At 67.5% G+C, this 57,671-nt stretch carries 48 protein-coding genes (2 of these 48 running past the window's edge); 32 read left to right on the top strand and 16 right to left on the bottom strand.

Annotated features, from left to right (window positions below):
- The 4 genes from IPK85_19800 to infA all read left to right on the top strand — a co-directional run.
- Positions 1–600, top strand: partial view of a peptidylprolyl isomerase gene (locus tag IPK85_19800; GenBank protein ID MBK8249618.1) — the 3' portion only. It extends 60 nt beyond the left edge of the window; 600 of the gene's 660 nt are visible here — the last part of the coding sequence; its start codon lies off the left edge, out of view; its stop codon occupies positions 598–600.
- 150 nt (positions 601–750) lie between these two features.
- A complete protein-coding gene (locus IPK85_19795; GenBank protein MBK8249617.1) occupies positions 751–1,206 on the top strand; it encodes a hypothetical protein in 456 nt (151 codons plus the stop codon).
- A 158-nt stretch (positions 1,207–1,364) separates the two neighbouring features.
- Complete coding sequence (locus IPK85_19790) at positions 1,365–2,738, top strand: M20/M25/M40 family metallo-hydrolase (protein ID MBK8249616.1); 1,374 nt, start codon at positions 1,365–1,367, stop codon at positions 2,736–2,738.
- An 88-nt stretch (positions 2,739–2,826) separates the two neighbouring features.
- Positions 2,827–3,066, top strand: a complete 240-nt coding sequence (gene infA, locus IPK85_19785; GenBank protein ID MBK8249615.1) for a translation initiation factor IF-1 — start codon at positions 2,827–2,829, stop codon at positions 3,064–3,066.
- An 11-nt stretch (positions 3,067–3,077) separates the two neighbouring features.
- On the opposite strand, the gene IPK85_19780 is transcribed toward infA, so the two are convergent.
- Positions 3,078–3,590, bottom strand: coding sequence for a hypothetical protein (locus IPK85_19780; GenBank protein MBK8249614.1), 513 nt, complete (start codon positions 3,588–3,590; stop codon positions 3,078–3,080).
- A 141-nt stretch (positions 3,591–3,731) separates the two neighbouring features.
- Here IPK85_19780 and IPK85_19775 point away from each other — a divergent pair, with 141 nt between their 5' ends.
- From IPK85_19775 to IPK85_19735, 9 genes are all read left to right on the top strand, one after another.
- Complete coding sequence (locus tag IPK85_19775) at positions 3,732–5,111, top strand: aspartate aminotransferase family protein (GenBank protein ID MBK8249613.1); 1,380 nt, start codon at positions 3,732–3,734, stop codon at positions 5,109–5,111.
- On the top strand, positions 5,104–5,706 hold the full coding sequence (locus IPK85_19770; protein MBK8249612.1) for a lysophospholipid acyltransferase family protein: 603 nt from the start codon (positions 5,104–5,106) through the stop codon (positions 5,704–5,706). The genes IPK85_19775 and IPK85_19770 overlap by 8 nt, the downstream gene beginning before the upstream one ends.
- A gap of 77 nt (positions 5,707–5,783) precedes the next feature.
- Positions 5,784–8,648, top strand: a complete 2,865-nt coding sequence (locus tag IPK85_19765; protein MBK8249611.1) for a S9 family peptidase — start codon at positions 5,784–5,786, stop codon at positions 8,646–8,648.
- The gene (locus tag IPK85_19760) at positions 8,645–9,544 is read left to right on the top strand and encodes a 3-hydroxyacyl-CoA dehydrogenase (GenBank protein ID MBK8249610.1); all 900 of its coding nucleotides are present in this window, start codon (positions 8,645–8,647) and stop codon (positions 9,542–9,544) included. The genes IPK85_19765 and IPK85_19760 overlap by 4 nt, the downstream gene beginning before the upstream one ends.
- Positions 9,541–10,401 (top strand): 3-hydroxyacyl-CoA dehydrogenase family protein, encoded by an 861-nt coding sequence (locus tag IPK85_19755; GenBank protein MBK8249609.1) that lies wholly within the window; start codon positions 9,541–9,543, stop codon positions 10,399–10,401. The genes IPK85_19760 and IPK85_19755 overlap by 4 nt, the downstream gene beginning before the upstream one ends.
- Positions 10,402–10,475: 74 nt before the next feature.
- On the top strand, positions 10,476–11,429 hold the full coding sequence (locus tag IPK85_19750) for a 3-keto-5-aminohexanoate cleavage protein (protein ID MBK8249608.1): 954 nt from the start codon (positions 10,476–10,478) through the stop codon (positions 11,427–11,429).
- 59 nt (positions 11,430–11,488) lie between these two features.
- Positions 11,489–12,916 carry an APC family permease gene (locus IPK85_19745; protein ID MBK8249607.1) on the top strand — a complete coding sequence of 476 codons (1,428 nt, stop codon included), beginning with the start codon at positions 11,489–11,491 and terminating at the stop codon, positions 12,914–12,916.
- Between the two features lie 31 nt (positions 12,917–12,947).
- Positions 12,948–14,303: a beta-lactamase family protein gene (locus IPK85_19740; GenBank protein MBK8249606.1), complete on the top strand. Its 1,356-nt coding sequence runs from the start codon at positions 12,948–12,950 to the stop codon at positions 14,301–14,303.
- 78 nt (positions 14,304–14,381) lie between these two features.
- On the top strand, positions 14,382–15,773 hold the full coding sequence (locus IPK85_19735) for a tryptophanase (GenBank protein ID MBK8249605.1): 1,392 nt from the start codon (positions 14,382–14,384) through the stop codon (positions 15,771–15,773).
- 111 nt (positions 15,774–15,884) lie between these two features.
- On the opposite strand, the gene IPK85_19730 is transcribed toward IPK85_19735, so the two are convergent.
- A complete protein-coding gene (locus IPK85_19730) occupies positions 15,885–17,777 on the bottom strand; it encodes a hypothetical protein (protein ID MBK8249604.1) in 1,893 nt (630 codons plus the stop codon).
- Positions 17,774–18,961, bottom strand: coding sequence for a hypothetical protein (locus tag IPK85_19725; GenBank protein ID MBK8249603.1), 1,188 nt, complete (start codon positions 18,959–18,961; stop codon positions 17,774–17,776). The genes IPK85_19730 and IPK85_19725 overlap by 4 nt, the downstream gene beginning before the upstream one ends.
- Positions 18,962–19,138: 177 nt before the next feature.
- Between IPK85_19725 and IPK85_19720 the strand changes: the two genes are divergently transcribed.
- A complete protein-coding gene (locus IPK85_19720; protein ID MBK8249602.1) occupies positions 19,139–19,723 on the top strand; it encodes a YceI family protein in 585 nt (194 codons plus the stop codon).
- A gap of 107 nt (positions 19,724–19,830) precedes the next feature.
- Here the strand turns inward: IPK85_19720 and IPK85_19715 are convergent, their stop codons facing one another.
- From IPK85_19715 to IPK85_19685, 7 genes are all read right to left on the bottom strand, one after another.
- Positions 19,831–20,445 (bottom strand): DJ-1/PfpI family protein, encoded by a 615-nt coding sequence (locus tag IPK85_19715; protein ID MBK8249601.1) that lies wholly within the window; start codon positions 20,443–20,445, stop codon positions 19,831–19,833.
- Complete coding sequence (locus IPK85_19710) at positions 20,442–20,945, bottom strand: TlpA family protein disulfide reductase (GenBank protein ID MBK8249600.1); 504 nt, start codon at positions 20,943–20,945, stop codon at positions 20,442–20,444. The genes IPK85_19715 and IPK85_19710 overlap by 4 nt, the downstream gene beginning before the upstream one ends.
- Positions 20,942–22,162: an exo-alpha-sialidase gene (locus IPK85_19705; GenBank protein ID MBK8249599.1), complete on the bottom strand. Its 1,221-nt coding sequence runs from the start codon at positions 22,160–22,162 to the stop codon at positions 20,942–20,944. Before IPK85_19705 ends, IPK85_19710 begins: the two co-directional genes overlap by 4 nt.
- Before the next feature lie 24 nt (positions 22,163–22,186).
- On the bottom strand, positions 22,187–23,473 hold the full coding sequence (locus tag IPK85_19700; GenBank protein MBK8249598.1) for an amidohydrolase family protein: 1,287 nt from the start codon (positions 23,471–23,473) through the stop codon (positions 22,187–22,189).
- Positions 23,474–23,513: 40 nt separating this feature from the next.
- Positions 23,514–24,413: a hypothetical protein gene (locus tag IPK85_19695; GenBank protein ID MBK8249597.1), complete on the bottom strand. Its 900-nt coding sequence runs from the start codon at positions 24,411–24,413 to the stop codon at positions 23,514–23,516.
- 72 nt (positions 24,414–24,485) lie between these two features.
- On the bottom strand, positions 24,486–25,106 hold the full coding sequence (locus tag IPK85_19690; protein MBK8249596.1) for a DUF502 domain-containing protein: 621 nt from the start codon (positions 25,104–25,106) through the stop codon (positions 24,486–24,488).
- A complete protein-coding gene (locus tag IPK85_19685; protein ID MBK8249595.1) occupies positions 25,099–26,514 on the bottom strand; it encodes an MBL fold metallo-hydrolase in 1,416 nt (471 codons plus the stop codon). The genes IPK85_19690 and IPK85_19685 overlap by 8 nt, the downstream gene beginning before the upstream one ends.
- A 126-nt stretch (positions 26,515–26,640) precedes the next feature.
- On the opposite strand from IPK85_19685, the gene IPK85_19680 reads away from it, so the two are divergent.
- The 4 genes from IPK85_19680 to IPK85_19665 all read left to right on the top strand — a co-directional run bounded on the left by IPK85_19680 (position 26,641) and on the right by IPK85_19665 (position 34,911).
- Complete coding sequence (locus tag IPK85_19680) at positions 26,641–29,460, top strand: S9 family peptidase (protein ID MBK8249594.1); 2,820 nt, start codon at positions 26,641–26,643, stop codon at positions 29,458–29,460.
- A gap of 361 nt (positions 29,461–29,821) precedes the next feature.
- Positions 29,822–31,792, top strand: a complete 1,971-nt coding sequence (gene speA, locus IPK85_19675; protein ID MBK8249593.1) for a biosynthetic arginine decarboxylase — start codon at positions 29,822–29,824, stop codon at positions 31,790–31,792.
- Positions 31,793–31,891: 99 nt separating this feature from the next.
- Entirely contained in the window at positions 31,892–32,239 is a 348-nt protein-coding gene (locus IPK85_19670; GenBank protein ID MBK8249592.1) for a PadR family transcriptional regulator, read from the top strand.
- Positions 32,236–34,911, top strand: coding sequence for an ABC transporter permease (locus IPK85_19665; GenBank protein ID MBK8249591.1), 2,676 nt, complete (start codon positions 32,236–32,238; stop codon positions 34,909–34,911). Before IPK85_19670 ends, IPK85_19665 begins: the two co-directional genes overlap by 4 nt.
- Positions 34,912–34,950: 39 nt before the next feature.
- Here IPK85_19665 and IPK85_19660 read toward each other — a convergent pair whose 3' ends face one another.
- On the bottom strand, positions 34,951–35,562 hold the full coding sequence (locus IPK85_19660; GenBank protein MBK8249590.1) for a superoxide dismutase: 612 nt from the start codon (positions 35,560–35,562) through the stop codon (positions 34,951–34,953).
- A gap of 240 nt (positions 35,563–35,802) precedes the next feature.
- Here IPK85_19660 and IPK85_19655 point away from each other — a divergent pair, with 240 nt between their 5' ends.
- Both IPK85_19655 and IPK85_19650 read left to right on the top strand, forming a co-directional pair.
- Positions 35,803–36,894 (top strand): hypothetical protein, encoded by a 1,092-nt coding sequence (locus IPK85_19655; protein ID MBK8249589.1) that lies wholly within the window; start codon positions 35,803–35,805, stop codon positions 36,892–36,894.
- Between the two features lie 70 nt (positions 36,895–36,964).
- Entirely contained in the window at positions 36,965–39,658 is a 2,694-nt protein-coding gene (locus tag IPK85_19650; GenBank protein MBK8249588.1) for a hypothetical protein, read from the top strand.
- Here the strand turns inward: IPK85_19650 and IPK85_19645 are convergent.
- The 5 genes from IPK85_19645 to IPK85_19625 all read right to left on the bottom strand — a co-directional run bounded on the left by IPK85_19645 (position 39,648) and on the right by IPK85_19625 (position 42,467).
- Positions 39,648–40,103 (bottom strand): hypothetical protein, encoded by a 456-nt coding sequence (locus IPK85_19645; protein MBK8249587.1) that lies wholly within the window; start codon positions 40,101–40,103, stop codon positions 39,648–39,650. The genes IPK85_19650 and IPK85_19645 overlap by 11 nt on opposite strands.
- An 8-nt stretch (positions 40,104–40,111) precedes the next feature.
- Positions 40,112–40,297, bottom strand: coding sequence for a LysM peptidoglycan-binding domain-containing protein (locus IPK85_19640; GenBank protein ID MBK8249586.1), 186 nt, complete (start codon positions 40,295–40,297; stop codon positions 40,112–40,114).
- 74 nt (positions 40,298–40,371) lie between these two features.
- Positions 40,372–40,575, bottom strand: coding sequence for a dodecin domain-containing protein (locus tag IPK85_19635; GenBank protein ID MBK8249585.1), 204 nt, complete (start codon positions 40,573–40,575; stop codon positions 40,372–40,374).
- 87 nt (positions 40,576–40,662) lie between these two features.
- Positions 40,663–41,490 (bottom strand): ABC transporter permease, encoded by an 828-nt coding sequence (locus tag IPK85_19630; GenBank protein ID MBK8249584.1) that lies wholly within the window; start codon positions 41,488–41,490, stop codon positions 40,663–40,665.
- Entirely contained in the window at positions 41,487–42,467 is a 981-nt protein-coding gene (locus tag IPK85_19625; protein MBK8249583.1) for an ABC transporter permease, read from the bottom strand. The genes IPK85_19630 and IPK85_19625 overlap by 4 nt, the downstream gene beginning before the upstream one ends.
- Between IPK85_19625 and IPK85_19620 the strand changes: the two genes are divergently transcribed.
- The 12 genes from IPK85_19620 to IPK85_19565 all read left to right on the top strand — a co-directional run.
- Entirely contained in the window at positions 42,468–44,054 is a 1,587-nt protein-coding gene (locus IPK85_19620) for a peptide ABC transporter substrate-binding protein (protein ID MBK8249582.1), read from the top strand.
- Positions 44,051–46,741 (top strand): heparinase II/III family protein, encoded by a 2,691-nt coding sequence (locus tag IPK85_19615; GenBank protein MBK8249581.1) that lies wholly within the window; start codon positions 44,051–44,053, stop codon positions 46,739–46,741. Before IPK85_19620 ends, IPK85_19615 begins: the two co-directional genes overlap by 4 nt.
- On the top strand, positions 46,734–47,552 hold the full coding sequence (locus IPK85_19610; GenBank protein ID MBK8249580.1) for an RNA methyltransferase: 819 nt from the start codon (positions 46,734–46,736) through the stop codon (positions 47,550–47,552). Before IPK85_19615 ends, IPK85_19610 begins: the two co-directional genes overlap by 8 nt.
- Before the next feature lie 40 nt (positions 47,553–47,592).
- Positions 47,593–48,921 carry an aminotransferase class III-fold pyridoxal phosphate-dependent enzyme gene (locus IPK85_19605; protein MBK8249579.1) on the top strand — a complete coding sequence of 443 codons (1,329 nt, stop codon included), beginning with the start codon at positions 47,593–47,595 and terminating at the stop codon, positions 48,919–48,921.
- Positions 48,918–49,772 (top strand): amidohydrolase, encoded by an 855-nt coding sequence (locus IPK85_19600; GenBank protein ID MBK8249578.1) that lies wholly within the window; start codon positions 48,918–48,920, stop codon positions 49,770–49,772. The genes IPK85_19605 and IPK85_19600 overlap by 4 nt, the downstream gene beginning before the upstream one ends.
- Entirely contained in the window at positions 49,760–50,545 is a 786-nt protein-coding gene (locus IPK85_19595; GenBank protein MBK8249577.1) for a hypothetical protein, read from the top strand. The genes IPK85_19600 and IPK85_19595 overlap by 13 nt, the downstream gene beginning before the upstream one ends.
- 136 nt (positions 50,546–50,681) lie before the next feature.
- The gene (locus IPK85_19590) at positions 50,682–51,323 is read left to right on the top strand and encodes a cytochrome c3 family protein (protein MBK8249576.1); all 642 of its coding nucleotides are present in this window, start codon (positions 50,682–50,684) and stop codon (positions 51,321–51,323) included.
- A 72-nt stretch (positions 51,324–51,395) separates the two neighbouring features.
- Entirely contained in the window at positions 51,396–54,467 is a 3,072-nt protein-coding gene (locus IPK85_19585) for a 4Fe-4S dicluster domain-containing protein (protein MBK8249575.1), read from the top strand.
- Positions 54,467–55,858, top strand: coding sequence for a polysulfide reductase NrfD (gene nrfD, locus IPK85_19580; protein MBK8249574.1), 1,392 nt, complete (start codon positions 54,467–54,469; stop codon positions 55,856–55,858). Before IPK85_19585 ends, nrfD begins: the two co-directional genes overlap by 1 nt.
- Positions 55,858–56,361, top strand: a complete 504-nt coding sequence (locus IPK85_19575; GenBank protein ID MBK8249573.1) for a DUF3341 domain-containing protein — start codon at positions 55,858–55,860, stop codon at positions 56,359–56,361. The genes nrfD and IPK85_19575 overlap by 1 nt, the downstream gene beginning before the upstream one ends.
- A 40-nt stretch (positions 56,362–56,401) precedes the next feature.
- Positions 56,402–57,082 (top strand): cytochrome c, encoded by a 681-nt coding sequence (locus tag IPK85_19570; protein ID MBK8249572.1) that lies wholly within the window; start codon positions 56,402–56,404, stop codon positions 57,080–57,082.
- Positions 57,082–57,671, top strand: the start of a protein-coding gene (locus IPK85_19565) for a hypothetical protein (GenBank protein MBK8249571.1). Its footprint extends 739 nt past the window's final position; only the first 590 of its 1,329 coding nucleotides appear in the window; its start codon is at positions 57,082–57,084; its stop codon lies beyond the right edge, outside the window. Before IPK85_19570 ends, IPK85_19565 begins: the two co-directional genes overlap by 1 nt.

The following is a 57,671-nucleotide window of genomic DNA, read 5'->3' as shown; positions in this document are numbered from 1 at the left end:
GCCTCCCTGCGCGATCCCGGCGCCGCGGCCTACACGCGGACTGCGCCCGACTCCTTCGACGTCCGCATGGAGACCACACGGGGCACGATGGACGTCCGCCTGCGGCGCCACTGGTCCCCGCTTGGCGTCGACCGGTTCCACGCCCTGGTCCGGCAGCGGTACTTCGACGACGTGGCGTTCCACCGCGTGATACGGAACTACGTGGCGCAGTTCGGGATCCATGGTGACACGGCGGTGACCCGCGCCTGGCGTGGCCGCTCCATCCAGGACGAGCCCGTTGTCGCCCCCAATCGCAAGGGAACCATCTCCTACGCGCGTGGGGGAGCGAACTCGCGTTCCGTGCAGCTGTTCTTCAACACGGTCGACAACACCCCGCGCTTGGACACCCTGAACAGCTTCGGCTTTCCACCGATCGGAGAGGTCGTGGCGGGGATGGCGGTGCTCGATTCCCTCAACTGGGAGTACTCCGGGACGCGGGGTGGGCAGACCTTTCCGGGGCCGTCGCAGGACTCGCTCTCGCGCGTCGGGAACGCGTACCTCCGGCGCAGCTTTCCACGGCTCGATTACATCGTGCGCGCGCGGGTCGTCAAGCGCTGGTAGGGCTGGGGGCCCCCCCCCGATTTCAAGATGCCGGCCCCGCGCCGATCCTCCATCATCGTTCCATTTCGGTTGCTAGCAGGATCCCGCGGAACCTCCACCGGGTCCGGCGGTACACTCCCTCACGAGCGACCAACTCCTTCCCTCGGACCCATGCGCACTCGATCCGTTCTTCTTGCCCTCGCCGTCTTTGCCACGGCGCCCACGGCTCAGGCGCAAGGCCTCTCCCTCTGGCTTGGTGCCGGTCGCCCCGTGAGCGATAGCGGCGCCCTCAAGTTCAAGACCTCGGACGTGTACGCTGCGGCGCAATTTGACCTGCCCGTCTTCCCCATGGCCCTGCGGGTCGAGGGAATGGTGGCCGGCTCCAACCTGCGCTCGGCCCCCCGCTCTTATTTCGCCTCAGCGGTCTTTCCCGTCCGCCTCGGCATCATGACGCCGTACGGCATCGCCGGGTATGGCGCGTATTCCTATGGCAAGGTCCAGGAAACGCGGGGGTACAACTACGGCGGCGGGGTGCGCCTCGGCATGGGTCGCACGGGATTTTTCGCCGAGATGCGGCGCCACGAAAAGTTGAACAAGACACAGGGCACCATCGGCATGACGTTCTAGCGCCACGCCCGGCGCGAGCGGGTTTCCCCAGCGGCGCGGAACGCACAGGCGCGCGGTGGCTCCAAGCCATCGCGCGTTTTGTGTTCTTGTGGGTTGACGGCCGCAGTTTACTGCCCCAAGGTGCGGGTGCTCGCCCCGACCCCAGCCCTGTAGAACTCGTGACGCCCCAACGTGCCTCCCTGCTCGCCCTTGCCGCCGCCCTCGTGTCTTCCTCCGTGGCCGCGCAGCCCCTGGTCGACCGCTACCGACCGGCGGCAGACCGCATCATCGCGGCCGCGCTCGCGGACAGCGCCGCCTGGAAGCGCGTTGCCGAGTTGACGGAGCGGTTCGGGCATCGCTTCAGCGGCAGCGCCAGCCTCGAGCAGGCGATCGACTGGATCCAGGTGCAGATGAAGTCCGACGGGCTGGACAACGTGCGCGGTGAACCGGTCATGGTGCCGCACTGGGTTCGTGGACGCGAGTCCATTGAGCTGGTCTCACCGCGTCGGGAGTTACTTCCCATGCTGGGCCTCGGCGGTTCGATCGGGACGCCGGCAGCAGGAATCACCGCCGACGTCATGGTGGTCGCGACCTTCGACGAACTGAAGGCACGCGCCGCCGAGGCCCGCGGAAAGATCGTATTGTTCAATGCTCCGTTCACGAATTACGGCGCGACGGTTGCGTACCGCCGGAACGGCGCCGTGGAGGCCGCGCGGGTCGGTGCCGTGGCCTCCGTGATCCGCTCGGTCACGCCGTACTCCATGCGGACACCACACACGGGCAGCATGGCCTATGACTCCGCCGTGCGGAAGATCCCGCACGCGGCGATCGCCCCGGAGGATGCCGACATGATCGCTCGCATGATCGCCCGCGGAGATCGCGTGCGGCTCAAGGTGACGATGGGGGCGCGGACCCTGCCCGACGTGATGTCGCGCAACGTGATCGGTGAGCTGCGGGGCACCGAGCGGCCGGAGGAGGTGGTCGTCATGGGCGGCCACATCGATTCCTGGGACGTGGGTCGCGGGGCGATGGACGATGCCGGGGGAGTGGTGGCGGCGTGGGAGGGGATTCGCCTCCTGAAGGCGCTCGGGCTGCGGCCGCGGCGCACGATTCGCGTGGTCGGATGGACGAACGAGGAAAACGGGATGCGCGGCGGGAACGCCTATCGCGACGCGCATCGCGCGCAGGCGCGCAACCATGTCCTGATGATGGAATCCGATGGCGGCGTCTTTTCCCCCCGTGGGTTCGGCTTTACCGGGACGGATTCTGCCTTCGCGATCATCCAGCAGGTCGGCCGCCTGCTCGAGGGGATCGGTGCCGGCGCGATCACCCGGGGCGGAGGGGGCGCAGACATCGGCCCGATGATGGAACTCGGGGTTCCTGGCATGGGGCTGAACGTTGATGACACGAAATACTTCTGGTACCACCACACGAATGCCGACACGATCGACAAGATGTCCCCGCGGGAGGTGGCCCTGTCGACGGCGGTGATGGCCATCATGGCGTACGTGGTGGCGGACATGCCGGATCGCCTGCCGGGGGCGGCCCGCTAGCCGACTTGTGCGATGACGGACCTGCCGCAAATTTTTTCGGCGCGGCGGGAGCGCTCGCTCCGGGGCCGCATTCCCTCAGGAGCCCTGCATGGCGAAACAGGACGCGATCGAGCTGGAAGGAACCGTCACCGAAGTCCTCCCCAACGCGACGTTCCTGGTGACCCTCCCCGGAGGACACGACGTCCTCGCCACACTCGGCGGCAAGCTCCGGCAACATCGCATCCGCATCCTCGCCGGTGACATCGTCAAGCTCGAGGTCTCACCCTACGACCTGAACCGCGGACGCATCACCTTTCGCTACACCAAGCCGCCGCAGCACGGGTCGTAGTCGCGGGTTGCCTAACGCCGGAACCAGAGCCCGGCGCTCACCAGCAGCAAGACGGAGAAGAGGGTCGCGAGGCCGAAGGCCTTCATGGCCGATCCCGCCGTGGTCGTGTCGAAGTGCGTGAGGCGAATGGTGACGCTGTCGGCCTGGGGTGAGCGGTTGCCGAACCGCAGCTCCCAGGTACCCGGCTGGTCAATGCGCATGCTGAAGAGCAGGTCGAGTCCCGGACGGTTCTCACGTGATTGCGCGCGTTCTGACGTGGCCCGTTGTACCTGGCCCGTGGCCCCGGTTTCCCGGTTCCTGACGGTGACCTCCCACGCATCGACTGCCTTGATCGCCTCTCGCGAACCGATCCCCACGGCGCGATACACCCCGGCCTGAGGCAGCAGAATGAGGTTCATGGAGTCGACGCGGAACGTGGCGCTGACGTCCCGGTTGACCCGCTGGCCGGTTTCGCGCACCGCGCGCACGGCGGCCCAGCCGGTCAGCAGGCAGGCAGGGAGGGTGAGGTAGACAAGTCGTCGCACGGTGGGGCAAGGAACGCCGATCGCACCCGCGAGGCAAGTCCCGACCCGATCGTTGCGCCGTCACCCACCGGGACCCCGCGACCACTTACCCTCTTGCCCCACCTTCCTGCATCTTCGCCGTCCTTCCACACCGCCGCCGCCATGTCGATCGTCGAGGACCTCGACCGCCAGCTCGCTACCACGTACACCCGACGCACTGCGGCGTCCCGCGAGCTGTACGAGCGGGCCCAACGGGTGCTCCCCGGTGGGGACACGCGCACCGGGACCTTCTTCCTCCCGTACCCGACCTTCATGGACCGTGGGGAGGGGTGCGAGCTCGTCGATGTGGATGGCAACCGGTATGTCGATTTCCTCGGCAACTTCACGTCGCTCATCCACGGCCATGCGGAGCCGCGCATTGCGGCGGCGATCGCCGAACAGGCCCGCCGGGGCACTGTGATGGGATACCCCACCGAGGCGCAGGTCGCGCTCGCCGAGCTGCTGGTGGAGCGCGTGCCGTCCGTGGAACGGGTGCGGTTCTGTAACAGCGGCACCGAAGCCGTCATGAATGCCATCCGCGGTGCGCGCGCCTTCACCGGGCGTCGGATGATCGTGAAGGTCGAGGGGGGATACAACGGTGCCTACGACGCCGCCCAGGTCTCGGTCACCCCGGGGTTCCATTCTCCGCCATATCCCAGCGGGATCGCGGATGGACCCGGCGTCTCACCCGGCATCGTGAGCGAAGTGCTGGTCACGCCGTTCAACGACCTCGAGACCTTGCGCTGGATCCTCGAGCGGTACGGGCGTGACGTGGCCGCCGTCCTGGTGGAACCGATGGTCTCCTACGCGGGGATGCTGCGGCCGGACGACGGGTACCTGCAAGGCGTCGTTGACGCGGCCCATGCGGTCGGGGCGCTGGCCATCTTTGATGAGATCGTCACGTTCCGCGTGGGATACGGTGGCTTGCAGGGTCTGGCGGGGGTCGCGCCAGACCTGACGACCTTTGCCAAGATCATTGGGGGTGGCCTGCCGGTCGGCGCGTTCGGGGGGCGGGAGGAGGTGATGGCGGTCTTCGATCCCCGTCGCGAAGGGGGCGTGTCCCACAGCGGGACCTTCAACGGGAACAACGCCACCATGGCGGCGGGGCTGGAGGCGATGCGGATGTGGACCCCGCTGGCCATTGCTCGCCTGGATCAGCTTGGTGAGCGATTGCGCCGTGGACTGCAGCGAGAGATCGACGTCCGCGAGGTGCTGGGCTACGTGCAGGGGATGGGGTCGCTCTGCCATGTGCATTACTGCACCGGTCCGGTTCGGACCTATCGCGACGCGCTGCGGTCTCCCAAACACTGCGCCCGTCTCATGCATCTGGGACTCCTCACCCGCGGCTTCTTGTGGGCATCCCGAGGGATGACGGCGTTGAATACGGCGATCACGGAGGCCGAGGTCGATGCCCTGTGCGTCGCCTTCGGGGAGGTGCTCGACCTGGGGCGCGACATCTTTCCCCGTGTGGGGTCGACCGAGCCAGCGATGGCGAATGCCTGAGGGCGCGACTGGCCGGATTCCGTCGCTCCCACCCTCGATTCCGCGGCGTCGGAGCTGGGGGCGTCGCGTCGTCGGCGCGTCCGTGCTTCGCGCCATGGGATGGCGGGTCGTGGGGAGCTGGCCAGATCTCCCCAGGTTCGTCGTCGTCGTCGCGCCTCACACCTCCAACTGGGACTTCGTTGTAGGGTTCGCGGCCTATCTCGCCCTTGAGATCGACGCGAGCTGGCTGGGGAAACACACCTTGTTTCGATGGCCGGCTGGGCCTCTGCTGCGGTATTTCGGGGGCATTCCGGTCGTGCGCACCCAGGCGACGAACGTCGTCGACTTGCATGTCCGGGAATTTCAGTCGCGGGACCAGCTGATCTTTGTGGTGGCGCCTGAGGGAACGCGCAAGCGGACCCCGGAATGGAAGTCCGGGTTCTATCGAATCGCGACCGGTGCGGGGGTCCCCATCCTCCCCGTGGCCCTGGACTTCGGCGCGCGCCTGGTGCGACTCCTCCCCGCGTTTGAACCGACCGGGGACTATGCGGCCGATCTGCCCCAGATCAAGGCGAACTTTACCCGGGAGATGGCCCGCTGCCCCGATGGATATTGACGGGATAGCCTGATCGCGGGCCGGGGTCCATCTTCTCGGGGTCCTCTTTTCCGCCGGGTCGCGCCCGGAGGGGTCCCATGCTGCGTTCCGTACGAACCTCGCTTGCCGCCGCTGCGGCGTTCCTGCTCGTCCTGCCGCTCGCCGCGCAACCGCGGGGGCAAAAGGTGCTCGATCCGTCGGATTTGGCGACCTGGCGTAACCTGCGCAACGCCACGACATCGAACGATGGCCGGTGGTTTGCTTACATCACGGCGCCTAACGAAGGCGACGGCGACGTGGTCCTTCGCGGCACCACCGAGGGGGCGGCGGAGAAGCGATGGCCGGTAGGCGAACCCGCCGGCCCCGGAGGTGGGGGGCCGTTCGGCGGCCCGGTCGACGCGCCGGTGGCGATCTCCGGCGACTCCAAGTGGCTGGTCTTCACCGCGTATCCGAGGGCCGCAGACGCGAAGAAGCTGCGACGGGAGCGCAAGCCCCTGCAGAACACCGTCAGCCTGGTGAACATCGCCACCGGGGAGAAGCGCGACTTCGAGAAGGTGCGCCGATTCGCGCTGGCGGGCGAGTCGCCAAACTGGCTCGTGCTGCATCGGTATGCTGCCGAAGGGGCAACGGCGGCGGACCTGCTCCTTGTGGACTTGCGTAACGGCGTGGTCTCGACGATTGGGTCCGTGGGCGAATGGGCGCTCGATGAGCCGGGGGCACACCTCGCCTGGACCACCGAGGTGCGCGACCGGATCGGCAACGGGCTCCAGTTGCGCAACCTGGCCACCGACGTGGTGAAGTCCCTCGACAGCGAGAAGGCGCTCTACCGCCGCCTGTCGTGGGCGGACTCGACCTTCGGCCTCACAGTGTTGCGCGGCGTAGTGGACAGCGCAGCGAGCGATACAGCCTATACGGTGGTTGCGTGGACCGGCACGCCGGGCTCACCAGTGCGCAGCACCTTCGCGGCCACGTCGTCACCCGATTTCCCGACCGGGATGCGCATCTCGCCAGATCGCGCAGCGCGCTGGGCGGCGGATCGCAGCGCGCTCTTCTTTGGCCTGGCGGAGCGTCGCACCAGCCCGGAATCGAAGACCCCGCGACCGGATGTGCGGCCGGTCGCGGGCACACCGGGGGCGATGCAAACCCCAGCCGGTGCTGGCGGCAGTGATGATGACCTCCCGACCCTGGTCATCTGGCACGGGAAGGGGGATCCGCGCCTTCAGTCGCAACAGCAGGTCGAGGAAGGTCGCGACAAGACGTTCTCCTACCTCGCCCAGTACCGGGTAGCAGAACAGAAGTTCATGCAACTCGGCACGCCCGAGCTGCGCGATGTGACCCTGACGCCCTACGAGCGGTTTGCCTTTGGTGTCGACCGTCGGCCGTACGAGCGGCGAGATGCCATTGACGGGGGCCAGCGTCGGGATATCTACGCGATTGACCTCAAGACCGGTGCGCGGTCGATGATTCGGCAGACCGCGCGGTTCAATTTCATCCCGAGTCCCGACGGGAATCGCGCGCTGTTCTACCACGACGGCGAGTACCATGTCTACGACTTCCTGTCGAAGGCCACGACGACGGTCACCAGGGGAGCGCCGACCAGTTTCGTCAATACGGAGGACGATCACAACGTGGAGCGTCCCCCGGTTCAGCCGCTGGGCTGGGCGGCTGACAACCAGTCGGTCCTGCTGTTCGACAACTACGATGTGTGGAAGGTCGGCATTCGTGGTGGCACGTTCGCGAACCTCACGGGGAACGGACGGAAGGATCGTATTCGCTACACACGCCGGGTGGTGATCAATCCGAAGGAGAAGGGGATTGACCTCACGCAGCCGATGTACCTGCAGACCTACGGCGAGTGGACCAAGAAGGAAGGGGTGTCGGTCGTCCAGCCTGGGCGCGCCGGCGCGACCTCGCTGGTGTGGGATGACGCGAAGTATTTCGTTACCCGTGCCCGGAACGCAGAAACCTGGGTCTTCACCCGGCAGACGTTCCGCGACTTCCCGGACTACTTCGCCGCCGATCGGCCGACGCTCGCAGCGGCCCGTCGGTTGACCACGGCCAATCCCCAACAGGCGGAGTTCGCCTGGTCGAGCGGAACGCGCCTGGTGGACTACGTGAGTGACAAGGGTGACACACTCCAGGGGGCGCTCTTCCTTCCGGCAGGGTACGAGCCCGGGAAGAAGTACCCAACTATGGTGTACATCTACGAGAAGTTGTCGCAGAGCCTGCATCAGTACGCCGTGCCCAACGAGACGCGGGCGTTCAACCCGAGCGTCTACACGAGCCGTGGGTACGCCGTGTTCATGCCGGACATCGTCTACAAGATCAACGACCCCGGAATGTCGAGTGTATGGTGCGTCGTACCAGGGGTGAAGGCGGCGATCGCCACGGGGATCGTGGATGCGGCCAAGGTTGGGCTCCATGGGCATTCATGGGGCGGCTACCAGTCGTCCTTCCTTGCCACGCAGACGGGCAAGCTGTTCGCGGGGATCGTGACCGGCGCCCCCCTGACCGACATGTTGTCGATGTACAGCTCCGTGTATTGGAACACCGGGAGCGCCAACCAGGGGATTTTCGAGAGCTCGCAAGGGCGATTCACGGGCGGGTACGTCGAGAATCGCGACGCCTACATCCGCAACTCCCCGGCGTTCTTCGCCGACAAGGTGCAGACCCCGGTCATGATCCTCCACAACGAAAAGGACGGGGCCGTGGACTTCAACCAGGGGATCACCTGGTTCAACACCCTGCGCGAGCAGGAGAAGGACGTCATCATGCTGCAGTATGTGGGCGAGAACCATGGCCTGCAGCTGCCCAAGAACCAGAAGGACTACACCCTGCGGATGACCGAGTATTTCGATCACTTCCTGCAAGGCAAGCCTGCCCCCGATTGGCTGAAGAACGGGATCCCGCGGCTTAAGATGGAAGAACACCTCAAGTCACGACAGAAGAAAGTCGCGTCGTGACCGTCGCGGTCGTTGGGTGCGGCGTGATTGGCCGCAGCTGGATCCGCGTCTTCACCCGGGCGGGGCACCCCGTCCGGGTCTTTGACGTCTCGCCGCAGGCGATCGAGCAGGCGTTGGCCTGGCACGCGGTGGCCGCGGCGCGGGATGGCCGCGGGGGCACCGAGCCCCAGGGGGCGACCTCCCTTGCCGAGGCGTTAGGCGGAGCGGTGTGGGTCCAGGAGAGCGGGCCGGAGGCCCTCCCGGCCAAGCAGGCCCTCTATGCGGAGATGGACTCGTGCGCCGCGCCGGAGGCCATCCTCGCGTCGAGCACCAGCACCCTCGACATGACCGAGATCTCGCGCGGACTCCGCGGCGCCCGGCGATGCGTCGTGGCCCATCCCGTCAATCCACCACACGTGGTTCCCGCCGTGGAACTGCTGGGTGGCGCGGTGACCGACCCCGGGATTGTTGCACGTGCGAGCGAGTTCCTCCGTGGCGTGGGCCAGACGCCCGTGATCCTCCGGCGCTACGTCCCCGGCTTCCTCCTCAATCGCATGCAGGCGGCGCTGGTCCGTGAGGCCATCTCGCTCCTCGATGGCGGGGTCGCTGATGCCGACGCGATCGACGCCGTGATTCGCGACGGACTGGGCCTCCGGTGGGCCCTGATGGGGCCCTTCGGGGTCGCGAACACGAATGCGGACGGCGGGGTGCGCGAGTACTTCACCCGGTACGGGGCGAGCTTCCGCTGGCTGATGGATGACCTGGGTAGCACGCCGTCGTTTGACGCGACCACCATTGAGCGGATTGGGGCAGGGGTCGACGCCATGTATCCCGGGGTGTCGCACGAGGCACTCCGTGCCTGGCGCGACCGTATGGTGGAACGCATCACCGACCTCAAGCGCGACGACCACCCGTGACCCGCGTCGCGATGATCGGGGCCGGGACGATGGGACGCCGCCTCGCCGCGGACTTCGCGCGATGTGGCCACGACGTGGTTCTCCATGACACCGAGCCGGCGGCGATCGACCGTGCCATCGCCTGGTGCCGCGGCGTTGTGCAGCGGTGGTGCAATGAGGGGCGCGTGCCGCACGCGGATGGTGAACGTATCGTTTCAAGGATCAGCCCCGCCAATTCCATCGCGTCGGCCCTCCGGGATGTCGACTTTGGCTTTGAGAACGTCCCCGAGCGCCTGGAGCTGAAGCGCGCCGTGTTCGCTGCGGCTGCCCCGTTCGTCCCGGCATCCACCATCCTGGTGTCGAACACGTCGGCCCTCCCAGGTTCGCTCTTCGCTGATGCCACGGGATGCCCGGACCGGCTCATCAACGCCAACTTCGGGCATCTCGGCCACGCAAAGGTCGAGGTCATGGGGCACCCGGGAACCTCGCCGGACACCCTGCAGCGCATCGTCGCGTTCCTCACGTCGTGCGGTTTCGAACCCCTGGTGCTGGCCCGTGAGCAGTTCGGGTATTCGAGCAACCGCATCTGGCGTGTGGTGAAGAAGGAAGTCCTTCAACAGCTCGCCGCCGGGATCACGAGTGCGGAGAATATTGATCGCGCCTGGCAACTGGACTGGGGAGTGCCGATCGGACCGTGTGCACTGATGGACCGGATCGGCCTCGATGTGGTGGCGGATATCGAAGCCGCGTATGCCAGTCACTTCGGCGATGCGTCCGAGGCCGCGCCGCCGTTCCTGCTCGACATGATCCGCGCGGGCAGGCTAGGGGTGAAATCGGGGGAGGGTTTCTTCCGGTACCACGAGACGCCGACGGGTTGACACGCCGAGTCCAGTCCCCATTTCTCGCGTGCCGTCTGCCGTCTGCCGTCCTTCTTTCAACCGTATCCTGAGTCATGAACCACTCCTGGCGCTACGCTGACACCTTCGAGTACCTCGAGCGCGTGGGCAAGATGCCCCCCGTGATCATCTGCTGCGCCTGCAATGGCGGCGTGCAGGGAAAGGAGTCAAACTCGGCGCTGCCGGAATCCGCAGAGGAGATCGCGGCGTCAGTCGGTGGCGCGTATGACGCCGGGGCGAGCATGGTCCACGTCCATGCGCGGGACCCACAGCATCTCACGCGGCCGGCCACGTCCACCGAAGTCTGGCTCGACGTCAACACCCGAATCCGGCAGCGGTGCCCTGACATCATCATCAACAACACCACCGGCGGCGGCCCGGGCATGACAATGGAGGAACGCCTCCGCTGCCTGCCGGCTCGTCCGGAGGTCGCATCGCTCAACCTGACGCCGGACATGAGCAAGTTCCGGCTCAAGGCGCGGCCCGACACCCTCCCGGATCCCCATCCCGAGGTCGTCTACGACGACTGCATCCCGTTCTCCTACAAGCTCGTGTCGCAGTTCGCGGCCGCGATGAAGGCCCAGGGCGTAAAACCGGAACTCGAGACGTATCACAGCGGCGGGAGTTGGGTCATGCGCGACCTCATCGCCCAGGGGCTGATCGAGAAGCCCTACTGGATCCAGACCGTGATGGGGTACCAGACGTCGAGCTGGGCCACGCCCGAAAACGTGGTCAACCTCATCCGCGAGTTTCCGGACGGCACCGTGTGGCTGACCTCCGGAATTGGCCCGAACCAGCTCCCCATGACCACCATGGCGCTGATCCTCGGGGGCCACGTACGGGTCGGGCTCGAGGACAATGTGTACTATCGCCGCGGCGAGCTGGCCACAGGGAACGAACAGTTGGTTGCCCGAGCGGTGCGGCTGGCCCACGAGCTAGGCCGCGACGTGGCGACCCCCGCGCAAGCGCGCGCCATGCTCGGCCTTTCGGCAACACCCAGCGCCTATTGACCACCTGTGACAGGCGGGCAAGCCTCAACCTGCCGTCTGCCGTCCCTTACCCCACCCCCGTGACCACGCTCAAGCGCGAAGTCGGCGCCTTCCAGTTCTTCGCCTTTGCCTTCGGTGCCGTGGTTGGCGTCGGTTGGGCCGTCGTGCTCGGCGACTGGCTCCGACAGGCTGGACCGATCGGTGCCGTGCTTGGTCTCGCGGCGGGCGGACTCTTCATCATCCTGATCGGGCTCTGCTACGGTGAGATTGCAGCGCTCATCCCGGGCAGCGGCGCCGAAATGGCGTATGCCTACGAGGTAATCGGCGAACGCAGCGGGTTCCTGATGGGGTGGTTCCTTGCGTTCATCTACCTGACCGTCGGCGGATTCGAGGCGATCTCCATCGGGTGGATCCTCGGGGCCCTCGCGCCCGGCGTCGAGGGACCAGTGTTGTACACGAGCCTTGGGTCCGAAGTGCGGGCCGGGACGCTCGCATTCGGCGTGTTGGGAACCGTGGCGTTGGGCTGGCTCAACGTCCGGGGGATCAAGGCATCAGGAAAGGCACAGGATGCCCTGGTCGGCGTGCTCCTGGTGATGGCCGTGGTGTTCCTGCTCTCCGGGTTTGTCCGGGGCGACGTCGCCAACCTGCAACCGTACTTCGTCCGCAGTGCCTCGGGGTCGATCTGGCCCGGAGTGCTCGCGCTCTTCATGACCGCATCTTTCTGGTTCGGCGGGTTCAACGTCGTGCCGACCATGATGGAGGAACGCGCCGACTCCACCTCGTATGCGAAGGTCGGTCGGATGATCGTCCTCGCGATCGTCATCGGCATCGTCTTCAAGACCGGTGTGGTGATCTCCGCGGCGATGACCATGCCCTGGGGGGAGTTGGTGGGGGCGAACATTCCAGCGGCGACGGCGTTCGAGAAGGCGTTCGGGTCGGTGTTCCTTGCGAAGCTTGTCCTCCTGACTGCGCTGCTCGCCCTGCTGTCGACCTGGAACGCGATGATCATCTGCTCGTCGCGGGTCCTCTACGCACTGGGTAGGGCCCACTTCATCCTCCCATTCCTCGGGCGTGTGCACCCGCAGCACGGATCGCCGGCGAATGCCATCATCGTGTCCTGCGCGGGTGCCCTCCTGGTCACGCTGCTCGGGCGCAATGCCATCCTCCCTATCGTGAACTCGGCCGCGGCCTGCCTGGCAGCCGGGTACATGGTCAGTTGCTGGGCAGTCATCTCGCTTCGGCGCTCGCGTCCGGACGCGCCGCGCCCCTTTCGCGTCCCTGGGGGCGTTCCCACCGTGGTGATCGCTCTCGCCTCCGCGGCTTTCTCGTTCGGACTCGCGCTGTATCAGCCCTGGGCGGATGCCAAAGGACGACTCCCACTCGAGTGGATCATGCTGGTCGCCTGGGCTGCCATCGGCGCGGTTGCCTGGATGGTCGCCGCGCGGGTGCGAGCGGGTTTCGATCGCGAGACGCGGCGTCGTATCATTCTGGGCGGCGCGGACACCTGACCGCCCGTCGACACTCTTTCCGAAGGACTCCATGCGTCGTGCTCTCGCTGTCCTCGCCATCGCACCAGCCATGCTCACCGCACAGTTGCGCGGGGACGCGCTGCGGGGAAAGATCGATTCCATCCTCAACGCGCCCATCCAGGCCGGGCGGGTCGTGGGTGCGTCCGTCGCGGTGGTGCGCGGCCGGGACACCCTCCTGGTCAAGGGATACGGCAAGGCGAACATTGAGCTGGATGTCGCCACGCCGGCCGCCGGCACGGCCATTTATGAGATCGGGTCGATCACGAAGCAATTCACCGGCGCCGCGGTGATGCAGCTCGTCGAGCAGGGCAAGATGAGCCTCGACGACGACGTCACGAAGTACCTGCCGACCTTCAAGACGGGCGGGCGACGCGTCACCATTCGCCGCCTGCTGGATCACACCTCGGGCATGCGCAGCTACACGGAGATTGCGGCCGCCCGGAACTTCTTTGCCCTTCCGCTGCCCCGCGATACGATGCTCCGCGTCGTCGAAAACCAACCCTGGGATTTCGAACCTGGTGAGGAGCAGATCTACAACAACTCGGCATTCTTCCTCGTGGGGCTGGTGATCGAGAAGGTGTCCGGGATGCCATATGCGGACTACGTCAAGCAGCACCTGTTCGATCGTGCCGGAATGCCGAGCGCCCACTACTGCTCCGAGACGGCCATCCGGCGCGGCAAGACCTCTGGCTATGATTTCGACGCCACCGGGCCGATCCAGAAGCGCCCGCTGAGCCACCAGTGGCCGTATGCGGCTGGCTCGTTATGCATGACCGTGCGCGACCTGGTCGCCTGGAATGAGGCGCTGCATCGCAGCACCAAGATCATGTCCGCCGCCTCCTACAAGGAGATGATCCGACCGGACACGCTGAATGACGGCTACCGGGTCGGGTACGCCAAGGGACTAGCCCTCACCCCGGTCGCTGGCCATCCGTCGCTGCATCACGGCGGCGGCATCAACGGATGGACTACCGATAACCTCTACTTTCCGCAGGAGTCGTTGAGCGTCGTGGTCTTCTACAACACCAGCGGCCCCTCGGGCCCCGGTGAGGCCGCAGAGGCGATTGCAAAGGCGGTCCTTGGCGAGAAGCTCCCGGTGGCTGTTCCCGTCTCGGGGGATCCCACGCGCTTTCGTGGCACCTTCGCCGGTCGTGGCAGGGGTGTACCCCAGCAGCTCGCGATCGAGGTCACCGACGGACGTGTTGAGGTGGTGCGCGGGGCGCAGCGTCGGCCGCTCGTCCATGTCGGCAACAGCACCTTCATGCTCGGGGCGACGAAGTTCGTGTTCTCTGAGCAGGGCGGGCGCGTGGTTTCCCTGCGCGTCGATGGTGGAAGCGCCAACAACGTACTTCGCCCACGCCCCTGACCATCCTGTGGGAATCCCCGACCGCACGTCGGGGGTTCCCTGTCAGCGGCACCGACAACTCGCGCGAGTTTGTCGGCCATGTTATTCCAGACCATCCTCGAACCGTTCCGCGTCCGGTCGGTTGAGCCGATTCGGCACACGACCCGCGAAGAGCGCGCCCTCGCGCTGGCGCGCGCCCATCATAATGTCTTCCAGCTCGACGCCCGCGACGTCCTGATCGACCTGCTCACGGACTCCGGGACCGGGGCGATGTCCGCGGCGCAGTGGGGCGCCATGATGCAGAGCGACGAGTCCTATGCCGGCGCGCGCTCGTTTCATCGCTTCCGCGACGTGGTCGCCGGCGTCACCGGACTCCAGCACGTCCTGCCGACTCACCAAGGACGCGCCGCCGAGCGCATCCTGTTCTCGACGGCTGCACGGGCGGGGGACATCGTTCCCAACAACACGCACTTCGACACGACCCGCGCCAACATCGAGGATCGAGGGGCGACGGCACTGGACCTGCCGTGTGCGGAGTCACGAGATCCCGAGGCCCTGCACCCGTTCAAGGGGAATATCGACCTGGTGGCGCTCGACCGCGTGCTCGTCGATAACGTCGGACGAGTCCCGCTCGTGATGATCACCGTCACGAACAACTCCGGCGGCGGGCAACCGGTGTCGATGGCCAACCTGCGTGAGGCGCGGGCGATCTGCCAGCGGCACGGCGTGCCACTCTTCCTGGACGCCTGTCGGTTCGCCGAAAATGCATGGTTCATCAAGCAGCGCGAGGCGGGGTATGCGGATCGCACGCCACGAGAGATCGCGCAGGAGATGTTCTCGTATTGCGACGGCGCGACGATGAGCGCCAAGAAGGACGGCCTCGCCAATATCGGCGGCTTCCTGGCCATGAACGACGACGCACTCGCCCAGCGGTGCCGCAACAACCTCATTCTCACCGAGGGGTTTGTCACGTACGGCGGCCTCGCGGGCTACGACCTCGAGGCGATTGCCACCGGGTTGACGGAAGTGCTCGATGAGGAGTACCTGCGGTATCGCGTCCGCTCGATCGCATACCTCGCGGAACGGCTCCAGGCGGCCGACGTCCCGTTGCTCCTGCCGCCTGGTGGGCACGCACTGTACCTCGATGCCCGCCGGCTGCTCCCGCATATCCCGTGGAACGAGTATCCCGCGTGCGCGCTGGGTGCCGTCCTGTACCTCGAGGGTGGCATCCGGGCCGTGGAGATCGGCAGCCTGATGTTTGGACATCATCCCGATGGGACGGAGCATCCGGCGCCGCATGAGTTGCTGCGCCTCGCGTTCCCACGCCGCGTGTACACGCAGAGCCATGTGGACTACGTGGCCGAAGTGCTGGCCTACGTGCGAACGCGTGCCGCGTCCATTCGCGGGCTCAAGATCACCGAGCAGCCCTCAGCCCTGCGTCACTTCAGCGCGAAGCTCGCGCCGGCGCACGGAGCGTTGCTGGTGGACTGAGCTCGCGGCGAACGGCGACGGCGACGCAGGCAGCCCGCTGTCCGCCGTCTGGAGCCTGCCGTCTGCCGTCTGCCGCCCGCCGTCTCGCGTCTTGCGTCTTGCGTCTCCCGTCTACTGTATGATCCCTAACGCCCGCCAGCGCCTGATGACATCCGCGAGCACGGTGGGGAAGTACCCCATTTGCGCCCGTTGGTCCGCCGTAGGTGGCTCGGAGATGCGCACGACGTTTCCGTAGAGGGCCGCGAGTCGCTGGGTCAGCTCGCTCGCCGTCAGGGCGACGTCGGCCACTTCGGTCAGCCGAGCCGCGAGCCGCCGTCGTTCGGCCTCGGGCAACGCGGCGAGTCGCTGCTGTTCACGGCGCGTGGTATCCGCCATCGCGTTCGCGGCCCGGTACATCACCGCCACGCTGTCGATGGCGCCGAACCAGGCCACGCGCTGCTCGGCGGTCAGCGACACGCGGGGATCTTCACGCACCTCGAAGCGCTGCTCAACGTGCTGGCCATGCAGGGAGAGTCGCGCCGTGTACGTCCCCGGGGCCACAAAGCGCCCCGTAAGTCCTCCACCAAATCCTTCGTCGTCGGCGCCCGCGCGTCCTGCGGCCACCGGCGGGAGCCTGAGGTTCCAGGTCACACGACGGACGCCGCTCCCCGGGCCCGCGTCGATCGGCACGCTGGCGAGTTGCGCACCGGCGGCGTCGTGGATTGTGACCCGGGCATTCTGGGAAACCGAGTCGCGCGCCCACAAGTCGATCACTGCCCCGTAGGCGGGGTTTTCACCGCGGAAGTACATGTCACCGGTGTGGGCGCGGATGCTGGCCATCCGCTTCATCACCGCCGGGTTGATCGTGAAGAGATGGGCGGCCGCCTTCTGGATGTCGGGGGTGACTTCCTGGATGGCATTGATCTGGTCAAGGACCCAGATCCCGCGGCCATGCGTCCCGAGCACGAGGTCGTTCTCTCGCGGCTGGATGGTGAGGTCGTTGATGGGGACATTCGGCATGTTGTTCTTGAGCGACCACCACTTCGTACCACCATCGGTCGTCACAAACAGGCCGAATTCTGTCCCGAGGTAGAGCACGTTGGGGTTCTTGAGGTCCTCACGAATGGCGTGCATCACCCGGAAGGCCGGCAGGTCCCCGACGAGGGAGGTCCAGGTCTGGCCGTAGTCCGTAGACTTGGCGAGGTAGTTCGTGTAGTCGTTCGCCTGGTGGCCGTCCCACGCGACATACACCGTCCCGTCGGCATACCGGGAGGGCTCGATCGCCTTGACCCAGGTGCCCTTAGGGACAAACGGTGCCTTGCCTGTCAGGTCCGTCCAGGTCTTCCCGCCGTCGCGGGACACCTTGAGGTTGCCATCGTCGGTGCCGCCATACAGCAGTCCCTTCACCCGAGGCGACTCGGCGAGGGCCGACGTGGTCGGGTAGTAGGAGACGCCATCATCGAGGGAAGGGGTATCCTCCTGCGGCGTCTGCCCCATAATCTTGAGGGTCCGGCGGTCGACCCCGGTGGTCAGGTTCCCCAGTGATTCCCAGGTGTCGCCACGGTCGGCGGACTTGAGCGCAATCGCCATCCCCCCCATGACCGTGTTCGCATCGTGCGGCGAGATCAGGAACGGGGAGTTCCATCCGGCCGGCGGGATCTTGCGGCCGACCTTGGGGTCCGGGGCGCCCCAGTTGCCGAGCTTTGGCCCTTCGCCTTCCTTCGGCGTCGGTCGCAGGTTCTTCGCCTCGAGGGTCTTGAGGTTGACCTTGGTGATGCCGAGGTATTGCGAGGAGACGTAGACCGTCTGGTTGTCGGTGGTGTCCACGACGTTGAAGAAGCCGTCGCCGCCGCCCACCCGGAACCAGTCCTCGTTCTGGATCCCTTGTGTGGCGTAGGTCTCGTTGGGGCCGCACCAGGAGCCGTTGTCCTGCAGTCCGCCGCAGACCAGGTACGGTGTTCCGGTCGACACACTGAGCCGGTAGAACTGCGAGACGGGGATGGTGCTCACGTAGAGCCACTTCACCCCCGGTCGTAGGAAATCCCGATGCCGCCATCGTCGGCCTTGATGAGGTGGCGCGAGTCCTTCGGGTTCACCCAGATCATCCGGTCGTCCCCGTGCAGGGTTTGCCGCGGTTCGCGCCAGGTCTTGCCGGAGTCGTCGCTCACCGAGTACTGCACCTGGTAGAGGCGGCTCTGGTCGCTGGGGTCGACGCGGATCTGCGACGAGTACCCGGGGCGGGGGTTCCACGTGCTCATGTGACGCCACGTCTCGCCACGATCCTCCGAGCGGAAGACGCCCCCGCGCCGCTCGCCGTAGGACACCGACGAGGTGTACCGCTGGCCTTGCTCGAGCGAGATGTACACGACCTTTGGATCCTTGCGATAGATCGAGATCCCGATGCGTCCCCAGTTGCCACTCGGGAGGCCCGTGACCAGGCGCTTCCAGCTTGAACCCCCATCCTCGGACTTGTAGAGTCCGCTGCCCGGTCCACCACCGACGAAACCAAACGGCTGGCGGCGGCGCTGGTACAAGGCGGCGTAGACGATGTTGGGGTTCGTCGGGTCAATCGCCACGTCGGCGGCCCCCGTATCCTCATCCCGCTGCAGCACCGGCGCCCACGATTGTCCGCCGTCGATCGACTTGTACAGCCCGCGCTCGCGGCTTGGGCCCCACAAGGCCCCCATCACCGCCACGAAGATCGTGTTCGAGTTGGTGGGGTCCACGGCAATGCGCGCGATATGCCGACTCTCCCGCAGCCCGGCGTGCTTCCACGTCTTGCCGGCGTCTGTCGACTTGTAGATGCCATCACCCCAAGAGGAGCTCTGGCGATTGGTCGCCTCGCCGGTGCCCACCCACACGATCTTCGGGTCCTTCTGATCCACGGCGAGGGCACCGACCGAATGGGTGCCCTCATTTTCGAAGACCGGGGCCCAAGTGATGCCATTGTCCGTCGTCTTCCAGACCCCGCCCGTCGCGCTCGCCGCGTAGAACTCGAAGGGGTTCGCCTCGTTCACCGCCACGTCCGTAAAGCGTCCGCTCATGTTCGCTGGCCCGATGTTGCGGAGGCGCAGGTGACGAAAGGGGGACAGCGATGCCGCCGGCTGCGCCGAGCGTTGGGTCGCCGCCTGGGCCGGGGTCTGGCCGCGGGCCGTCACTCCGCAAAGGGTCGTGAGGGCAGGGAGGATCAGGGTGACGAAGGGCCGCATATGCATCGAGCAGGAGGGTCTGGGAGGACTGCGGGGCGAACGCTACCCCGCGGCTCAGGGGGTCGGAAGGCAGGACTACGGCCGAGATCCAATTGTGGGCTGGACAGGCGCGGCATTGGGCGATATTTATCTCACTGCCAAGATGTTTACCTCCGTACTATCCCACAAAGACTCCGCATGCGAAAAATCCTCGTCCTCGCCGTTGCCCTCGCCGTGCAGGCACCTGCCACCCTTAGCGCCCAGGCGAGCGCGTGGGCGATTGATGCGGCGCACTCCGAGCTGACCTTCCGGATCCGGCACTATGTGACCAAGGTCCGCGGGACGTTCAGCAAGTGGTCCGGGAGCATCTCGGCTGATCCAAGGAACCTGGCGACAGGATCAGTCAATGTCTCGATTGACGCGAAGTCGATCGACACCAACAACGAGAACCGCGACAACCACCTCCGGTCCAACGACTTCTTTGCCGCTGACTCCTTTCCGACCCTGGAGTTCAAGAGCACCTCTGTCGCGGTCCGAGGCGAGGAGATCACGATCCAGGGAACGTTGACGATCCGTGGGAAGACGAAGCCGGTGACCCTCAGCGGCTCATTCGGCGGGATCACCAAGGATGCGCAGGGGAAGGACCGTATCGGGTTTGAGGCGTCAACCAAGATCAACCGGATGGACTACGGCGTCTCCTGGAACCGTGCGGTCGAGGGTGGCGGCATCATGCTGGGCGACGAGGTTGAGATCAACATTACCATCGAAGCGGTGAAGTCCTGACCTCACAGCAGCACGCCAGGTGAATAACCGGGGTCGCTTCGGAGATCACGTTAGGTGTGATCTCCGAAGCGACGGAATTGCTGTGGTTTAGGCGCGGTACGGCCAGCTCAAGAAGCGAGGACCACCCGCTCATTGGAGTCCCAGCGACCCTCGTATTCCATATACCGCGCCGCCTCGCGCGCGAGATCATCTCCGTGAAGACGCCGGATCACGTGTAGTGACATGTCGATCCCCGCGCTGACTCCGGCGGAGCAGACGACCTGACCGTTGTCCACATAGCGTGCACTTTCGTGGATCGTCGCGCGCGGTGCCACGGCGCGCAATTCATCGAAGGCCAGGAAGTGCGTGGTGGCGTGCAGGCCATCGAGCAGCCCGGCGGAGCCAAGCACCAACGACCCCGTGCACACGGAGAGGACGGCTTCGGCGCGCTTGGCAGCGGCTCGCACCCACTCCAGCACGACGGCGTTCTTCATTTCCCGGCGCGTTCCAAAGCCTCCGGGCACCAGCACCAGGTCGAGCGCGGGGCAGTTCGCAAAGGAGTGCGTCGGCATGACGAGCAGCCCGTTGCGGGCCGCGATTGGCTGGCCCCGTTCGCTTACGGTCACCACCCGAAACAGGTCCAGTTGGTGCCGGCGACCAGAGACGGAGAAGACCTCGAACGGTCCGGCGAAGTCCAGCACCTCCACCTCGTCGAAGATGAGGATCCCAACCGTCCGCGTCATCCGGGGGGAGCCGTGAGGGCGGCCTGAAGCGCTTGCGTGAAGGTGCTGTCGTTCTGTCGGATAATCCCGAGCCGGCGCCACCGAATCACGCCCGCGCGGTCGATGAGATACGACGAGGGCACGCCCAGCGCCTGAAACAGCGTCTGGACGCGCTCATCGGGGTCACGCCACACAGGGTACGTCATTCCGAAATCCCTCATGAACCCGCGAATCGTCTCATCCTCCCCCTGGGTATCTACAGAGACGCCCACGAGCTCGAGTCCACTGGCGGCATGTTGTTCGTGCAGGGACTGGAGGTAGGGGATTTCTTCGCGGCATGGGGCGCACCACGTGGCCCATACGTTCAGCAAGACCACCTTGCCCTTGAGCGCAGTGGTCGAGACCGAGTCACCCGAGAGGGTGGTCGCGGCGTAGGGCGGTGCTACGTCGCCGACGAGGGTACCGGGCTCGGGCCGGCAGGCGACGATGGCCACCGCGACAGCGGCAACCGCGCGCCTCATGGGAGCGCCTTGGCGGGCATCCTGCCCATGAGAATCCGGGCCGTGTCGCCAGGGACCGTCCATGCGGCCACGAACTCCGTTCCGCGCTGGACGAGTTTCGGGAATCCGCTGGCGCGCGCCCCCGTGGTGGTCGCCACGGTCATTGGCGTCCCCAGGGTGCCATCGCGCCGGGCTCGTCGCACCCGGACTTCGGCCGCTTCTGGTGGAACCCGCTCCAACCAGGAAATCGCCGCACTGCCGTCCGGCAGCAGCTCAACGTCCACGCGCCCGGCCGGATTGCCGCCGTCCACGACGGTGGCGGCGCCGAAGGTTGCGCCGGCATCCAGCGACCAGGCCACCTTCACATGGGCCGTATCGCGAGCGCCCGTGAACCAGGCGACCACGACGGTGTCGCCGCTCGCGGCTATCGCCGGACCGTTCACCGGACAGGCCGCAATCTGCCAACCGTCTTCGTGCACTTTCGCCGGTGGGGACCAGGTTCCGTTCACCTGCCGCACGATCGCGATGTCGCGCACCTCATCCTCAGAGCGATCCCGATAGACCACGACGGGTCCACGCGCAGTGAGCGCGCTGTTCACCTGGCAGCACTCACAATTGCGCATGTCCAGCGCAAGCTCGGCGCCTAACGAACCGTCACCCGCGATGCTGGTCGACTGGACCGTCATCGCCCCCTTGCCGTGGCCATCGCCTGCATTCATGTGGCGGCCGTCGAGCCACGCGGCATGGACGGTGTCACCGCCGCCCGGCCAGAAAGTCAGAAAGCCGTGTTCGGCCTGGCGGCCGTCGCGGTGGAGCACCTGGGGCGCGGTCCAGCTCTTCCCCTCATCGGTCGACCGAGCCACGCGAATGTCATAGGCATACGTCCCTGCGCCACTGCGCTGGAGCCAGTGGACCACGAGCCCGCCGGACGGCGCGATCGCCACCGCGGGGAAATCCGCCCAGTTCACGAACAGGTCCCTCCGCTCCACGATCGTCGCCGGCGGTGACCAGGTGGAATCGCGCAGGTGCGCATACTTCACCGCTGCGGTACTGTCACCGGTGCGTTCGATCCAGGTCATGTGGACCACCCCTTGGGGATCGACCGCGAGATACGGCTCGGCGGCGCGAGGGCCGCTTGGCGTTGCCATCGCCGTGAACCCTGCGGTGGGAGTGGGCTCTTCGCTGCCGGCGCAGCCGGCGACGAGGACCAAGGCGAAGCGGCGGAGTCGTCGGGACATAAGTGGGGCCGTGGGGAAGGGAATCTAGCGCCCGGTATCCTGCCGAAAGACCTCGCCGGCCTTCATGACAAACCGCACGCGGCGCGTTGCCCCGATGTCCCGGGTGGGGTCCCCATCCGTCGCGACGAGGTCGGCGAACAACCCGGGCTGCACGGCACCGATCCGATCCGCCATCTGAAGGACACGCGCCGTCGTGCTGGTGGCAGCCTTCATGGCCTGCAGGGGGGGCATGCCGTAGTCCACCAGTAGTTCGAGTTCTCGCGCGTTGTCGCCATGCGTGAACACCCCGACATCACTTCCGTTGCAGATCGTCACGCCGGCGGCGCGCGCAGCCGCGAAACTCGCGCGCTTTGCCTTGATGCGCGCGGGTTCGGCATCGACACCCTTCTTCCAGCCGGCATACTGCGAGGTGGCGTCACCGGCCGCGAGAGTCGGGCAAAGGGCAACACCACGAGCGGCCATCAGGGCGAAGACTTCCGGTGTGCCGCCGTCTCCGTGTTCGATGTTTGTCACCCCAGCCAGGATGGCGCGGCGCATTCCCTCCGCCGAGGAGCTATGCGCCACGACATGTCGTCCGCTGGACGCGGCGATCTCGACCGCGGCACGCAGCTCGGCCTCGGTGAACGCGGGTCGGGCGTCGTTGTTGGGCCCCCACCGATAATCCGCGTAGATCTTGATCCAGTCGGCGCCGTGCCCGATCTGGTTGCGCACCTCGGCGACGAGTTCCTCCGTGTTGCCCACTTCCACGGCGCCCTGCAACACGTCGACCTCCGTCGAGAACCCTTTGGGGCCATAGCTGCCGCGCCCGACAATGGCCTTGGTGGTGACCAGCATGCGAGGGCCCGGGATCACCTTCCGTTCAATGGCCTGCTTCACGCCCACGTCCGCCCATCCGGCGCCTTCCGTGCCGAGGTCGCGAATGGTCGTGAATCCCGCCATCAACGTATTCCGCACGTGCACGGTGGCGCGGGCCACCCGGAGCGCGGTGGACTCCTTCAGGACCTGTTCATCCCATGTTGCCTCGTTGTAGGGATGCAGGAGCACATGGGCATGGGCCTCGATCATCCCGGGAAACAGCGTCAGTCCGGGAAGTTCGATCGTCCGTGCGCCGGCTGCGGCCCGCACCTCGGCCGGTGTCCCCACGGCGGCAATGCGGTCGCCGCGCACCAGCACGACCAGTCCCTCAACAGGGGCATCTCGAAGTCCGTCCCATACGCGGGCCGGGCGAAGCAGGATCTCCGGGGCGGCCGACTGGGCGGCGGCCGTCACTCCGGTCAGGGTCAGGCACGAGGCCAGGAGAATTCGACGCATCCCGCAACGTGCGCGCGGCGTCCGGCCCGCGCAACCGCCATCAGGGAATGCCCACGTCGAAGGTGCCGACCAGGCGCAGCGTGCCCGTGCCAGGGTTGAGCGTACTGGGGGGCAGGCTGACGTCGAACGTGCCCACGACGCGGGACGCCGTCACACTCGAAACAACAAACGATCCCGTGCTTGCCGCACCAGGGCCGCCCCAGTTGGTGTTGGGGCCGAGCTGAGTCGCCAGGAGGGTCCGCTGCAGGCCACCTCCCAGCGCATACGAGCCGGGACCGGAAAAACCGGCGAGCGTGAGGACCAGGTTGTAGCTGGTGTTCGACAGGATCAGGCCGAGGGTGCCGGAGGTCGGTCGCGATCCCATCACGATCGTCGCGGCGTTCCAAGCCGTCCCGTTGATCGTTCCGGTGAACTTGCTCCCCGCATTCGGGGCGAGCGCGATGGTGCCCGCCGACGTCACGGGCAGGTCAAACGCTCCATTGGTGACTGTGCGTGTACCCGTGGCGTTCGTGACCGACGTGGCGACGAACGAAAAGGTGCCGACGATCCGCGTGGCGGAGACCGTCGTGAAGCTGATCGTCCCGGCGTTCCCGGAGAGTGCGGTACTCCAGGCACCTCCCGACGCGGTGACGGACGCGATCGCCCCCGGCACCGTGGGGCCAACGCCGATCGGGTAAGTGCCGGGTCCTCCGACATTGAAGGCGTTGATGGCCAGCCCGGTCCCCGCGGCGCTTCCACCGGCCAGACTGAAGGTACCGTTGGGCGCCCCGATTGCCGTCGCGGTTCCGGCAGGGGCGGCGAACGCGGTGCCATCGATGGTCGCCGTCAGCCCGGAGTTCCCTCCCGGGTTCGGCGGATTGGTGGGTGACTTGCCGCCGCAGGCGGCGGCGATCACGCACGCACAGGTGGCGACCAGTCGGGGACGGTGTACGCGGGACATGATACCTCCTGGGATGCTCACCCTATTGCGCAGGACCTGGTCGTTTCCCCTCACGGGCGCGGGGTGGGCACGTCACGATTTGGGGTCAACTTGCGGGACCTCGGTGACGCCCCCCGAAACCACAAAGGCCATCACATCGGAACTGGACGCCTCCAGGCGCCGGACGGACTCCCGCGGAAACACGTACATCTGGCCCGAGAAGTTGTATGAGTGGGGCATGTACACGCTGATCCATTCCGCCAATCCGAGCTGCTCCAGCGATTCCTGCGTGACGAACCCGAGGGCGTGGGCGGAGCTGTTGTCGAAGAGCTTCACGACAACCGGCTTGTCGAACCGCCGCTTCTCCCCGACGAAGGCGTTCACAAAGTCCCGGATGGACGAGTAGAGCAACCGGACGAAGGGGAGGCGCTCCATCACGTCGTCGAGCGCGGCGACGAGGCTTCGAGTGATGAACCCCGAGGCCAGGAACCCGAACAGCGTGACGAGCGCGACGGTGACCACGAAACCGGCGCCGGGGACCGGGAGGCCCAGCCACCCGTCGACGGTGCGCAGGACGAGCACCACCACATACAACGTGATGGCGACCGGGGTGAGGAACACCAACCCGCGGAAGAAGTAGCCGACGAGTCGTCGACCCGCGCTGCGCGTCCGGGACACGGGACGTCCGGCGGGCCGTTGGCCGGGATCAGGCATGGATCCCTGGCACGCTTTCGACGGGGAGGCCCGCAGCGACCCACGCGGTGTAGCCACCGGCCAGGTTCGCGACGTTGGTGAAACCGCGGGCTTCGAGGAGGCTCGCAGCAATGGACGACCGCCCGCCGCCCTGGCACTGGAGCACGACCGGACGTGCGGCATCCAGCTCCCCAAGCCGCGCTTCCAGTCGGCCGAGCGGGATGTGCGTGGCCCCGGCGAGGTGTCCGACCTCGTATTCATCCACCGCGCGAACGTCCACGACCTGCGCGCCGGTACTGGCATGCAGGGCGGATGCGTCCACCTGCGGAATGGTCGCGGTCGCCGCCGCGAGGGCGTCCTGACCAAACCATCCAGAGCAGTCGTCGAGCCCGATCATCGCCAGTTCGGCGACGGCGGACTGTGCGCTGGCGTCCCCGCCGTCGGTGAGGAGGTGGAACGGCTGGTCGTACGGCACCAACCACCCCGCCCAGGTGACGAACGACGTGTTGAACGGGATGTTGATGGTGCCGCGAACGTGCCGTTCGGCGTACGCGGCCGCGGGCCGGATGTCGATGACGCGATGTCCGCTGGCCAAGGCCGCATGCAACGCCGACGCGGGACGTGGCAGGGGGAGCGGCCGCGCGCCGAGGATGCGCGGCCCTTCCTTGTTGAGCCGCTTCATCATGGCGAAGTAGCGTGGCGGGTCCGGCTGTCCGTGCAGCACCGCCTCGATGAACGCTGCGCGATCCGAGTGGCGCAGCGCCCAGTTGGCCACCTTTTCATACCCGAGTGTGGTGGATGGGACGGCGCCTAACGCCTTTCCGCACGCCGATCCCGACCCGTGTCCGGGCCAGACTTGCAGGAAGTCCGGATACGTTGCCGTAAACGCCTGGATGGAGTCGAAGAGCTGCGCCGCTCCCGCGCGCATGGTGCCGGCGACGTTGGCCGCGCGCTCCAGCAGGTCGGGGCGGCCGACGTCACCGACGAAGAGGAAGTCGCCGGAGAAGACCCCCACCGGGTGCGCACTCGCTGGCGTATCCGTGCACACGAACACGATGTGCTCCGGCGTGTGCCCGGGGGTGTGCACCACGTCCAGGCGCAGGTTCCCCACGCGGATTTCGTCCCCGTGGCGAAGCAGGCGGGCGCCGTCCGCGGCGGCAAAGGCGTACTGCCAGTCGGCGGTTCCCATGGCGCTCAGGAGCAACCGGGCCCCTGCCGCATGGGCCAACTCGCGGCTCCCCGACAGGTAATCGGCGTGGATGTGCGTCTCCGTGACCTGGGTGATCCGCATTCCCTCGGCGGCGGCGGCGGCCAGGTATGGGGCGGGATCGCGGTTCGGGTCGATGACGATCGCCTCGCCGGTCCTCTGGCACCCCAGCAGGTAACTCGCCTGCGCGAGCCCCTCGTGGTAAAATCGCTTGAGTAGCACTTCGCCCCCTCCCGCAACGCGGGCGTGGTGTGATGCGTTCCGTTCGCGTGCGGCCGTAAAGTTGGTCGATCCGCGTCGGCGCAACCAGCGGTCTGCCCGTTCCCTTCCTGTGAGGAGAAGTTGCCCATGCGCGCGACGTTTGTCCGTTGGACCATCTGCCTGCTGACCCCGCTGGGGGTCGCCGCGCAGGGGAAACGTGCCCTCACCCAGGACACATACGACAGCTGGAAGCAGATCCAGGGCGCGGCGCTGTCCGCGGATGGCAAGTGGGCCGTGTACACGCTCACTCCGGTCGTCGGCGACGGCGAAGTCGTCGTCCGCGCCACGCAGGGGACGACCGAATATCGTGCGCCGCGCGGTTGGACCGGCCGGCCAGTGAATACGGTGAGGGTCGACTCCCCGTTTGTCGCGGTGCCGGCCCAGGTCACGGTGGATTCTCGCTACGCGGTGTTTCTCGCCTATGCCCCGATGGCGGAGTTCGACGCCGCGCGACGCGCGCGACGTCCGGCCGCACAACAGCCGCGAGCGTCGCTCTCAGTGATGGATCTCGCGAGTGGCCAGGTTACGCAGGTGCCTCGCGTGCGCTCATTCCGCCTCGCGCGCGAGTCGGGCCAGTACCTGGTGTACCTGCTCGAACCCGACGCCCCGCGGGACTCATCGGCGGTGCGTGCGGTCGCGGATTCCATCAGTCGGCGTCGTCGCGACTATGGATCAACCCTGGTGATACGCAACATGCGCGACGGCACGGAGGACCGGATCGGCGACGTGACGTCGTACACGGTGGACGACAGCGCGCGGTACGTGGCGTACACGGTCGCGTCGCGCACCCCGCAGTCCGATGGTGCCTACCTTCGCACGCTCGCGACAAAGCAGACGGCAACGCTGATGGCCGGGGAAGGGGACTACAAGTCGCTCGTGATGGATCGCGCGGCGACGCAGGTGGCGTTTGTGTCGAATCGCGAAGAGTTCAAGGCGGCGAAGCCGCGCTTCGCCCTGTACCACGCCGGCGTGCGGACGCCGACGGCGACCCTCGTGGCCGCGCCCGGATCGGTGGATGGTCTCAGTCCGAGCGATCGCGGACGAACGGAGTTCACACGCGACGGATCGGCGATTGTGTTCGCAATCGGGCATCCGCCGGCCGACACGATTCCCACCGACTCCCTGTCCGACAAGGCAATCTTCGACCTGTGGCACTGGGAAGACGACCGCCTGCAGCCAGCGCAGAAGCTCACGGTGGCGCGGGATCGCGACCGGACCTGGGTGGCCGTCCACGCGTTGCGCACCCGCAAGACGATGCGCGTGACCACCGACGACCTGCCGCAAGCCACGGTGAGCGACGATGCCCGGGTGGCCCTCCTCTCGACCAATACGCCGTACGCGGTGGAGGCGATGTGGGGGGAAGGCGGCAATGACGTCTACCTCACCGACCTCGTGACGGGAAAGCAGTCGCCGGTCGCGAAGCGCCTGGAGTTCAATGCTCAGCTCTCGCCGGGCGCGAAGTACGTGACCTGGTTTGCCGAAGGGCAGTGGCATGCCTACACGGTGGCAACAGGTCAGGTGAAGTCGCTCACCGCGGCGCTGAAGGGGGTGCGGTTCGACCAGGAAACCCACGACTCGCCGAGTACCGCTCCCGCCTGGGGACTCGGCGGCTGGACGCGGGATGACCGGTCACTCCTGGTCTACGACCGATGGGATATTTGGGAGCTCGATCCGGCGGGCGTCCGGGCGCCCCGCATGGTGACGGATTCCGCGGGCGTCCGTGCCACGACGACCTTCCGCGTCGTCGACACCGATCCGGATGACCGGTTCATCGATCCGGCGCAACCGCTGCTGCTGCGCGCGTTCAACGATGAGACCAAGGGATCGGGGTTCTACCGCGAATCCCTCGCGGCCAACACGGCACCGGAACGGCTGGTCTTTGGCGACCGCAACTACGGGAATCCATCCCGGGCACGAAAGGCGGAGCAGTACCTGCTGACGCAGCAGACCGTCGCGGAATTCCCCAACCTGTGGACCGGAACCACGCTGGCCGGGACCACGCGCATCACGGACGCCAATCCGCAGCAGCGGGACTATGCCTGGCCCACCGTTGAGTTAGTGCGGTGGACGAGTGGCGATGGGGAGACCCTCAAGGGGCTGCTCTACAAGCCTGAGGACTTCGACGCCAACAAGAAATATCCGATGGTGGTGTACTACTACGAGATGCTCTCCGACGGCCTCCACAACTACAACGCGCCCACCGGGCGCAATGTCGTCAACCCGTCGGTGTACACGTCGCTCGGGTACCTCGTCTTCTTCCCCGACATCACCTACGAAATCGGGTGGCCCGGCCCCAGTGCCGTAAAGTCGATCGTCCCGGGGGTGCAATCACTGATCGCGCGGGGGTTCGTGAACCCGAAGGCGATCGGGATCGCCGGACAGAGCTGGGGCGGCTACCAGAGTGCGTACTTGATCACACAGACCAACATGTTCGCGGCCGCCGTGCCCAATGCCCCTGTGGCAAACATGACCAGTGCCTATGGCGGCATTCGCTGGGAATCGGGGATGGCCCGCGCCTTCCAGTATGAGAAGACCCAGAGCCGGATCGGCGGGTCGTTGTGGGAGGCGCCGGTGCGCTACATCGAAAACTCGCCGCTCTTCCATCTGGATCGTGTAACCACCCCGGTGCTGTTCATGCACAATGACGCCGATGGTGCGGTGCCGTGGTACCAGGGGATCGAGTTGTTCGTGGGACTGCGTCGCCTGAAGAAGGAGGTGTATATGCTCAACTACAATGGCGACGGCCACAATCCGCGCAAGCGTGCCAACCAGAAGGACATCGACATGCGCATGCAGCAGTTCTTTGCCAACAAGCTCAAGGGCGAGCCGGCGCCGGAGTGGATGGTGCGGGGGATTCCGGCGGTGGAGAAGGGTCGGGACCAACTGAACCGCAAGATTATTCCGTAGCCGCGTCGCACGCCGACGTCGAGGCGGGCCCGGGCGCATGTCTGGGCCCGCGTACCGTTTGTGTGCGGGTAGTCGCCAAGGCGCCGGCGCCACTCGTTAGGTTTGGGCCATACATGGTGCCCACCGGACCGGCCTCCATGGCGAGCTTGCCTCCAAGGTCTTCCCCGTGGCACTCCGTGCACTTGGCGGTCGCGGTGGACAGGTAACGCCCGCGCGCGAGCGTCGTCGAGTCGGTGGGGAAGGTGAGTCCAGGAAATACGCCTATCCCTTGCGCGCGGATTCGCGGCGGTAAAGGTCAGAGGACCTGTGACCGACGGGACGGTACCATCAGCAGCCCCGCCGCCCTACCTTATTGCGCGCCATGACCAGCACTCGACCCACTGCGACGCCACCGGCGGCCGCCCCAGAAGCTCCGGCTCCCACCTGGACCGTGGAGGACGCCCGCGCCCTCTACAACATCGAGGGATGGGGCGCCGGCTTCTTCGATATCAACCCGCAGGGACGCGTCGTCGTCCGACCGGACGCCAATCACACGGGACGCGCCGTCGACTTGTACGAGCTGGCGGTCGACCTCGAGGCGCAGGGGATCCAGCTCCCGGTCCTCTTCCGTTTCTCGGACATCCTCCAGAAACGGATCGAGACGCTGAGCGAGGGATTCGCCGCCGCCATGAAGGAGTGGGAGTACGGCGGCGGGTACACCACGGTCTACCCCATCAAGGTCAACCAGCAGCGCCACGTGGTGGAGGAAATCGTCGAGTTCGGCCAGAAACATGGCGTCGGGCTCGAGTGTGGCTCCAAGCCGGAGCTCCAGGCGGTCCTCGGCCTGGCGGAGAGCACCGAGCACATCATTGTGTGTAACGGCTACAAGGACGAGGAGTTCATGCGCCTCGCCCTCATGGGGCAAAAGCTCGGGCACAATGTGTTCATTGTTGTCGAGCAGCTTTCCGAGCTCGAGGTGCTCCTGGCGGCGGCGGAGGACCTCGGGGTTCGTCCCAACGCTGGTGTGCGCATCAAGCTCGCCTCCGAGGGCGCTGGGCGTTGGGCGCAGAGCGGCGGCGAAAAGAGCAAGTTCGGGCTCAATACGGCCGAGCTCATGAAGCTCATCGATCGGCTGCGCGAGCTCGGCCAGGCCGACATCCTCAAGCTGGTGCACTTCCACCTCGGCTCGCAGATCACCGACATCCGGTATATCAAGACCGGGCTGCAGGAGATCTCCCGTTTCTACATCGAGCTGCACAAGATGGGGATCGGGATCACGCATGTGGACGTGGGCGGTGGGCTGGGGGTCGACTACGACGGGACCAACTCCACCAACCAGGCCAGCGTCAACTACACCCTGCAGGAATACGCCAGCGACGTCATTTACACGTTCGCTGAGCTGTGTCGGGAGAACGAACTCCCGATGCCGCACATCATCAGCGAGTCCGGCCGGGCCCTCACCGCGCACCACGCCCTCTTGCTGCTCCGCGTCACCGACGTGGAGACCCAGGGGCACTTCACGGAGCCGTCGCTGACTGAGGACGACCATATCCTGCTGCACGAGATGGTGGAGGACTACCGCACGCTGGCAAAGAAAAAGCTGCCCAAGCGCAAGGTCATCGAGATCTACCACGACGCCTCGTTCGACAAGGAAAAGGCGCAACAGTTGTTCAATAGCGGGGTGTTGTCCCTCCGCGACCGAGCGATTGCCGAGACGACGTATATGGCGACCATGGCGCGCATCGCCCAGGTCGTCCTGGAGAACGGCAAGGGGTTCGAGGAGATCATTCCCCAGGTCGAGGCCAGCCGGGTCGACCGCTACTTCTGCAATTTCTCGCTCTTCCAGTCGCTGCCGGACAGCTGGGCCATCGACCAGCTGTTCCCGATCATGCCCATTCATCGCCTGGATGAGCGCCCGGATCGCCGGGGGACGATCCAGGACATGTCCTGCGACTCCGACGGCAAGATCGATCGCTTCGTCGGGGGCAAGGAAGGGAAGCCCAGCCTGGAGCTGCACCATTTCCGCGATGGGGAGGACTACATCCTGGGCATCTTCCTCACGGGGGCCTACCAGGAGATCCTGGGGGACCTGCACAACCTCTTTGGCGACACCAACGCGGTGCACGTGCGTCTTACGGACACCGGGTACGAACTCACCCACCTCGTGCGCGGCGACACGGTGACCGAGGTGCTCGACTACGTCGAGTTCACGGCGTCCGACCTGCTCACCACCTTCCGTCGCAAGGTGGGGAACGCCCGGGACCTCACCCGGCAGGAAGCGAACACCTTCATCGCCGAGTACGTCGCCGGGCTCGAGGGATACACCTACCTCGAGGGCGAGGCCGCCCGCTAGCGGGCCGCGGTCGCCCCGACGCCCGTCGGGGTGGCTTCGCGCTTGACAGGACGCCCCAACTCACTGTAGCCTGCTCCCCGGAACATTTCCGGGGAAGGTATGGCGGACGATCTCGAGCTGATGCAGGGCACGCTGGACGTGCTCGTGCTCCGGGCCCTCCTGTGGGGCGAACGACACGGGTACGCGGTCGCCCGGTGGATCCGCGAAAGCAGCCGGGACGCGCTGACCATCGAGGATCGGGCGCTGTACGTCGCGTTGCATCGGCTCGAGGCGCGCGGCGCCGTGTCGAGCAGCTGGGGGGTCTCCGAGAACAACCGACGCGCGCGGTACTACGCGCTCACCGCAACCGGGCGTCGCCTCCTGCGCACGGAGACCGATCGCTGGAGCCGATACGTGGCGGCGGTAGGCGCGGTGCTCATCGCCAATGCCGACGGGGGGGCCGCGTGAGGCGGCCCCGCTGGCTGGTGCTCCCCCGGCACTGGGGGCGCGTCTCCCGGGAAATCGACGAGGAGATCGCCTTTCACCTGGCCCAGCGTGCCGGCGACCTCCAGCGGCAGGGGTATCCCCTCGCGGAGGCCCAGCGGATCGCGGCCGAGGAGTTCGGGGATGTCGACGCGGCCCGTGACGAGTTGCGACACTTCGATCGCGTCACCGTGGGCCGCGAACGGTCGGCGATCGCCTGGCAGTCCCTCGCCGACGATGTCCGCGGCGCCCTGCGCTCCCTGATCCGGCACCGCACCTTCACCGCGGTGGTCATCGCCATCCTGGCCGTGGGGATCGCCGCGAGCGCGAGCATGTTCTCCCTCGTTGACCGCCTGATGTTCCGGCCGGCACCCAACATCCGCGATGCGGGCCGCCTGGGACACGTGTATCACACCTTCGAGGTGCCGTCCCGCGGGACGGTGGTCCAGCAGACCCGGAGCTACCAGGACTTCCGGTCGCTCCAGGGAGCGCGCGACGTGTTCCAGGACGCCGGCGCATGGTTCACCACCCGAGTCACCCTGGGCCGCGACGAGAGCCTGCGCGAGGCGTCGGCGATGGTCACCGATGACGCCTTCTACCGGGTGGTTGGGGTCGCTCCGTTCATGGGGCGCACCTTTGCCCCCGCCGAGGTGCAAGAAGGTGGGGCCGACGTCGTGATCGTCAGTCATGGGTTCTGGACGCAGGAACTGGGGGGACGGTCGGACGTGCTCGGCGCGTCCGTCGACATCCTCGGGCGGCGGTTCACCGTGATAGGCGTCATGCCGCGCGGCTTTCGCGGCCTTGGGCTCGCGGCGATCGAGCTCTTTCTCCCCCTGCACTCGCGTGCTCCGTTCGGGGCGCGCGGCGATCGGCGCTGGGTCACGGATGCCTCGTGGCAGTGGCTGAATGTCGTGGTCCGTGTGCGCGACGGTGTCTCGCCTACCGCCGCCGCCGAGCGAGCGACGACCCTCTATCGCGACCTGCATGCGGTGGCGCCGCTCGATCGCGCATCGGTGGTGCATCTCGGTTCGGTGCTCCCGGGACGTGGCCCGGGGACGCGAGGGGGCGTGGCGGTCGCCTTCCTTCCGCTCGCGGTGAGTGCCCTCCTCCTGGCGATGGCGACGGCGAACGTCGCGACCCTGTTGTTGAATCGGGCGGCCGCCCGTCGGCGCGAGACGAGTGTACGCCTCGCGCTCGGGGTCTCCCGGGCGCGGCTGGTGCGGGCGCACCTCCTCGAAGGGTGGGCACTTGGCCTTGGCGGGGCCGTGGTCGGGCTGGTGTTGGCCGCTGCGCTCGTGCGGACGCTCCACGTCCTGATCCTTCCCGAGGCGGACCTGGACGTTGCGCGCCTGGACATCCGAGCCGTCCTTGTGTCGTTAGTCGCGGCGACGGGGGCGGGGCTGCTTGCGGGCCTGGCGCCGGTCTCGGTGTTGTGGCGGCGGGACCTCGGTGGCGGCTTTGCGACGGCCGGGCGTGCGGGAACCTCCGCCGGCGCCCTTCGGAGCGGCCTGGTGGCGCTCCAGGCCGCAGTCTCCGTCGCCCTGCTCGTCGGCGCCACCATGCTCGGGCGCAGCCTGTTCAACGCCACCCGGGTGGAACTGGGCTTCGACCCCCGTGGACTCTACGCCCTGTTCCCGGATCTCTCGCGTGTGCCGGTGGCCGAGCGCGCCGCCGTGCAGGAGGCCCTGGCGAGGCAGCTTCGGACCACCCCATTGGTCCAGTCGGTGGCCGCGAGCAGCACCGTGCCGTTCTGGATGAACCGCCAGGTCCGCGTGCGTGGCGAGTCCGACACGCTCCCGCGCTTTCTCGACGGGCAACCGTCGCTCACCGAGGCGGATCCGGAGTACTTCGCCACGCTCGGGGTCCGGGTGGTGCGCGGTCGTGCGCTCCTCGACGAGGACACGCGCGGGGCGGCGCGCGTGGCGGTGGTGAACGAGGTGATGGCGCAGGCGCTGGCGCCGGGCGGCGAGCCGATCGGCCGGTGCCTGTACTACGGGGATGACGTGGAGTCCGGGTGTGTGCGGATCGTTGGGGTGATGGCCAACACCCGGCGGTACTCGATCGGGGACGACGAGCGCAGTGCGCAGTTTGTCATCCCGCACGCCCAGGGGGACCACGCCGGAGGATCGGCCATCCTGGTGCGCGTCCAGGGGGCGTCGGCCGACCTCGAGGCCCACCTCGCCGTCGCGCGGCGTCAGGACAGCCGCATCGGGCTGATCCGCGTGCAGTCTGTCGCGGGGCAGGTCGACGCCCAGGTCCGGCCGTTTCGCGTGGGGGCCCAGCTGCTCTCGGCGTTCGGGATCGCGGCCCTGGTGCTCGCGGGGTTCGGCCTGTACACCGTGGCGGCGTACGATGCGACCCATCGCGCGCACGAAATCGGGGTCAAGCTCGCCCTGGGCGCGACGCCGGGGGGGCTGCAACGCGACATGATGCGGCGCAGCCTGGGCACGGTGGGGTTGGGGGCCGGCGTGGGGCTCATCGCGGCTTGGGCCGCGAGCGGCGCGTTGTCGCCCCTGCTGTTCAAGGTGGGGCCGCACGATCCGGCGCCGTACCTGTTGGCCGGGCTGCTCTCCCTGACGGCAGGAGGGATGGCCGGATGGCGTCCCTCGCGGCGTGCGAGTCGCATGGACCCGCTCAGTGTGCTCCGTGCCGAGTGATGTCGGGCGAGGGGTCAAGAGCCCCTCGCCCGCGGTGGATCACCCGTTGAACCGCGCCGATACGGCCGACCAGTTCACCACGTTCCACCACGCGCCGATGTAGTCCGGACGGCGGTTCTGGTACTTGAGGTAGTAGGCGTGCTCCCACACATCGAGCCCGAGCAGGACCTGGCCCGGGGCAATGCCTTCCATGATCGGGTTGTCCTGGTTGGCGGTGGAGACCACGCGCAGGCCCGCCGGTTCCTTGATGAGCCAGGCCCAGCCGGACCCAAATCGCCCCGTGCCGGCGGCCGTGAACTTTTCCTTGAAACGCCCGAAGTTGCCGAAGGCGGCATTGATCGCGTCGGCCAGAGCCCCGGTGGGCTCCCCGCCGGCGCTCGGCGCCATGGAGTTCCAGAACAGGGTGTGGTTCCAGTGGCCGCCGCCGTTGTTGCGGACCGCGGTGCGAATGTCCTCGGGGACATTGGCCAGGTCGGCGAGTAATGCCTCGAGGGGGCGCTCGTGGAGGGCGGCGTGGGTGTCCAGGGCGGCGTTCAGGTTGTTCACGTAGGCCTGGTGATGCTTGCCGTGGTGGATCTGCATCGTCTGCGCGTCGATGTGCGGCTCGAGCGCATTGTGGGCGTACGGGAGGGCGGCGAGTGTGTGCGGCATTTCGGTTCCGGCGAGGGGGACAGGGGAGGGTACCTGATTCGTCGGGACGGCTCAAGGTGGCGCTGGCCTGAAGGGCAGACGGGGATGCCAAGCGGCAGTGGGCAGCGGTGGGCGGGGTGCGACCCCCGAGGCTTGGCACCGCTCCGCGCCTCATCCCAGGAAGCAGGGGTGGGGGCCCTCGATCTTGCCAACCGCCACGGCCGGGGTAATCTGGAGGAGATCCCCTAAAGGAGTGTGGCAATGCATCGGCTTCTGCTGGGCGGCCTGTTCATTCCGCTGACCCTCGCCGGACAGGGCGTGCGCGACCTGCAGATAGACCTGCGTATCGAGGTGGAGGATGGGCCGGCGCAGCCGATCGGGGAACTGCGGGATTTCACCGTCCTGGCCGGCCGGACCTTCGTGCTCGACTTCAAGGAGCAGGTGGTGCACGTGTTTGGGCCCGTGGGGACGTTCGAACGGACGACGGGGCGCAAGGGGAGCGGCCCCGGCGAGTTCCGCAACGCGAATGGCTTGCTCGCGGCGCCGGATGGCACGGTGTGGGTCAACGATCCGGGGAATGCACGACTCACCGTGCTGAACGGGGATGGGACCTTCCAGCGTCACCATACTTTCACGGCGAACATGTACGGCTTCCGCTGGGAGGGGGTCTTCGACGACCAGAAGCGGCTTCGCGTTATGGCCTTCAATGTCAACGCGCAGAACGATGAGGCGCGCACCCTGCGACTGGATCTGTCGGCGCGAGTCCTCGATACCATGCCGACGCGGCGCGTCGCGGTTTCGCCGGGACGAACGAATACCATCACCATTGAGCGCGCGGACGGCGGGAAGCAGTATCGCACCTATCCGTTTCGGGTTCCGGCTGGCTCTGCGTTCGACCCGCAGGGATTTTCCTGGGGGATGGCTGGCGTGGATGAGTACCGTGTGGAGAAGCGCCGAGAGGACGGTGTGGTGGTTGCTTCTGGTGAGCGGCGAATCCCGGCGACGCCGATCCCGGAGGTAGTCCGGAACGCCGAGATTAAGGCACTTGAGAAGTTGACATCCGGCGCGGTGCGCCACGACGCCGACTTCTCTCGTATCCCCAGGCACTTCGCATTCGTTCAGCAACTGGCTGTCGACGACCAGTCACGCCTCTGGGCGCGCCGCGTCCTCGCGGATAGTACGCGCAGCGAATTCGACGTGTTTACGCCGGACGGGAAGTACCTCTGGTCCGCACGCGTCGCGGCGCGCCTCGCGCCGTTCGGACGACTGATCGTCCGGGACGGGGCGCTGCATGCTGTCGCCCTTGATGACGACGACCTGCCCACGATCATCCGGGCCCGGATCCCTCGCTAAACGCCGGTTCGGGGCTGTTGAGTGATCGCAACGCCGCCTATCCTGTCGTGTATCCTGACCGATGGGCCGCGTGACCCCACTCCCAGATCCGCCGCGCCAAGCGCTCGAACGCCTGCACGTGCACCTGGTGCCGCACACGCACTGGGACCGGGAGTGGTACCGCACGGCGGAGGCGTTTCGTGTCTTGCTGCTCCCGCTGGTGGATGCCGCCCTCGCGAGGCGCCAGCCCTCTCTCCTCGACGGTCAAGCGATCGTCCTCGAGGACTACCTGGATTGGGCGCCGCACCAACGCCAGCGCGTTGCCGCGGCGTTGCGCGCCGGCTGGCTCGAGGCCGGGCCATGGTACGTCCTCGCCGACAACAGCATCCCGGGTGGTGAGGCGCTGGTTCGCAACCTGGCGCTGGGGCGCGACTCGTTAGGCAGGCTCGGCGCCGGCGCACCGCCCGTGCTGTATTGCCCGGATACCTTCGGGCACCCTGACGCCGCACCCACCCTGGCCGCAGGGTTCGGCCTACCGATGGCCATCCTCTGGCGCGGGTACGGCGGGCGCGGGTGGCCGGAGGGGGATGCGGCGCGGTGGCGCAACACCGCGGGTGACGAGGTGTTGCTCCATCACCTGCCGTCGGCCGGGTACGAGTTCGGTTCGTCGCTCCCGACCGAAACGGGGGCGATGGCGACGCGCTGGGCGGAATTGCGCGAGACCCTCGCCTCCCGGAGTGGTTCGGGGCACCTGCTCGTGCTCAATGGAGCCGACCACCACGCCCTGCAGCAGGGCTTTGACGAGGCGCGCGCCGCGCTGTCGGTCGCGGCACAACCGGCGACGGTCGCGATGGGAGGATTGCGAGGATTCGCCGAGGCGCAGGTGGCCTTCGGGGCCACCACCCAGCTGCCGAGCGTGCGCGGTGAACTCCGCGCCTCACCTTCCTATGTCTGGACCCTGGGCGGCACGATGGGCTCGCGGGCGCACCAGAAGCGGACGAATGCCCAGCTCGAGCGCCTCCTGTCGCAGGATGTTGAACCCTGGCTTGCCTTGTGCGCATGGCAGGGCGAGACACTCGGTGGCGACGCCCTCGATGGGTTGTGGCGGCTCCTGCTGTCGAGCCACCCACATGATACCCTCTGCGGCTGCTCGGTCGACGCCGTCGCCGTCGCCATGGACGACCGCAACGCGCGCGTGGACGCCGGTGCGCGCGCCCTCCGCGAACAGGCGTTAGGCAGGGTGGCCGGGGTCACCGACGACCGCCCGGACGGGCTCGAGCCGCCGCGACTCCTGCTGTGCAATCCGGTGCCGCGTCGCCGTGCGGGGGTGGTGGAAGCGATCGTCGACCTGCCGCTGGCGCGGGTCCCTATTGGATTCGGGGCAGCGGCGCCGGCGGCCCCGCGTGAGGTGCCGCGATGGAGCGTGCACCGCGGCGGTCGGGCGCTCCCCATGCAGCGCCTGACGAGCGAACGCGTCGTCGTGCGCGACGAGGCACCGACGCGGTATCCCGTCACACGGCTGGTGGAGCGGCATCGCGTGTTGCTCTGGTGCGAGGACATCCCCGCGCACGGCGTGACCGCGCTGGAAGTGGTGGAGCGCGCGGGGCGTGCGGAAGCCCCGCAGCCGGTGTGGGTGGAGCAGCAGACCCTGGACAATGGGCTTTTCACGGTCCGGTGGGATCCCTCGTACGGCCTGTGCGTTAGCGGGGCGTGGGGTGAGTGGCGTGACCTCCTGGGCGTTGAGTCACAGGGCGAACGCGGCGACCTCTACACACACTCTGCGATTCCTGGCACCCACGAGATGGCCGTCGTCAGGTCCGTGCGCGTGACGTCGCGCGGTCCGCTGCGCGCCGAACTCACCGTGAGCCTGCGCGTCCCCATCGCCGCGCGCGACGTGTCACACCCCACCGGGGAGACCACACATCACCGCCGGGCGTCCACCGACCTCACGGTGCGCGTGCAGCTCGACGCCGGCGTCCCGTGGGTGCGCCTCGTGATCGACGGTGAGTCCACGGCACAGGACTACCGGCTGCGGGCCGTCATCCGCACGGGCTGCGGGGGGGCGATTCACCATGCGGATGCTGCCTTTGCCCCGGTCCGACGGCCCTCACACGCTCCGCTCCCGCACGACGGGGACGTGGAGCGCATCGCCGCCACGGCGCCGCTCCACCGGTTTGTGACGTGTTGCGATCGCGCCGAGGGATGTGGCCTCACCGTGTATTCGGATGGGTTGGCCGAGTACGAGGCGACGCCGGAGGGGACCGTAGCGGTTACCCTGCTGCGCGCTGTTGGAGAGCTGAGCCGCGCCGACCTCCCGGAACGCCCGGGACACGCCGGGTATCCGGCGCCGGTGCCGGCGGCCCAACAGCGGGGAGCGTTCCATGCCACACTCGCGCTCCTGCCGCACGGAGGGGATCACGCCGATACCCACGCGGCGGTGGAGTCGGTGGCAGCCGATGTCCTGGTGCCGCCCTATGCCGTACCGATGCGCCTGCCGGTGGCCACCCACGTCGAGGGGGTGCGTGTGGTGGGAGATGGGGTGCGGTGGTTGGGGACGCGTCCGGGTGCGGGGGAGGGAACACTCCGCGTGCGCCTGGTGAATGTCACCGACCGGCCCCGGCCAGTAACCCTCACCCTTCCTGGCGTGACCGCCGCACGGCGGCTCCGCCTCGATGACACGCCACTCGGCGTGCTCGCGGTCTCCGGCGACCGCGTACGGTGTGACATCCCGCCGTACGCGGTCGCGACCATTGAGTTGAGCCGCGGGGAGCTGCCTAACGCTTGACCTCGAACTCCTTCACCCCCTTCGACGCCCCGTCCAGCCACACTTCCACCTTGTACTTGCCCACCGGCCAGCCGCTCGGCTTCACGAGGTGAAACTCGGAGACCGTGCCCATGGCGCCAGGGCCCGGGGCCGCGATGGCCTGCGTGGTGGAGTCCACCGTCTGTCCCGTCTGGAAGCTCCACTTGGCCAGCAGCATGGCACCTGGGGCCGTGTTCTCCGTGGCGACGGCAAGGTAGAGCGTGTCCTTCGGGGCAAAGACGCTCGTCGTATCGCTGACGCGCTTGTTCTCGCCGAGGTGCCGACCGATCTCCACCGCCGTGACCGTCGCAACCGGTGCGGGGGCCGCAGCGACGGGGGGCGTCGTGGCGGCTGGTGCCGCGTCCTTCTTCTTGCAGGCGACGGCCATCACCGCGAGGGCGGCGATGGCAAGGGATGAATAACGCATGTAGGGTCTCACAGCTGGGGAAGCTTGATGACCCACCCGATCTGGATGAGGTCCGGGTTCTTGATCACGTCGCGGTTCGCCTCGTAGAGCGCCTTCCACTTGCTCGCGTCACCGTAGTGCCGCTTGGCGATCTTCGACAAGGTGTCGCCCTTCACGATCGTGTACGTGGGGACGGCTGCTTCCTCACGGGTCATCGCCTCCGACGAGCTTCCCCGACTTCACGTCGGAAAAGTCGGGGAGTGGCTCCCTGGGGTTGGTCATCGCCGCTTCAGTCCGCGAGGACGAAGGTGACCTTCAGGGTGACGCGATAGTTCGTGATCTTGCCCTTGTCGCAGTCCACCTTGTAGCTGGCGACCCAGGCGCCCTTCACGTTGCGCAGCGTCTTGTTCGCGCGCTTGATCCCCACTTCGATGGCGTCGTCAAACGACTTCTTCGACGAGGAAATGATCTCGGTCACCTTGGCAACGGACATGGCGCTCTCCGGGTAGTGGCACGGCGGGATGGCCGTGCGGGTTGGAATGCCCCAAGAAACCGTCTCTGTCGGCCCACGGCAAGGCGCTCAGCGATTCCCGGTTCGCGATGCGGTGGGGTCGAGTCCATCGCCCAACTCGGTGCAGAGCAGCACGGTGACGATGAGGGCGAGCCCTGGTGCCAGGGCGACCCAGGGTGCCGTCACGATCAGGTCGCGTCCCCCGGCGATCATGTTGCCCCAGCTGGGCGTGGGCGGCTGCACCCCGAGTCCAAGGAATGCCAGCCCGCTTTCCATGAGCACGGCGTTGCCCACCCCCAGGGTCGTGGCCACCAGGGCAGGACCGGCAGCGTTAGGCAACACGTGCCTCACGAGGGTGCGCAAGGACCTGGCGCCCCCCGCCCGGCTGGCCTCGACGAACCCGACGGACCGCAGGGCCAGGACCTCCGCGCGGACGAGGCGCGCGATCCCCATCCACCCGGTCACCGCAAGGACCACGATGACCGTCGACAGCCCGGGAGACCAGAGCGCGACGCACAGCAGCAGGAGCACGAGCCGCGGCACGGCGAGAAAGGTGTCCGCGATACTCATCAGGCAGCGGTCCACCCACCGTCCCGCCCACGCGGCGGACGCGCCGACGCAGACTCCCACCACGGCGGCCAGCATCGACCCGACCACGCCAACCAGGAGGGAGACGCGTGCCGCGAGCAGCGTGCGCACCAGGATGTCGCGGCCGAACCGATCGGTGCCAAGGAGGTGCCAGCTGCCGTTGGCATCCCGGCCCATCGGTGGCACGAGGCGCCGAGCGATCACATCTGTAATCGCGGTGGGGTCGTCGGTCGCGAGGGCCGGCACGAGCAGCGCCGCGAGGGTGAGGATCCCGAGGGAGATCGCCGCGGTCCGGCGGGTGCGCGTCATGTGCGGCGGCGGGGATCGGCCCAGGCGATACCGGCATCGGCCAGCCAGTTGGCGAGAATGACCATGGCCGCGTACACGAGGGTCGCGCCCATCAAGACCGGGTAGTCGCGCGCCCCAATGCTGGAGAGCAGGAGCCGGCCCATGCCCGGCCACGCGAAGACCCCTTCCACAAACACGGAACCGGCGACCAGCCCGGGGAGCGACAGCGCCAGCAACACGATCAAGGTCGGGCGCGCATTGGCGAGGATATGCGTCCCCCACACCAGCCGCGCATCTGCCCCCTTGGCTCGTGCCGTGCGCACCCAGTCCTCACCCGCCAGCGCCAGCGCGCCAGCGCGTGCATAACGAGAGATTCCGGCGGCCCCCACGGCCGACAGGACCACCACGGGCAGTACCGCGTGGCGCGCCAGGTCGAAGAGCCCGGCCAGCCCGCTGACCGTCCCACGTGGGTCGCGGAGCCCCATCGCCGGTAGTCGGATCGCTGCCGGCCACCCGGCGCGCGAGGCCACGTAGGTGAACACCGCCACCAGGGCCAGGCTCAACCAGAAGGTGGGCGCCGCGTACACCGTGATCGCGGTCGCGCTCACCAGGCGATCACGCCATGTCCCCGCATGACGCGCCTGCCACAGCCCAGCCGTCACGCCGATGGCAAAGGTCAACGACAGCGAGACGGCCCCCAACGCCAGCGTGATCGGGAGCGACCGGGCGAGCAGGTCACGCACAGGTTCACCCAGCGCGAACGAAACGCCGAGGTCGCCATGCCCCACCTGCGAGATCCATCGCACATATTGCCCGACCATGGACGCATCCAGCCCCAGGCTCGCCCGCAGGCGTGCCACATCCTCCGGCGTTGCCGTCGGCGGTATGAGGAGGTCGGTCGCGTCTCCCGGGGCGAGATGCGCGAGCACAAAGGTGAGGGTGACGACGAACCCGAACAGCAGGATGGACTCGACGCCGCGACGGAGCAGGGCGGGCACATGCGCATAATGCGCGTTGGCCGCCGGGCGTCAACGTGCGGCGTCATCTTCGTGCTGGTGGCGGCCGCATGTGCGCCGAGCCGCGAGGGACCCGCCGTCGCGGTCGTGGCGTCCGGGGCGGACCTCGAGTCGGCCAATCCGCTCGTGACCGTTCACCCCATGGCGCGACAGGTGCAGCGGTACGCGTTGTTCGTCACCCTCGCGCGCTACGCCGCGACCCTGGAGCCTGAGCCCTACTTCGCGCGTCGGTGGGAGTGGTCGGGCGATCGTCGCACCCTCACCCTCCACCTGTGGCCGGGCCTGCGGTGGCACGACGGCGAGCCCACTACGGCTCGCGACGTGGCGTTCACCCTCGATGCAGCCCGCGATCCCGCGACAGGTTATTACCGCAAGGGCGAGTTGGCGGGGATCGAGCGCGTCGAGGCACTCGACGACACCACGGTGGCGCTCGGTTTCGCGTCGCCGCCGCCGCGTTTCCCCCTGGTCTTGTGTGAACTCCCGGTCGTCCCGCGACACATCCTTGAGCATGTCCCGCGCGCGGAGTACCGCACCCACTCGTTTGCCCGCGCGCCCGTCGGCAATGGGCCGTTTCGATTTGTCGAACGGCGCCCCCGTGAGTCCTGGCGTTTCGCCCGCGTGGACGATTTTCCGCCGGCACTCGGCGGCCCCGCGGCGGTGGACCAACTGGTAATCGCCGTGGTGGACGAGGCGACCACGAAATTCGCCGGGCTGGCCAGTGGTGACTTGGACCTCGCGGGCATCTCGCCGGCGATGGCCGCTCTTGCCGCCTCGGATCCGTCGCTGCGATTGCTCACCTATCCGGTCGCGTTCACCAACGTGCTCGTCTTCAACACCACGCGACCGCCGTTCGACGATGCGCGGGTGCGCCGGGCGATTTCCGCCGCCGTCGATCGTGGTCGACTCGTGGAGGTCGCGCTGCAGGGGATGGGGGTCGCGACGAGCGGGCCGGTCTTTCCGGGCCATGTCGCCTGGGACTCGACGCAACAACACGCGAATGCAGCGGCGCTGCTCGACAGCGCAGGCTACACGATGGTCGATGGGCAACGACGCCGTGGTGGCGTGCCCCTCACCTTCGCGCTCCGCAGTGTGGGGAGTGGTGACAACGCCATGGAACAACTGATCCAGGCCGACCTGCGCGCCATCGGGGTGGTCGTCACGCTGCAACAGGTCGAGCTGGGCACCTTCCTCCGCGACGCGCGCGCGGAGCCCCGGGCCTTCGACGTGTTGCTGACGGGGATCCCCGGCGACCTCGCCCTCAGCCATGTGGCCGCGATGTTCGCGACGTCCCAGCGCGGCGGTGCGCTCGACTACGCGTCCTTCCATTCGGCCCGCCTCGACTCGCTCCTGGACCGCGCGGCGCAAGCGACCGGTCCGGCGTTGGGTGCGGCGTGGCGCGCGGTCAGTGCCGAGCTGCGTGAGGAGTCGCCGGTGGCGTGGTTGTATCACTCGCGTGGGGTCCAGGGCGCCCGACGCGAGCTGCAGGGCATCGAGATGGACCTTCGCGGGGAGCTGGTCAGCGTGACGCGCTGGCATTTCGGCGCCCCGGCGCGCGTGGTGCGGCCATGACCCTGCTCCTGTCGCCCGGCCAGCTCGAGGTACGGGGCCGGGTCGTCGCGGAATCGCTCCGACCCCTCGCGGAGTCCCTTCGCGTGGACCTCGCGGCGCTCTGCGGTGTTGAGCTGCAGTTGCCCGTGCACAAGGCGCGCTTGACGCGCGGGGGAGGGCGCTGCCCGGCACACGGTGTGTTGCTCGCCTTTGATCCATGGGAGCCGCACCGGCACCGGTGCCCGACCTGCGGTGTGGTGTTCACCGGGGAGGATCACGACCGTTGGTGGGTCATGAACCGGCAGCTCTGGCTCGCCGAGCGGGCGGTCCATGGGGCGGTCCTAGCGGTGCTCACCGATGACGCGGCGGCGCGCGAGGTGGCGGTGCGTTTCCTGGATGCCTGCGCCGGCCAGTACCTCTCGTACCCTAACGAGGACAACGTCCTCGGGCCGACCCGCCCGTTCTTCAGCACCTACCTCGAGTCCATCTGGACGTTGCAGGTGGCGGTGGCGCTGGACCTGCTCGAGTCTCGGGCACTTGCCCCGGAGGGGCTTGGGGGTCGCGTGCGCGACCGGGTGCTCGCCCCGAGTGTTGAGTTGATCGCCTCGTACGATGAGGGCGCGTCCAATCGGCAGGTGTGGAACAATGCGGCCTTGCTGGCGTGCGGTGTTGTGCTCGATCGCGAGGCCCTCGTGGAGCGCGCCGTGACCGGGCGCTCGGGGCTGGTCGCACACCTCGACGCCGGGCTCCTCGCCGACGGCTCCTGGTACGAGGGAGAGAACTACCACCAGTTCGCCCACCGCGGCCTGTGGTACGGGGTCACGATGGCCGAGCAGCACGGAATCCCGCTTCCCCCGGCACTGGTCGCGCGCTTCCACGACGCCTTTGCCCTCCCGTTTCTCACCGCCCTCCCCGACTTCACCTTTCCGGCCCGTCGCGATTCTCAGTACGCCGTGTCGTTGCGCCAATGGCGGTTCGCCGAGTCGTGCGAACTGGGGCTGGCTCGCACGTCGGACGACCGGCTCGCCGCGGCGCTCGGGACCCTGTACGCGCCGGACGTCCCCGCGGGCGACACCGGGCGCGCCACGTCCACCGCTGAGGCGGAGCGCAACGGCCCACCCTGTCGGCTCGACCGATCATCGTTAGGCTGGAAGTCCCTCCTGTATGCGCGGTCGGCACTCCCCGACGCCGTCCCCGGCGGACCAGCCTCCGTGCACCTCGCGCACCAGGGGTTCGCCGTCTTTCGTCGTGACGGTGGCCGCGTCTACGCGGCGCTCGACTACGGACACCCCGGTGGTGGCCACGGGCATCCCGACCGCCTCAACCTCTGGCTGGTGGTCGGAACGTCGCGGTTCCTCGAGGATGTCGGGACCGGGTCATACACAGATCCGAGCCTGGCCTGGTATCGCTCCACCTGGGCGCACAATGCACCGTTGGTGGACGGCCGCTCGCAGCCGTATGGCGCTGGCGTGTTGCGTGGCTGGGGCGAGGCGCACGGGATCGGTTGGGTGGAGGCGACCTTCGAGCTGGTGCCGGGGCGTGCCCACGTCACTCGCCGCGTCATCGCGCTGGACAAGTGTCTGATCGACGAGTTTACGTGGGAGAGCGCCGATGACGTTGAGCTGTCCTTGCCGTGGCAGGTCGGGTGGGCGCTGGGCCCGTCCGAGGCGGCGGCCACTGTGCCATCCGGCGACCTGCCGTCGCCGATGGTCGCCCTCGGCGGCGCGACGGTAGCCCATCCGGTGGCCTTTCGCGCGTCGTTCGGGGGTGATGCGCTCGCCGGATGGACGGCCAGCGACGACCCGTTCGCCTGGCGGCGCGCTCGGGCCCCCGGGCCTCCGGGATCCGGCGACCGCGAGATCACGCTGTGGCAGGCCAAGGGGCGCCGTGGACGTTGGCGCACCGTGCTGGCCTGGGGTGGCGTGACGGCAGCGACCTTCTCTCCCGATACACTCGTGATCGAAGGTCCCGGCGGCGTCGCCCGCATCGAGTCGCGCGAGGGAGGGTGTGACCTCACGACCCCGGACGGGCGAGTCCACCAGCTCCGTCGGACTTCGACCGCGATGCCCTCGGCGACGGTCGACCGTGAACCGGCAGCCCCCGCGGCCCCAGCCTTTGTGCTCGCGCCGGGGCGACCGTTCACCCTGGAACTCAGCGAGCGACATTACCGACGCTCCGAGCAGGCATGGAGCCAGGCGGGTGCACCCGAGGCGACGCTTCGGGTCGCCGCCGGCAAGGCCTTCGTCGACATCGAGATCTCCGTGCGCAAGCTCGATCCGGTCTTCGCGCCACCGCGTGCGGCGAATCCGCTGGACAATGAGGACCCGGACATCAACTCGGACGGGATCCAGTTGTACCTGGATGTGCCCGGCGCCAATGCCACCGGGAGCTGGATCCTCGTCCCGGAGGCCCAGCCGCACGTCAGGATCACGCCGCGCGAGATGCGCGGGGCGGTGCCGCCCCTGACCGCCACGTGGCGCCTAACGCCAGACGGGTACCAGGTGCGCTGCGGCTTCCCGCGCGGGGCCCAGGGGCTCGGCGTGGATCGCCACTTCAGGTTGAACGTGGTGATCAACGAGATTTCCCGCCAACGGGAACGGCGGCGAGGGCAACTCGTCGCCACCGGGTCGGATGGGGAGTGGGTCTACCTTCGGGGGGACCGCGAAGACCCGCGCCGCATGTTGTCCTTTGAGATCCCAGATGCCTGAATCCATCCTGCACCGCGTCCGCGTGGTGTTGTACGAACCCCAGAATCCCGTCAACATCGCCGCGACGGTTCGCGCGATGAAGAACTTCGGCGTCCGCGACCTCGTGATGGTCCGGCCGACGCCGTGGAACGCGTATCGCATCGAGGGGATCGCCCACGACACCCTCGACATCATCGAACGGATCCGCGAGGTCGACACCCTGGACGAGGCACTGGGTGACACGGTGTTCGTCGCCGCATTTACCGCTCGCCGTCGGCGCGTGCGCTGGGAGCAGCACACTCCGCGCACCCTCACCGAGCCGCTGCTTACGCGTGCCGTAGAGGGACCGGTCGCCCTGATGTTTGGCCGCGAGGACGATGGCCTGCCGAACGAGGCACTCGATCGTGCGCATGCGTCGGTGACGATCCCCACCACCGAGCACGCATCGCTCAACCTTGCCCAGGCAATCGTGGTGACGTTGTATGAACTGCACCTCGCGGCCGGCGATGCGACGCGCCATCGCTTGCCGGCGCGCAAGAAGGCGCCGCCGGCACCCGCGGACCAGATGGAGCGCCTGTTCAAGGATCAGGAACGCGCGCTGGAGGCGGTGGACTTCTTCAAGACGCGCTTCCGCACGCACATCATGCGCAGCGTCCGGTCGCTGGGATTCCGCATGGACCCCGATGCCCGCGAGATCATGATGGCGCGCGCCATGTGGATCGAGGTCGTGCGGGCGATGAATCGCTATCGCGGGATGGCGGGGTTGCCCCCAGTCACCTTTGATGAAGCCGAGGCGGCGCGCGTGCAAGCGGAGGCCGACGCATCGCAGTAACGTTCCCCGATTCGCACGTTCACCCGATCCGATCCCTCGCATGGCCTTCAATCTGTTTGGGAAGCGCAAGGAGCCAACGCCCCCCCCCGAGGTGCCTGACGCGTCTGCGGAGGAGGAAGAGGGCGAGCTGGACGATGTGGTCCCGGAGGATGATGGAGGGGCCGTGGTGCTGGACGCGGAATGGCGCGACCGTGCGGCGGCGGTCATCCCCGGCGGCAGCTCGACGGGAAGCAAACAGCCCCATGCCCTGTACGGCCCGGACGGGGTGGGCCCCGCCCACTACGTGCGGGCGAGCGGGTGTCACCTCGTGACGGCCGGTGACCAGACGCTGGTCGACTGCACGATGGCGTTGGGGTCGGTGGCGCTTGGGTATGGTGACGATGCCGTGACGCGCGCCGTCGTGTCCGCGGTGGCGAGCGGCCACGTGGCCGGGTTGGCGCACGTGACGGAGGTGGAGGTTGCCGAGCGTTTGTGCGAGGTGATCCCGTGCGCCGAACGGGTGCGGTTCCTCAAGTCCGGTGGCGAGGCGATGTCAGCCGCGGTGCGCATCGCGCGCGTCTCGACGGGGCGTGAGCGCATCGTCGCGTGCGGGTACTTCGGCTGGCAGGATTGGTCGAGCGCCGGCGCGGGGGTACCCGAGGCGGTGTCTCACCTCGTGACCCGGGTGCCGTTCAATGACATCGCCGCGTTGGAGGCCGCCGTGAAGGCCGCCGGCAACGAGCTGGCGGCGGTCGTCATCGAGCCGGTGATTGAGGCGTTTCCGGACGTGGCATGGTTGGAGCGGGCTCGTGCGTTGTGCGACCAGGTGGGGGCCGTCCTCATCCTCGACGAGATGAAGACCGGGTTCCGGGTCGCGTTAGGCGGCTACCAGCAGGTGGCCGGCGTCACCCCGGACCTCGCCGTCTTTGGCAAGGCGATGGCCAACGGCTTTCCCGTGGCTGCGGTAGTGGGACGCGCTGCCGTGATGGACGCGGCGGGGCGCACCTGGATCACGTCCACGAGCGCTGGCGAGACGATGGCGCTGGCCGCCGTGCACGCCGTGCTCGATCGGTATCTCTCGGAGGACGGCGACCCGTGCGAAGTCCTCGCGCGCGCTGGTGGTCGCATGCGCGCGTCGGTGGCGGCGGCGATCGAGGCCTCCGGGGTGGAGGGAGTCGAGGTCGTGGGGCCAGACCCGATGTGGTTCTTGCGGTTCGCGGATGCCGGGCGTGAAAGCCGCTTCCTCGAGCGGGCCGCGTTCCACGGGGTGCTGTTCAAGCGTGGGGCGTACAACTACGCGTCGCTCGCCCACGATGACGAAGAGGTCCTCCTCGAGATCGAGCGTGTGGCCTCAACGGCGTTTGTTGAGGTGGTGGAGGGAGTGGCGTGACCACGCCGCTGGGTGGCGCGGAGCCCCTCATCGACGTGCATGCCCACTTCTTTCCCGAGGGGTCGGGCTACCACAATGCCCGGCACCTCAACGCGCGCCGGCTCGAGGCCGGCGAACGGATCGGGATTTCCTGCCATGTGGCGTCGATCCTCGGGAGTTGGGGGGCGACGTCCCCGACGTACTTCCAGTCGCCCGCCGACACCGTGCCGGCAAACGACGCCATGCTGGCGCTGCAGGGCGCCGATCCGCGGCTGCGGGCCTATGTCGCCGTCAATCCGAACGACGGCGCCGGCGCGATCGCCGAGGTGGACCGCTGTGCCGCCCGCGGAGCCGTGGGGCTCAAGCTCGCCGCGGCGCGTCGCTGCGACGACCCGGTCGTGGCACCGCTGTATGAATCCGCCGCGCGGTACGGCTTTCCCGTGCTCCACCACATCTGGCAGCACCGACGCCGGCACTGGCCCGGGCAGGACATCTCAGACGGGGCCGACCTCGCGCGTGCCGCTGCCCGTCATCCCCGTGTGTCGTTCATCCTGGCGCACATTGGCGGGGGAGGGGACTATGCCCACACCTTCGCCGCGGTGCGCGACGTGCCTAACGTCTACCTGGACCTGTCCGGGAGCGGGGTGGACCGCGGGATGCTGGATGACGCGCTGGCCGCGGTTGGGGCGCAGCGCATGTTGTGGGGCGCCGACATCACTCTCTGTACGGGCCTCGCCAAGCTCCGCGCCCTCGAGGTGATCGGGCTGCCGGCTGGCGACCTGGCCGACATCCGTTGGCGCAACGCGGTGCGGATCTTCCCGGCGCACGCCTTCCCGTCGCTCACCAGTGCGAGGCCCGCATGCTCGACGTGAACACCTTTATCGGGGGGTTCCCGTGGCGCCATGTGCCGCACCCCGAGCCTGCCGTCCTGTCGCAGGTGCTGCAACGCGAGGGGATTGACGGCGCGTGGGTGGGCCACCTGCCGTCTGCCTTTCATCGGGACCCGTCCCGTGGGAACGCGGAGCTGGTGGCTGCACTCTCGCCGTTCGCGCCGCGGCTCCGTCCGGTGCCGACGGTGCGGCCGGACTGGCCGTCCGCTGTGCACGAGCTTGAACTCGCCCGCCGCGCGGGAGCCCCGGCGGTTCGCGTCTATCCCCAGATCCTCGGCCTCGGTCCAGGCGATCCCGCCACGACGCAGGTCGCCGTGGAGGCCGCGAGACGCAGACTCGTGCTGGTGCTCACTGTCCGGTTCGAGGACCTGCGCCAACGGCATCCGATGGACGCGGTGCCCGACCTCAGCGCCGCCTTTGTTCGCGAGCTGGCGCGCGCATCCACGGGGTCGACACTTGTCGTGTGCGCGGCGTCGCGGGAGTTCATCGAAGAGGTGCATTGGGGGCTGACGCCCGCGGAGCGCGCACGCCTGTACTGGGACATTTCGTGGCTCTGGGGACCGCCGTCCGACGAGCTCTCCCACCTGCTGCGCACTATCGGCGCCCCCCGCTTCCTGTTCGGCTCGATGTGGCCCCTTCGGCTCATCCAGACGCCGCTCGCGTCGCTGGAACTGCGCGAGGCGGACGTGGCTGCCGCCCTGCTGGCAGATCCGGACAGATTGGGACATTCAGACGAAGCGGGGGCTCCGCCTTGAGGTGGCGCAACTCGTGGCGGCGCCGTCTCTTGCGCGCATTCACAACCCCGGGCATAATTCCCGGCGGCAAATCAGCTTGTGAAATTGTTCACAAGCCGAATCGTTCACTCGGACTTCCTTTCACCTCCCGGTCCTGATGACGAGCAGGAGCAAGTGGGCGCTGGTGCCGTCGTTTTTCGCTATTGCGATCGCGGCAACCATCCTCTCGGCGTACAGCGGCGCATCGTCGTCGCAGGGGGTGTCCCCCGTGCAGCCGATCAAGTTCCCCCATCCGGTGCACGTGAAGACGCTGGGGATGAACTGCCTCTACTGTCATAGCAGCGCGAACAAGTCCCCCGATCCTGGCCTGCCAGCGGTGGGGACGTGCATGGGCTGCCACACGCTGGTCGGGCCGAATCGTCCCGCGATGAACGGCCAGCCCGCGCGAACGAGCGAGGAGATCAAGAAGCTCCAGGCGTTTGCGCCGATCGGGCAGCCCGACAAGTGGAAGCCGATTCCGTGGGTGCGCATCCACAAGCTGCCCGAGTACGTGCGTTTCCCGCACATGCGGCATGTGAACGCCGGGGTGACCTGCCAGAGCTGCCACGGTCCCGTCCAGGACATGGCCCAGGTCCAGCAGGCCTCCTCACTCAACATGGGCTGGTGCCTCACCTGCCATGTGAACGGCTACCAGTTGAGCGAGGGGCTCAAGGCCGCGGGTGATACGGCGGGCGCGGCCGCCGCCACGGCGGTGGAACCAAAAAAGGCGCGGTATGACTGCGCGGTGTGCCACTACTAGTACCGGTCCGGTGGCGCCACCGCGAGTGCGGTGGTGCCTGTCCCAGAGCTTCGTGAACCGAGGACGCACTACATGAGCCACACACCGGAACCGAACGGCGTCAAGCGCCGACAGTTCCTCAAGGTGCTTGGAGCCGCCGGGGCGGCAACCACCGCCGTTGGGTGTACCAACGAACAGGTGGAGAGCCTGATCCCGTACCTCTCGTCGCCGGACAACACGGTGCCGGGAGTTTCGACGCTCTACACCACCACGTGTCGCGAATGCGCGACGTCGTGCGGCATCATCGCCGAAGTGCGCGACGGCCGCGCGATCAAGCTCGAAGGCCATGCGGACCACCCGGTGAACCAGGGGGCCCTCTGTGCCAGGGGGCAGTCGGCGCTTCAGGGCCTCTACAATCCGGATCGCTACCGCGGCCCGATGATGCGCGAGGGAGACAAGCTCGTGCCGACCACCTGGGACAAGGCCATTGATGCGCTGGTCGCCCGGTTGGGTTCGGCCCGCGGCACCGCCGGCAACGCGGTCTTTGTCACCGGGCCCGAAAGTGGCACCTTCGCGGGATTTCTGGATGGATGGCTCTCCGCCTACGGCTTCGGTGCGCACATCCAGTACGATCCCTCGGCCGACCTTGCCGTGGAGGCGTCAAACCGCGCGGCGTACGGTGTGGCGATGCCGAAGCTCGATTTTGCGGCCGCCAAGCTGGTGGTCTCGATCGGCGCTGACTTCCTGGATGGATGGGGAGCGAGCGTGCCCCAGCAGCTCAGCTTTGGTGATGCCCGCGCCAAGCTCGCCGACGGACCGCGCGTTATTTACATCGGAGCGCGTCGTTCACTCACCGGCCTCAACGCCGATACCTGGGTGTCCTGTATTCCCGGCAGCGAGGAGGCGATCGCGAGTGCGTTGCTCGCCGCCGTTGGCGGATCCGGGGGAACCATCGCGGCCGCCGCGCAGGCCAGCGGGGTGACGGAGGCCACGCTGCAGTCGATCGCCGACGAGCTGCGCGGCGCGTCGACCAGCCTGGTGGTCTCCGGCGTGTCGACGCCGAATGCTGGTGCGGTCGCTGCAACCTGTGCCGCGATCAACAAGGCGAAGGGCAGTGTTGGCGTGACGGTCAAGCCGGCCGAGGCGCACAGCGGCTTTGGCGGCGCCGTCGGGGTGGGTGGCCTGCAGGACCTGGTCACGCGTGCCAACGCGGGGTCGATCCAGGTTGCCTTCTTCCGCGGCGCGAACCCGGCGTACGACACCCCGAAGGCGATGGGCGTTGCCGCGTCGCTGGCGAAGGTGCCGTTCAAGGTGTCGTTCTCGAGTTATCCCGACGAGACGTCCGAGTTGTGCGACCTGGTGCTGCCGGACGATCACTCCCTGGAGTCGTGGGGCGATGCGCAGGCGGCCCCCGGCGTGATCGGGTTGCAGCAGCCGGTGATGGAACGGATCTTCGACACTCGGGCGACCGCGGATGTCCTGTTGCAGGTGGCGCAGAAGGACGCGGCCTTGGCTGCGCGCTACCCGCAGAAGAGCTACCGCGATGTCCTCGTCGCGAAGTACGGTGCCAACGCATTGACGGCGGCGCTGCCCAAGGGGACGATCGCCGGGACGATCGCTACGCGCTCGGTGGCTGCCACGGCGGCAACCGCAGCCACGATGGGCGGGACCGGGGAGTTCTTCCTCGTCACCTATCCGCACGCGACGTTAGGCATGGGCGAAGGCGCCAACAAGCCCTGGCTGCAGGAACTCCCGGATCCGGTCTCCAAGATCGTCTGGCAGTCGTGGGTGGAAATTCACCCGATGACCGCCTCGCGGCTGGGCGTGCATGCCGGTGATCACGTGACCGTGACCACGGCGGCGGGCACCATCACGGCTCCGGCGTGGCCGTACCTCGGCATTCGCCCGGATACGGTCGCCGTGGCGTTGGGGCAGGGACATACGAAGTATGGCCGCTATGCCGAGGGGATCGGCGTCAACGCGCTCGACGCGTTAGGCGCGGCCTGGAACGCTGGCGGCGGACTGGCCTTCACCCAGGGCAAGGCGACGGTGGCCAAGGCGGCCCAGCGCTCGGACCTGGTGACCCTCGAAGGGTCGGCGCGGCAGCACGGTCGCGGGATCGCCCAGGCGATCACGGTGGCCGACCTGGTCGCCGGTGTGCAGGAAGAACATCACGCGTTGCCCGGCGACGCGTCGCACGAGTTCCTCCCCGGCTTGCGTTCGCCGGTCGCGAACGACGCGCAGGGTGAGCTCGGCGATCCCACGTCGAAGGACAAGGGGATGTACGACCCGAATCACTGGAGCGGGATGGCCAAGCGCCGCTGGGCGATGACCATCGACCTCTCGCGGTGCACCGGGTGTTCGGCGTGCGTCACGGCGTGTTACGCCGAGAACAACATCCCGACGGTGGGCGCGCGCTGGCAGGGTCGGTCCCTGCGGCCGTTCCATACGAGCGATGGCGCCGGTTGGGATACCCGGCCCGGGGCCAACATCCTCAAGGGTCGTGAGATGAGCTGGTTGCGCATCGAGCGGTACTTCGAGGGGGGCGAGGATGGCGCCAGCGAGTTCGAGGCGCGGTTCGTCCCGATGATGTGCCAGCACTGCGGCAATGCCCCGTGCGAACCGGTCTGCCCGGTGTACGCGACTTACCACGCGCCGGACGGGCTCAACGTCCAGGTCTACAACCGGTGCGTCGGGACGCGGTACTGCTCGAACGGGTGCCCGTACAAGGTGCGCTACTACAACTGGCACGGGTACGCCGAGCCGAATCGTCGGCAGTACGCGTTCCCCGAGCCGCTGCACCTCCAGCTCAATCCGGACGTCACGGTGCGCGCGAAGGGGATCATGGAGAAGTGCTCCTTCTGCGTGCAGCGTATTCGCGAGGCCGAGAACCTGGCCAAGCTGGAATCGCGCGAGTTGCGGCCGGATGAGTTCACGACCGCCTGCGCGCAGGCGTGTCCGTCGCGCGCCATTGTCTTTGGTGATGCGGCCGACGAGAACTGGTCGGTGGCGAAGATGGTGAACAACGATCGCGGCTATCACGTGTTCAACGAACTGAACACCTTCACGGCGGTGGTCTACTTGAAGAAGGTCAACCACACAGCGCCAGGGGCCGCCGCGACGGCGGCTCCGGCGGCGGCCGCGGCGAATGGGGGGGCGCACTAATGGCTTCCTACATCGAGCCGATGCGGCCAAACATTGCGTCTGCCGACGTCCAGCTCCCGGCCGTCAAGGACTACGAGCAGGTCGATCGCGAGATCTCGGCGACCCTCAAGCCCACGAAGGGGTGGGGGATGGGGCTCGCCCTGGCGATCCTCGCCTTCCTGTGGGGCGCCGGCGTCTGGACCTACCAGATCTACTGGGGGCTTGGCAACGCCGGGTACAACCCGCCGGTCATGTGGGGGGTGTACATCATCACCTTCGTGTTCTGGGTCGGTATCGGGCACGCGGGGACGCTGATCTCCGCCATTCTTTATCTCTTCCGCGCCGGTTTCCGCACGACGATCTACCGGTGCGCCGAAGCGATGACGGTCTTCGCGGTCATGACGGCAGGTCTCTTCCCGATCATCCACATCGGGCGGCCGTGGAAGTTCTTCTGGTTGATCCCGTACCCCAACTGGCGACTGCTCTGGCCGAACTTCAAGAGCCCGCTAGTGTGGGACGTGTTCGCTATCTCGACCTACCTGACCGTCTCGGCCACGTTCCTCTACGTCGGCTTGATCCCGGACATCGCGGTGCTCCGTGACCGCGAGACGAACCCGGTGCGCAAGCGGATCCTGGCGGTGATGTCGCTCGGCTGGCGCAACTCGGAGCCGGAGTGGCGGCACTTCACCCGGATGTATCTGTTCCTCGCGGCCTTCTCCACGCCGCTGGTGCTCTCGGTGCACTCGGTCGTGTCGTTCGACTTCGCGATGGCGCTCACCCCGGGCTGGCACGCGACGATCTTCCCGCCGTACTTCGTCGCTGGCGCCATCTTCTCGGGCATCGGGATGGTCTTCACGATCATCATCCCGATCCGGAAGTTCTTCCGCCTCGAGCACTACGTCACCATCAACCACCTCGACGCGGCGGCCAAGCTCTGCCTCTTTACGTCGATGGTGGTGGGCTGCGCCTACATCATCGAGTTCTGGGTAGCGTGGTACAGCGGCAACATGTACGAGCAGGACTACTTCTGGAATCGCGTGTTCGGGCAGTGGTGGTGGGCCGCGTGGATCATGCTCACCTGCAACATGATCTTCCCGCTGTCGCTCTTCTCGCAGAAGCTGCGGCGCAACCCGACCTGGCTCTTCATCCTCTCGATCTTCATCAACTTGGGGATGTGGTACGAGCGCTTCGTGATCATCGTCCCGTCGCTCTCGCATGAGTTCGAGCCCTGGCAGTGGTCGAGCTACCTGCCGAGTTGGGTGGATACCTCGATCCTCATCGGGTCGTTCGGCTGGTTCTTCATGTGGTTCCTGCTCTTCATCAAGCAGCTGCCGGTCGTGGCGATCGCCGAGGTCAAGGAGATTGTGCCGCCGAAGATGAAACACGCGGCGGGCCATGGAGGGCATCACTAATGCGCCAGGGACTCGTTGCCATCTTCCCGCAGCTCGACGCGTTGTGTGACGCGATCGAGTCGCTCAAGAAGGACAAGATCGAGACCTTCACGGTCTACACGCCCGCTCCGCGCCACGAGATCGAGCATGCACTCAAGCCGCCGGCCAGCCCGGTGCGCCGGTTCACGCTCATCGGCGGCCTGCTCGGCGTGTCGTTCGGCTACTGGATCGCTATCTGGACGTCCGAGTATTGGCCGATGGTCGTGGGTGGTAAGGCGATTGCCAGCTGGATCCCGTACACCATCATCGGGTTCGAGGTCATGGTGCTCGTCGGCGCCCTGTCGACCGTCGCGGCCATGTTCATCAACTCACGCATCCCCAAGATCACCATGACCGTCGGATTCGATCCCCGGTTCACCAACGGCGACTACGGGATCTTCGTGCAAGCCGCTCCCGAGCGCCTGCGCGACCTCGAGACCAAATTGCGGCATCATGGAGCCGTGGAGGTGCGCGGTGAGAGCTGAACTCCTGAGACGGCAGCCGGCAGACAGCGGACGGCAGCTTATGCGCCGGCTCGCCCCTGCCTTGTTGCTGACGCTTGGTGCGTGTGAGTGGTTCACGGACTTCAAGCGCTCGCCGATGGTGACGACGTGGGAAAGCGATTCCATCCTCAAGGTGCGCGGCGCGCCGCAGGGCTCCGTGCCGACCAACGGGACCGCCGTGTCCGCGTTGCAGGTGTCCTACCTCGCGATGCCGGCGACGCTCGATTCGATCGCGGCGCTGGTGTCCAACCCGACGCCGGTCACCGAGGCCTCGCTGGCCAACGGTCGCAAGCAATACCAGATCAACTGCGCCGTCTGCCATGGTGGGGCCGGGGCAGGGGACGGTACCGCGACCAAGTACGGGATGATCCCGATGCCGTTAACGACCGACATGGCCAAGGGCCGCAGCGATGGCTACCTCTTCGCCATCATGCGGAACGGGCGTGGCGCCATGCCGCCGTATAACCGGATCGAGGAGATGGATCGCTGGGATGTGGTGAACTACATCCGCGGCCTCCAGGGCCGCATTGGCGGCGTTCCGATCGAGACCACGCCGCTGGCGATGCCCGGGGTGACGGGCGACAAGGTCCCCGGGGCAACGCCGCTCGGGCCGAACCGTTGGGCGCCCCATGCGGGTGGCTCGAGGCCGGCGATGCAGCAGGGCATGGACAGCACCGCGGCCGCGCCGCAGGGAGCGCGCTGATGAGCGCACATCACGGACATACGCCGACGCGCGAAGAGATCGTTCGCATGATCCAGGGCGAGCCGATCCCGGCACGCCTCAAGACGATCGCCATCGTGCTTGCCGTCGTCGGATTCGGCACCTTCATCGCCGGTGCGGCGATGGGCGAGGATCGCGCCTGGCAGGCGTTCCACGTGAACTGGTTGTTCTTCACGATTCCGGCGTCGGCTGCGGTGGTGTTTTCTGCGGTGCAGCGCATCACCACGGCGCGTTGGTCGCGTTCGGTGATCCGCCTGATGGAAGGGTGGGTCGCGTGGCTGCCGATCGCCTTCGTGCTGCTTCTGGTCACGGCGTTCTTCGGCAAGGGCCACATCTTCCCGTGGACCCACGAACACATCGCGATCGCCGAGAAGGCCCTTTGGCTCTCCCCTGGATTCTGGATGGCGCGTGTGATTGGGGTCTTCGCCCTGATCACGATCCTCAGCCTGTGGTACATCCGCTCTTCGGTTCGCCTGGATGTGGGACTTGTGCCGGAGTGGGGAGCGTCCTGGGCGAAGGGGATTCGCGACGGGATGCGCGCCGGCTTTGGTGAGGAACGCCGCGAGATTCA

Source organism: Gemmatimonadota bacterium (assembly GCA_016712265.1).
Lineage (GTDB): Bacteria > Gemmatimonadota > Gemmatimonadetes > Gemmatimonadales > Gemmatimonadaceae > RBC101.
The sequence above is the reverse complement of the archived record's forward strand: the minus strand, read 5'-3'. Positions and strand labels throughout refer to the sequence as shown.

Excerpts from the sequence above, each read along its gene's own strand:
- IPK85_19795 (MBK8249617.1), top strand. The coding sequence starts at position 751 with ATGCGCACTCGATCCGTTCTTCTTGCCCTCGCCGTCTTTGCCACGGCG.
- infA (MBK8249615.1), top strand. The coding sequence starts at position 2,827 with ATGGCGAAACAGGACGCGATCGAGCTGGAAGGAACCGTCACCGAAGTC.
- IPK85_19775 (MBK8249613.1), top strand. The coding sequence starts at position 3,732 with ATGTCGATCGTCGAGGACCTCGACCGCCAGCTCGCTACCACGTACACC.
- IPK85_19770 (MBK8249612.1), top strand. The coding sequence starts at position 5,104 with ATGCCTGAGGGCGCGACTGGCCGGATTCCGTCGCTCCCACCCTCGATT.
- IPK85_19765 (MBK8249611.1), top strand. The coding sequence starts at position 5,784 with ATGCTGCGTTCCGTACGAACCTCGCTTGCCGCCGCTGCGGCGTTCCTG.
- IPK85_19750 (MBK8249608.1), top strand. The coding sequence starts at position 10,476 with ATGAACCACTCCTGGCGCTACGCTGACACCTTCGAGTACCTCGAGCGC.
- IPK85_19740 (MBK8249606.1), top strand. The coding sequence starts at position 12,948 with ATGCGTCGTGCTCTCGCTGTCCTCGCCATCGCACCAGCCATGCTCACC.
- IPK85_19735 (MBK8249605.1), top strand. The coding sequence starts at position 14,382 with ATGTTATTCCAGACCATCCTCGAACCGTTCCGCGTCCGGTCGGTTGAG.
- IPK85_19725 (MBK8249603.1), bottom strand. The coding sequence starts at position 18,961 with ATGCGGCCCTTCGTCACCCTGATCCTCCCTGCCCTCACGACCCTTTGC.
- IPK85_19720 (MBK8249602.1), top strand. The coding sequence starts at position 19,139 with ATGCGAAAAATCCTCGTCCTCGCCGTTGCCCTCGCCGTGCAGGCACCT.
- IPK85_19715 (MBK8249601.1), bottom strand. The coding sequence starts at position 20,445 with ATGACGCGGACGGTTGGGATCCTCATCTTCGACGAGGTGGAGGTGCTG.
- IPK85_19710 (MBK8249600.1), bottom strand. The coding sequence starts at position 20,945 with ATGAGGCGCGCGGTTGCCGCTGTCGCGGTGGCCATCGTCGCCTGCCGG.
- IPK85_19705 (MBK8249599.1), bottom strand. The coding sequence starts at position 22,162 with ATGTCCCGACGACTCCGCCGCTTCGCCTTGGTCCTCGTCGCCGGCTGC.
- IPK85_19700 (MBK8249598.1), bottom strand. The coding sequence starts at position 23,473 with ATGCGTCGAATTCTCCTGGCCTCGTGCCTGACCCTGACCGGAGTGACG.
- IPK85_19695 (MBK8249597.1), bottom strand. The coding sequence starts at position 24,413 with ATGTCCCGCGTACACCGTCCCCGACTGGTCGCCACCTGTGCGTGCGTG.
- IPK85_19690 (MBK8249596.1), bottom strand. The coding sequence starts at position 25,106 with ATGCCTGATCCCGGCCAACGGCCCGCCGGACGTCCCGTGTCCCGGACG.
- IPK85_19680 (MBK8249594.1), top strand. The coding sequence starts at position 26,641 with ATGCGCGCGACGTTTGTCCGTTGGACCATCTGCCTGCTGACCCCGCTG.
- speA (MBK8249593.1), top strand. The coding sequence starts at position 29,822 with ATGACCAGCACTCGACCCACTGCGACGCCACCGGCGGCCGCCCCAGAA.
- IPK85_19670 (MBK8249592.1), top strand. The coding sequence starts at position 31,892 with ATGGCGGACGATCTCGAGCTGATGCAGGGCACGCTGGACGTGCTCGTG.
- IPK85_19660 (MBK8249590.1), bottom strand. The coding sequence starts at position 35,562 with ATGCCGCACACACTCGCCGCCCTCCCGTACGCCCACAATGCGCTCGAG.
- IPK85_19655 (MBK8249589.1), top strand. The coding sequence starts at position 35,803 with ATGCATCGGCTTCTGCTGGGCGGCCTGTTCATTCCGCTGACCCTCGCC.
- IPK85_19645 (MBK8249587.1), bottom strand. The coding sequence starts at position 40,103 with ATGCGTTATTCATCCCTTGCCATCGCCGCCCTCGCGGTGATGGCCGTC.
- IPK85_19640 (MBK8249586.1), bottom strand. The coding sequence starts at position 40,297 with ATGACCCGTGAGGAAGCAGCCGTCCCCACGTACACGATCGTGAAGGGC.
- IPK85_19635 (MBK8249585.1), bottom strand. The coding sequence starts at position 40,575 with ATGTCCGTTGCCAAGGTGACCGAGATCATTTCCTCGTCGAAGAAGTCG.
- IPK85_19630 (MBK8249584.1), bottom strand. The coding sequence starts at position 41,490 with ATGACGCGCACCCGCCGGACCGCGGCGATCTCCCTCGGGATCCTCACC.
- IPK85_19620 (MBK8249582.1), top strand. The coding sequence starts at position 42,468 with ATGCGCATAATGCGCGTTGGCCGCCGGGCGTCAACGTGCGGCGTCATC.
- IPK85_19615 (MBK8249581.1), top strand. The coding sequence starts at position 44,051 with ATGACCCTGCTCCTGTCGCCCGGCCAGCTCGAGGTACGGGGCCGGGTC.
- IPK85_19610 (MBK8249580.1), top strand. The coding sequence starts at position 46,734 with ATGCCTGAATCCATCCTGCACCGCGTCCGCGTGGTGTTGTACGAACCC.
- IPK85_19605 (MBK8249579.1), top strand. The coding sequence starts at position 47,593 with ATGGCCTTCAATCTGTTTGGGAAGCGCAAGGAGCCAACGCCCCCCCCC.
- IPK85_19595 (MBK8249577.1), top strand. The coding sequence starts at position 49,760 with ATGCTCGACGTGAACACCTTTATCGGGGGGTTCCCGTGGCGCCATGTG.
- IPK85_19590 (MBK8249576.1), top strand. The coding sequence starts at position 50,682 with ATGACGAGCAGGAGCAAGTGGGCGCTGGTGCCGTCGTTTTTCGCTATT.
- IPK85_19585 (MBK8249575.1), top strand. The coding sequence starts at position 51,396 with ATGAGCCACACACCGGAACCGAACGGCGTCAAGCGCCGACAGTTCCTC.
- nrfD (MBK8249574.1), top strand. The coding sequence starts at position 54,467 with ATGGCTTCCTACATCGAGCCGATGCGGCCAAACATTGCGTCTGCCGAC.
- IPK85_19575 (MBK8249573.1), top strand. The coding sequence starts at position 55,858 with ATGCGCCAGGGACTCGTTGCCATCTTCCCGCAGCTCGACGCGTTGTGT.
- IPK85_19570 (MBK8249572.1), top strand. The coding sequence starts at position 56,402 with ATGCGCCGGCTCGCCCCTGCCTTGTTGCTGACGCTTGGTGCGTGTGAG.